At 43.0% G+C, this 57671-nt stretch carries 53 protein-coding genes; 19 read left to right on the top strand and 34 right to left on the bottom strand.

Translation table 11 applies throughout. The features are described 5' to 3' along the window. Positions 1-128: 128 nt before the first annotated feature. The 5 genes from ACRHOZ_RS15500 to rpsO form a co-directional block, all read right to left on the bottom strand. Complete coding sequence (locus ACRHOZ_RS15500) at positions 129-878, bottom strand: LytR/AlgR family response regulator transcription factor (protein ID WP_431127281.1); 750 nt, start codon at positions 876-878, stop codon at positions 129-131. Between the two features lie 14 nt (positions 879-892). Further along, entirely contained in the window at positions 893-1957 is a 1065-nt protein-coding gene (locus ACRHOZ_RS15495; RefSeq protein WP_431127278.1) for a sensor histidine kinase, read from the bottom strand. Between the two features lie 291 nt (positions 1958-2248). Beyond that, positions 2249-3112 carry a sigma-70 family RNA polymerase sigma factor gene (locus ACRHOZ_RS15490; RefSeq protein WP_073180565.1) on the bottom strand — a complete coding sequence of 288 codons (864 nt, stop codon included), beginning with the start codon at positions 3110-3112 and terminating at the stop codon, positions 2249-2251. Between the two features lie 160 nt (positions 3113-3272). Next, positions 3273-5495, bottom strand: coding sequence for a polyribonucleotide nucleotidyltransferase (locus tag ACRHOZ_RS15485; protein WP_431127275.1), 2223 nt, complete (start codon positions 5493-5495; stop codon positions 3273-3275). Positions 5496-5698: 203 nt separating this feature from the next. Beyond that, entirely contained in the window at positions 5699-5968 is a 270-nt protein-coding gene (gene rpsO / locus ACRHOZ_RS15480) for a 30S ribosomal protein S15 (RefSeq protein WP_422350410.1), read from the bottom strand. 153 nt (positions 5969-6121) lie between these two features. Here rpsO and ACRHOZ_RS15475 point away from each other — a divergent pair, with 153 nt between their 5' ends. Next, positions 6122-7009, top strand: a complete 888-nt coding sequence (locus ACRHOZ_RS15475; protein ID WP_431127272.1) for a hypothetical protein — start codon at positions 6122-6124, stop codon at positions 7007-7009. A gap of 45 nt (positions 7010-7054) precedes the next feature. On the opposite strand, the gene accD is transcribed toward ACRHOZ_RS15475, so the two are convergent. Genes accD through ACRHOZ_RS15460 form a run of 3 tightly spaced genes read right to left on the bottom strand, consistent with a single transcriptional unit; the run spans position 7055 to position 11660 of the window. Then, entirely contained in the window at positions 7055-7915 is an 861-nt protein-coding gene (gene accD, locus ACRHOZ_RS15470) for an acetyl-CoA carboxylase, carboxyltransferase subunit beta (protein ID WP_431127269.1), read from the bottom strand. Positions 7916-7952: 37 nt separating this feature from the next. After that, on the bottom strand, positions 7953-9020 hold the full coding sequence (gene fbaA, locus ACRHOZ_RS15465; protein WP_431127266.1) for a class II fructose-bisphosphate aldolase: 1068 nt from the start codon (positions 9018-9020) through the stop codon (positions 7953-7955). A 54-nt stretch (positions 9021-9074) separates the two neighbouring features. Then, positions 9075-11660: a BamA/TamA family outer membrane protein gene (locus ACRHOZ_RS15460; RefSeq protein WP_431127856.1), complete on the bottom strand. Its 2586-nt coding sequence runs from the start codon at positions 11658-11660 to the stop codon at positions 9075-9077. Between the two features lie 24 nt (positions 11661-11684). Between ACRHOZ_RS15460 and ACRHOZ_RS15455 the strand changes: the two genes are divergently transcribed. Continuing rightward, the gene (locus tag ACRHOZ_RS15455) at positions 11685-12407 is read left to right on the top strand and encodes a TrmH family RNA methyltransferase (RefSeq protein ID WP_431127262.1); all 723 of its coding nucleotides are present in this window, start codon (positions 11685-11687) and stop codon (positions 12405-12407) included. 148 nt (positions 12408-12555) lie between these two features. Here ACRHOZ_RS15455 and ACRHOZ_RS15450 read toward each other — a convergent pair whose 3' ends face one another. Together ACRHOZ_RS15450 and ubiE are read right to left on the bottom strand one after the other, a co-directional pair. Next, a complete protein-coding gene (locus ACRHOZ_RS15450) occupies positions 12556-13251 on the bottom strand; it encodes a porin family protein (RefSeq protein WP_431127258.1) in 696 nt (231 codons plus the stop codon). Between the two features lie 4 nt (positions 13252-13255). Continuing rightward, a complete protein-coding gene (ubiE, locus tag ACRHOZ_RS15445) occupies positions 13256-13984 on the bottom strand; it encodes a bifunctional demethylmenaquinone methyltransferase/2-methoxy-6-polyprenyl-1,4-benzoquinol methylase UbiE (RefSeq protein WP_431127255.1) in 729 nt (242 codons plus the stop codon). A 194-nt stretch (positions 13985-14178) separates the two neighbouring features. On the opposite strand from ubiE, the gene trkA reads away from it, so the two are divergent. Genes trkA through ACRHOZ_RS15420 form a run of 5 tightly spaced genes read left to right on the top strand, consistent with a single transcriptional unit; the run spans position 14179 to position 19525 of the window. Next, positions 14179-15528 carry a Trk system potassium transporter TrkA gene (trkA, locus tag ACRHOZ_RS15440; protein ID WP_431127252.1) on the top strand — a complete coding sequence of 450 codons (1350 nt, stop codon included), beginning with the start codon at positions 14179-14181 and terminating at the stop codon, positions 15526-15528. Beyond that, positions 15528-17018, top strand: coding sequence for a TrkH family potassium uptake protein (locus ACRHOZ_RS15435; RefSeq protein ID WP_431127248.1), 1491 nt, complete (start codon positions 15528-15530; stop codon positions 17016-17018). Before trkA ends, ACRHOZ_RS15435 begins: the two co-directional genes overlap by 1 nt. Positions 17019-17050: 32 nt before the next feature. After that, positions 17051-17482 carry a YybH family protein gene (locus ACRHOZ_RS15430; RefSeq protein WP_431127245.1) on the top strand — a complete coding sequence of 144 codons (432 nt, stop codon included), beginning with the start codon at positions 17051-17053 and terminating at the stop codon, positions 17480-17482. A 28-nt stretch (positions 17483-17510) separates the two neighbouring features. Continuing rightward, complete coding sequence (locus ACRHOZ_RS15425; RefSeq protein WP_431127242.1) at positions 17511-18458, top strand: ornithine cyclodeaminase family protein; 948 nt, start codon at positions 17511-17513, stop codon at positions 18456-18458. 2 nt (positions 18459-18460) lie between these two features. Then, positions 18461-19525: a proline racemase family protein gene (locus ACRHOZ_RS15420; protein WP_431127239.1), complete on the top strand. Its 1065-nt coding sequence runs from the start codon at positions 18461-18463 to the stop codon at positions 19523-19525. Between the two features lie 29 nt (positions 19526-19554). Here the strand turns inward: ACRHOZ_RS15420 and ACRHOZ_RS15415 are convergent, their stop codons facing one another. Beyond that, entirely contained in the window at positions 19555-20742 is a 1188-nt protein-coding gene (locus tag ACRHOZ_RS15415) for a pyridoxal phosphate-dependent aminotransferase (protein WP_431127237.1), read from the bottom strand. Between the two features lie 13 nt (positions 20743-20755). Beyond that, positions 20756-21856: a fatty acid desaturase family protein gene (locus ACRHOZ_RS15410; RefSeq protein ID WP_431127234.1), complete on the bottom strand. Its 1101-nt coding sequence runs from the start codon at positions 21854-21856 to the stop codon at positions 20756-20758. A 112-nt stretch (positions 21857-21968) separates the two neighbouring features. On the opposite strand from ACRHOZ_RS15410, the gene rsmG reads away from it, so the two are divergent. After that, positions 21969-22610 carry a 16S rRNA (guanine(527)-N(7))-methyltransferase RsmG gene (gene rsmG / locus ACRHOZ_RS15405; protein WP_431127231.1) on the top strand — a complete coding sequence of 214 codons (642 nt, stop codon included), beginning with the start codon at positions 21969-21971 and terminating at the stop codon, positions 22608-22610. Here the strand turns inward: rsmG and ACRHOZ_RS15400 are convergent. The 10 genes from ACRHOZ_RS15400 to ACRHOZ_RS15355 all read right to left on the bottom strand — a co-directional run bounded on the left by ACRHOZ_RS15400 (position 22607) and on the right by ACRHOZ_RS15355 (position 31868). Next, positions 22607-22729, bottom strand: coding sequence for a hypothetical protein (locus ACRHOZ_RS15400; protein ID WP_431127228.1), 123 nt, complete (start codon positions 22727-22729; stop codon positions 22607-22609). The genes rsmG and ACRHOZ_RS15400 overlap by 4 nt on opposite strands. A gap of 105 nt (positions 22730-22834) precedes the next feature. Continuing rightward, positions 22835-23737, bottom strand: coding sequence for a T9SS type A sorting domain-containing protein (locus ACRHOZ_RS15395; RefSeq protein ID WP_431127225.1), 903 nt, complete (start codon positions 23735-23737; stop codon positions 22835-22837). Positions 23738-24005: 268 nt separating this feature from the next. Continuing rightward, complete coding sequence (locus ACRHOZ_RS15390) at positions 24006-25043, bottom strand: DJ-1/PfpI family protein (RefSeq protein ID WP_431127222.1); 1038 nt, start codon at positions 25041-25043, stop codon at positions 24006-24008. 80 nt (positions 25044-25123) lie between these two features. Further along, entirely contained in the window at positions 25124-26092 is a 969-nt protein-coding gene (locus ACRHOZ_RS15385) for a GlxA family transcriptional regulator (RefSeq protein WP_431127219.1), read from the bottom strand. Continuing rightward, positions 26082-26849 carry an arylamine N-acetyltransferase family protein gene (locus ACRHOZ_RS15380; RefSeq protein ID WP_431127216.1) on the bottom strand — a complete coding sequence of 256 codons (768 nt, stop codon included), beginning with the start codon at positions 26847-26849 and terminating at the stop codon, positions 26082-26084. The genes ACRHOZ_RS15385 and ACRHOZ_RS15380 overlap by 11 nt, the downstream gene beginning before the upstream one ends. 13 nt (positions 26850-26862) lie before the next feature. Next, positions 26863-28491, bottom strand: coding sequence for an L-glutamate gamma-semialdehyde dehydrogenase (pruA, locus tag ACRHOZ_RS15375; protein WP_431127213.1), 1629 nt, complete (start codon positions 28489-28491; stop codon positions 26863-26865). Between the two features lie 69 nt (positions 28492-28560). After that, positions 28561-28938, bottom strand: a complete 378-nt coding sequence (locus ACRHOZ_RS15370) for a four helix bundle protein (protein WP_420398879.1) — start codon at positions 28936-28938, stop codon at positions 28561-28563. Positions 28939-28999: 61 nt separating this feature from the next. Next, the gene (gene apaG, locus ACRHOZ_RS15365) at positions 29000-29386 is read right to left on the bottom strand and encodes a Co2+/Mg2+ efflux protein ApaG (RefSeq protein ID WP_138838430.1); all 387 of its coding nucleotides are present in this window, start codon (positions 29384-29386) and stop codon (positions 29000-29002) included. Positions 29387-29390: 4 nt separating this feature from the next. Continuing rightward, positions 29391-30593 carry a DUF3667 domain-containing protein gene (locus ACRHOZ_RS15360; RefSeq protein ID WP_431127209.1) on the bottom strand — a complete coding sequence of 401 codons (1203 nt, stop codon included), beginning with the start codon at positions 30591-30593 and terminating at the stop codon, positions 29391-29393. 30 nt (positions 30594-30623) lie between these two features. Beyond that, positions 30624-31868 (bottom strand): DUF5103 domain-containing protein, encoded by a 1245-nt coding sequence (locus tag ACRHOZ_RS15355; RefSeq protein WP_431127206.1) that lies wholly within the window; start codon positions 31866-31868, stop codon positions 30624-30626. 153 nt (positions 31869-32021) lie between these two features. Between ACRHOZ_RS15355 and ACRHOZ_RS15350 the strand changes: the two genes are divergently transcribed. From ACRHOZ_RS15350 to ACRHOZ_RS15305, 10 genes are all read left to right on the top strand, one after another. After that, positions 32022-33374, top strand: coding sequence for a Na(+)-translocating NADH-quinone reductase subunit A (locus ACRHOZ_RS15350; protein WP_431127204.1), 1353 nt, complete (start codon positions 32022-32024; stop codon positions 33372-33374). A gap of 2 nt (positions 33375-33376) precedes the next feature. Next, the gene (locus tag ACRHOZ_RS15345; protein WP_431127201.1) at positions 33377-34645 is read left to right on the top strand and encodes an NADH:ubiquinone reductase (Na(+)-transporting) subunit B; all 1269 of its coding nucleotides are present in this window, start codon (positions 33377-33379) and stop codon (positions 34643-34645) included. 2 nt (positions 34646-34647) lie between these two features. Continuing rightward, positions 34648-35397 (top strand): Na(+)-translocating NADH-quinone reductase subunit C, encoded by a 750-nt coding sequence (locus tag ACRHOZ_RS15340; protein WP_431127198.1) that lies wholly within the window; start codon positions 34648-34650, stop codon positions 35395-35397. Position 35398: 1 nt separating this feature from the next. After that, positions 35399-36046: an NADH:ubiquinone reductase (Na(+)-transporting) subunit D gene (locus tag ACRHOZ_RS15335; RefSeq protein WP_431127195.1), complete on the top strand. Its 648-nt coding sequence runs from the start codon at positions 35399-35401 to the stop codon at positions 36044-36046. A 10-nt stretch (positions 36047-36056) separates the two neighbouring features. After that, entirely contained in the window at positions 36057-36797 is a 741-nt protein-coding gene (gene nqrE, locus ACRHOZ_RS15330; RefSeq protein ID WP_431127192.1) for an NADH:ubiquinone reductase (Na(+)-transporting) subunit E, read from the top strand. Between the two features lie 2 nt (positions 36798-36799). Further along, positions 36800-38110, top strand: a complete 1311-nt coding sequence (nqrF, locus tag ACRHOZ_RS15325; protein WP_431127189.1) for an NADH:ubiquinone reductase (Na(+)-transporting) subunit F — start codon at positions 36800-36802, stop codon at positions 38108-38110. Positions 38111-38224: 114 nt separating this feature from the next. Then, on the top strand, positions 38225-38590 hold the full coding sequence (locus tag ACRHOZ_RS15320) for a Na(+)-translocating NADH-quinone reductase subunit F (protein WP_431127187.1): 366 nt from the start codon (positions 38225-38227) through the stop codon (positions 38588-38590). 3 nt (positions 38591-38593) lie between these two features. Beyond that, positions 38594-39598 (top strand): FAD:protein FMN transferase, encoded by a 1005-nt coding sequence (locus ACRHOZ_RS15315; RefSeq protein WP_431127184.1) that lies wholly within the window; start codon positions 38594-38596, stop codon positions 39596-39598. Positions 39599-40055: 457 nt separating this feature from the next. Then, positions 40056-40760, top strand: coding sequence for a helix-turn-helix domain-containing protein (locus ACRHOZ_RS15310; protein WP_431127181.1), 705 nt, complete (start codon positions 40056-40058; stop codon positions 40758-40760). Positions 40761-40857: 97 nt separating this feature from the next. Beyond that, a complete protein-coding gene (locus tag ACRHOZ_RS15305; RefSeq protein ID WP_431127178.1) occupies positions 40858-41940 on the top strand; it encodes a TlpA family protein disulfide reductase in 1083 nt (360 codons plus the stop codon). A 24-nt stretch (positions 41941-41964) separates the two neighbouring features. Here the strand turns inward: ACRHOZ_RS15305 and ACRHOZ_RS15300 are convergent, their stop codons facing one another. The 4 genes from ACRHOZ_RS15300 to gpmI form a co-directional block, all read right to left on the bottom strand. After that, positions 41965-42729 carry a class I SAM-dependent methyltransferase gene (locus ACRHOZ_RS15300; RefSeq protein ID WP_431127175.1) on the bottom strand — a complete coding sequence of 255 codons (765 nt, stop codon included), beginning with the start codon at positions 42727-42729 and terminating at the stop codon, positions 41965-41967. Between the two features lie 112 nt (positions 42730-42841). Further along, on the bottom strand, positions 42842-43216 hold the full coding sequence (locus ACRHOZ_RS15295; protein WP_420398890.1) for a GxxExxY protein: 375 nt from the start codon (positions 43214-43216) through the stop codon (positions 42842-42844). Between the two features lie 73 nt (positions 43217-43289). Beyond that, the gene (map, locus tag ACRHOZ_RS15290; protein WP_431127171.1) at positions 43290-44108 is read right to left on the bottom strand and encodes a type I methionyl aminopeptidase; all 819 of its coding nucleotides are present in this window, start codon (positions 44106-44108) and stop codon (positions 43290-43292) included. Between the two features lie 68 nt (positions 44109-44176). After that, positions 44177-45694 carry a 2,3-bisphosphoglycerate-independent phosphoglycerate mutase gene (gene gpmI, locus ACRHOZ_RS15285; RefSeq protein WP_431127168.1) on the bottom strand — a complete coding sequence of 506 codons (1518 nt, stop codon included), beginning with the start codon at positions 45692-45694 and terminating at the stop codon, positions 44177-44179. A gap of 207 nt (positions 45695-45901) precedes the next feature. Between gpmI and ACRHOZ_RS15280 the strand changes: the two genes are divergently transcribed. Further along, complete coding sequence (locus ACRHOZ_RS15280; RefSeq protein ID WP_431127165.1) at positions 45902-46294, top strand: ankyrin repeat domain-containing protein; 393 nt, start codon at positions 45902-45904, stop codon at positions 46292-46294. Positions 46295-46388: 94 nt separating this feature from the next. Here ACRHOZ_RS15280 and ACRHOZ_RS15275 read toward each other — a convergent pair whose 3' ends face one another. From ACRHOZ_RS15275 to ACRHOZ_RS15240, 8 genes are all read right to left on the bottom strand, one after another. Then, positions 46389-46556 carry a DUF6747 family protein gene (locus ACRHOZ_RS15275; protein ID WP_313790998.1) on the bottom strand — a complete coding sequence of 56 codons (168 nt, stop codon included), beginning with the start codon at positions 46554-46556 and terminating at the stop codon, positions 46389-46391. A gap of 114 nt (positions 46557-46670) precedes the next feature. Next, positions 46671-47435, bottom strand: coding sequence for a M48 family metalloprotease (locus ACRHOZ_RS15270; RefSeq protein ID WP_431127161.1), 765 nt, complete (start codon positions 47433-47435; stop codon positions 46671-46673). Between the two features lie 40 nt (positions 47436-47475). Beyond that, complete coding sequence (locus ACRHOZ_RS15265) at positions 47476-48210, bottom strand: M15 family metallopeptidase (RefSeq protein WP_431127158.1); 735 nt, start codon at positions 48208-48210, stop codon at positions 47476-47478. Positions 48211-48280: 70 nt separating this feature from the next. Continuing rightward, positions 48281-49408: a gliding motility-associated C-terminal domain-containing protein gene (locus ACRHOZ_RS15260; RefSeq protein ID WP_431127156.1), complete on the bottom strand. Its 1128-nt coding sequence runs from the start codon at positions 49406-49408 to the stop codon at positions 48281-48283. A gap of 51 nt (positions 49409-49459) precedes the next feature. After that, positions 49460-50110 (bottom strand): hypothetical protein, encoded by a 651-nt coding sequence (locus ACRHOZ_RS15255; RefSeq protein WP_431127153.1) that lies wholly within the window; start codon positions 50108-50110, stop codon positions 49460-49462. A 10-nt stretch (positions 50111-50120) separates the two neighbouring features. After that, the gene (locus ACRHOZ_RS15250) at positions 50121-55604 is read right to left on the bottom strand and encodes a beta strand repeat-containing protein (protein ID WP_431127150.1); all 5484 of its coding nucleotides are present in this window, start codon (positions 55602-55604) and stop codon (positions 50121-50123) included. 160 nt (positions 55605-55764) lie between these two features. Beyond that, the gene (locus tag ACRHOZ_RS15245; protein WP_431127147.1) at positions 55765-56931 is read right to left on the bottom strand and encodes a gliding motility-associated C-terminal domain-containing protein; all 1167 of its coding nucleotides are present in this window, start codon (positions 56929-56931) and stop codon (positions 55765-55767) included. Beyond that, on the bottom strand, positions 56931-57671 hold a 741-nt coding region (locus ACRHOZ_RS15240; protein ID WP_431127144.1), incomplete at its 5' end, for a hypothetical protein. The genes ACRHOZ_RS15245 and ACRHOZ_RS15240, both read right to left, overlap by 1 nt.

The raw sequence follows: 57671 nt of genomic DNA, 5'->3' as shown, positions 1-57671 counted from the left end.
CGAATGACACTCAAGGGCTGTTTGGTGCCGAAAACGATCGAAATGAGGCTGAAAATGTAAAAGAAGAGCTGTTTGGGGCGGAATTAAGGAATGCTTAACAGTAAAATGCCTTAAAAGTTAAAGGTATGTTAGCTGGATTTTTTCTGCAAAACGTCAAGCACGTGGGATCGGTAATTTCTACCAATGGGAAGTTCTTTTCCATTCACCTCTACCATGATACTGTTGAAAGCCGTGACTTTATCCAAGGCAACAATAAAGGATCTGTGGGTTCTTATGAAATGGTTTTTCGGCAATTTTTCTGCCAGATAACCAATGCGTTGGGTGGTCTGAATCTGGGATTTTGAGGTATGAATAATGACTTTGTCATTCAAACTTTCCAAATAGCTGATGTCCGCTAAGTCCAGCTTTATAATTTTACGCTGGGCTTTGATGTACAGCAATTCGGGTTCTTCTGGAGTAGGGTTGGAGGCGGAGGTTTCTTGAATAGGTTCGTTGGATCCCTGCCCATTTCCGCCATTGAGGTATTTATTGGCCTTGGCAACCGTTTTCATAAACCTGCTAAGGGATATGGGTTTTAGCAGGTAATCTATGGCATCCAGTTCAAATGCCTTAATGGCAAACTCCCTATATGCAGTAGTAAATACTACCAGTGGAACTGGATTCAGCGATTCCAACAGCTCCAATCCGTTGATTTTGGGCATTTTTATGTCCAAAAAAACCAAATCAATTTGCTCTTTTTGAAGGTAACCGAAAGCTTCAACGGCATTGGCGCACACCGCCACCACCTCCAACTGGTCAATTTGGTCGGCATACCCTTCCAATACATCCCTCGCCAAAGGCTCGTCATCAACAATAATACATTTGATCTTTACAGTCATAGCTTGTTACGAAGTTAGGAACTAATATCGCTTAGGTCAATTTCCAGTTTGACCAAAAAACTATCGGGTTCCTCCAAGATTTTAAGCTCGTGTTTTTCAGGAAAGAAAAGATCCAAGCGTCTCCTCACATTTTTAAGGCCAATGTTCTTATCGCTATCCAAGTTTTCTTCCAAATCTGTAGTGGCCTTACTATTTTCTACCATAAACTGCATTTGTTGGTTTTCCAGCTTAAGATCAATCTTGATCCAAGAATCGGTGAGGAGGCTATCGGCCCCATGTTTAAAGGCATTTTCCACAAAGGGCAACAGTAGTAGGGGAGGAATCAAGCTTTCTTTGTTGTCATCCTTAATGGTGGCTGAAATGGAAAGCTGGTCGCCGTAGCGCAATCGCTCCAGTTCCACCAGATTCATTAGTTGCTCCCACTCTTTGTCCACAGTAATAAACTTATCATTGCAATCGTATAGCATATAATCCAGAAACTTGGACAATCCTAGTACAGCATCTGGGGTTTTGGTAGATTTTGCAAGGGATAGGGAATAAATGCTGTTGAGTGTATTAAAAAGAAAATGGGGATGGATTTGTGCTTTGAGAAACTTGAGTTCCGTTTCCACTTTTTCCTTTTCAAGGGCTTTGTTAATTTGATCCTTTTGATAAAAAAAACGTTGCAGTTTAATGGACATGGCCACAAAAACGGGCGTATATACCCTAATCAGGGAATTTAGGATCTTGGGGAAATACCAAACCGGATCTTTCCAATGGCCCTCATCGTAATAGAACCATTGGTATATGTATCGCCAGGTCATGTATCTATCTATCATGGCCATACTGATAGCTAGGATTACGGTAAGCAAGATGTACATGCCCATTTTCTTGTGATACAGATATTTGGGCATTAAATAGTACAGCGTAATATAAGTGGGAATGATTTTCCATGGGAGCAGGAACAATACCTGAAGAAACTGATCAAAGTAATTGTCTTCATAACTGCCCCAAAAAACGGTAAAAAACAGAATGTACCCCAACCAAAACAACAGGTGGTAGTAAATTCGGTTTTTTGTGTACAGTACCTTGTCTATCATGTGTTTGGACAATACTTTTTAAATATCATAAACGGTGCGAAAATTACAAATAAGCGCCCATTTTTTGGGAATTTGAGCCGTAGATAACCCGTTTGTAGCGCTATATGTTCAATTCTTAACGGGAACGGAATGGGATAAAATGAAAAAACTCCGGTAATCAGCCGGAGTTTATTCATCAATCAAAAAACGAACAGTCATGATAAACTGTTGTAGGATTACAAATTACAACTTTCTTGCCAAAAAAACAATTTGGGCTTTATTTAACTGTAATTTGTGCGGATAATCTTATAGTTATCCCAAATAAGTCTTTAAAATTTTACTTCTAGAGGTATGTTTTAACCTTCTAATAGCTTTTTCCTTAATCTGGCGAACCCTTTCCCTGGTAAGGTCAAATGTTTCACCAATTTCTTCCAATGTCATGGAATGTTGCCCGGCCAAACCAAAGTAAAGGCGGATAACATCAGCCTCTCTTGGCGTCAAAGTCTCCAATGCACGCTCAATCTCGGTGCGCAGGGACTCGTGCAACAATTCTTTATCTGGATTTGGGGATTCCCCACTTCGCAACACATCATAAAGATTGGAATCTTCCCCGTCAATCAAAGGGGCATCCATGGATACGTGTCGTCCTGAATTTTTCAAGGATTGCTTTACGTCTTCCACGGTCATGTCCAACTCCTTGGCAATTTCCTCAGCGGAAGGAACACGCTCATGCGCTTGCTCCAAAAAGGCAAAAGTCTTATTGATTTTGTTGATGGAGCCAATCTTGTTCAAAGGCAAACGAACAATACGGGACTGCTCTGCCAATGCCTGTAGAATGGACTGACGAATCCACCAAACGGCGTACGAAATAAACTTAAATCCACGGGTTTCATCAAAACGTTGTGCAGCCTTGATGAGTCCGAGGTTTCCTTCATTGATCAAATCAGGAAGGGTCAATCCTTGGTTTTGGTACTGTTTTGCTACCGAAACCACGAACCTGAGGTTGGCTTTAGTTAATTTTTCCAAGGCTATCTGGTCTCCCGCTTTGATTCGTTGTGCCAATTCCACTTCTTCATCGGCGGTGATCAAATCTACCTTACCGATTTCCTGCAAATACTTGTCCAACGACGCGGTTTCCCTATTGGTAACCTGTTTTGTAATCTTTAACTGTCTCATCTAATTTTCCCTTCTTTTATAATTTTAGAACCGAAGCTCATTAAGTTATACGTAGGAAATTGCAAAAAGTTACAATTTGGTAAAGTTTATTTGGATTTTTGTTGTAAAAAAGGCCCCAAGCGGTACTTGGAGCCTTTAAATTCTGCTATTTGACTAAAGATTAGTCTCTTCTAGGCTTTCTATCACGATTGCCTCCCCTGCGGTCATTGTTTCTGCGATCTCCACCACGATCATTTCTTGGCGGACGCTCTTTGTAACCTTCAGGTTTTGGCAAAAGGGCTTTTCTGGAAACCTTTTCTTTTCTGGTTCTAGGATCCAGACCAAAATATTTCACATCAAATACATCTCCCATGTTAACCACGTCGGAAACATTTTCGGTACGTTCCCAAGCCAATTCGGAAACGTGAAGCAATACTTCGTTGCCCGGGGCTTCCATGTATTCAACCACGGCTCCAAAGTCTAGCATCTTGATCACTTTTACTTCGTAAACGCTACCAACCTCAGGTTTGAACATTACCGCATCAATTTTGGCGATTACCGCATCGATACCAGCTTGATCGGTACCCAAGATCTCCACAATACCTTCCTCGGTTTCTGGATCTTCGTTGATAACAATGGTGGTGTTGGTTTCTTTCTGCAATTCTTGGATTACTTTTCCTCCTGAACCAATAACTGCACCAATATATTCTCCAGGAATGATTTTGGTAACGATTTTTGGCGCGTAGGACTTGACCTCTGGTTTGGGCTCTGCAATAGTATCCGTTAGTTTTTCAAGAATGTGCAGTCTACCATCTTTGGCTTGCATCAAAGCTTTTACCAAAATCTCGTAAGACAATCCTTTTACTTTGATATCCATTTGGCAGGCAGTAATACCATCAGAAGTACCTGTGACTTTAAAGTCCATATCCCCTAAATGATCCTCATCTCCCAAAATATCAGAAAGAACAGCATATTTTCCAGTTTCGGTATCGGTGATCAATCCCATGGCAATTCCGGATACAGGCTTTTTAAGTTGAACCCCAGCATCCATCAACGCCATTGTACCTGAACAAACGGTGGCCATGGAAGAGGAACCATTGGATTCCAATACCTCGGATACCACACGTACAGTGTACGGACAATCCTCAGGAACCATTCCTTTTAGCGCACGTTGAGCCAAGTTTCCGTGTCCTACCTCTCTTCGGGAAGTACCACGAATTGGTCTTGCCTCTCCAGTTGAGAAAGGAGGGAAGTTGTAGTGCAAATAGAAAGTTTCTTCGCCTTCATAAGATGGCATGTCTATTTGATTGGCCTCTCTTGAAGTTCCAAGCGTTACAGTTGCCAAGGCTTGTGTTTCCCCTCTGGTAAAGATGGAAGAACCATGAACAGACGGCAAATAGTCTATTTCGCACCAAATTGGACGAATTTCATCGGTTTTACGGCCATCCAAACGCAATCCTTCGTCCAAAGTAAGGTTACGAACGGCTTCTTTTTCTGCCTTATAGAAATATTTGGACACCAAGCCACCAATTTCTTCCAATTCTTCTTCGGAAAAAGTAGCTTCCACCTCTTCTTTAATGGCCTGAAAAGCTTCGCTTCGCTCGTGCTTGGCGGAACCTGCTTTTGCAATGGCGTATACCTTGTCATAAGTAAGGTCGTGAACCTTCTTTTGAAGGTCTTCATCTTCCACTTCAGGCTCATACTCTCTGGTTTCTTTCTTTCCGAAAGCTTCAGCCAATCTTAATTGTGCCTCACATTGTACCTTGATGGCCTCATGGGCAAATTTGATGGCTTCCACCATTTCTTCTTCGGAAATCTCATCCATTTCCCCTTCCACCATCATTACGGAATCAGCGGAAGCACCGATAACCATATCAATGTCGGATTCTTTAAGTTGTGCACGGGTTGGGTTAATAATCAATTCACCATTTACACGACCTACACGAACCTCGGAAATGGCACATTCGAACGGAAAATCCGAAAGTTGGATAGCCGCTGAAGCCGCAAGTCCTGCCATGGCATCTGGCATTACATTCTCGTCATGAGACATCAATTGGATCATCACCTGGGTTTCAGCATGATAATCTTTCGGGAACAAAGGTCGTAGAACCCTGTCCACCAAACGCATGGTCAATACTTCCCCATCGCTGGGTCTGGCCTCACGCTTGAAGAAACCTCCGGGGTAACGTCCCGCAGCCGCAAATTTTTCGCGATAATCCACGGTAAGTGGAAGAAAATCCACATCACTTTGCTTGTAGTTGGAGACAACGGTACATAGCAACATACATTTGCCTGATTGGACAACAACAGAACCATGGGCCTGTTTTGCCAGTTTTCCGGTTTCAATAGAAATCTCTCTACCGTCACCAAGGTCTATGACCTCTTTAAAAGTTTTTGGAATCATAAATAATATCTTACCCGCCAAAATAATACGGGTCGTTAAACATTTGGTCTACCGTCTGCCGGACGGTCGGGTTGTGTTGTTGTTGTGTGTGCCTAGGGCACTGACCAATGAAAAACTATAGGTAGCTTTTTGTGTTGCCCAAAAATACAAATGGGACTTTGACTGTAAAACAAAAGGGGAAGCCGTGACCTCCCCTTCAATTTTTATTTTCTAATACCCAATTCCTTAATTAGGACACGGTATTTTTCAATATCCTTTTTCTTTAGGTAATCCAAAAGACTACGTCTTTTACCTACCAATTTTACCAAAGAACGCTCAGTGTTGTAATCCTTGTGGTTCTTTTTTAGGTGTTGTGTCAAGTGGTTGATACGGTGTGTGAACAATGCAATTTGCCCTTCCGTAGAACCAGTGTTGCTCTCAGAGCCGCCGTGTTTCTTAAAAATGTCGGCCTTTACTTCTTTAGTTAAATACATTCCAATATTTAGTTAAATGATTTTTATGTATGCGATTGTCTTTCAATCAGCGTGCAAAGATAACCCCTTTTTTTGGAACGAAAAATTTTAACAGAAGATTAAACCTTTTGCTTTGTGGGAGGTCAAAGAGGCAAACCATTAAATACAATCATTATGAAAAAGAGTCTCAAACAAATGAACTTGAAAAGAATTGCCCCACTATTTTTTGGAACCGTGTTATTGTTTATTGCCTCATGTTCTGAGGAAACGGAGTCCATGGAAGATGGAACGGACACGGATACAGAGGTAATCTCTGCTACCGAATTACAATATAGTGATGAAACAGAAATGATTTCTGAGGAGGTTACTACCATTGCGGAAGATGTTTATGCCACGGATGAAATCTCCCTTACTTCAAAATTTGATTATGTTTCGGATCATTTGCCCGATTGTGTTATTGTTACTACAGTGGTGACGGACACTACCAGGGAAAAAACCATTGATTTTGGTGATGGCTGCGAATTGCCCAATGGAAATGTACTTTCCGGGATTATTCATTTGAGCTATGAAAAGGACATGGAAGCCGCTTCCAAATCCATAGCCCTGTCTTTGGAAAATTTCACCTTTAATGGCGTGGCTGTTGAAGGTTCGGCAGATATCCTTAGGGTACGTGCCAACGAAAATGGGAACCCACAGGGTACGGCAAACGCCTCTTTCAATGCTACATGGCCCGAAGGGGATACCGCATCATTTGAAGGTACCCGCACGCGGGAATGGATCGAGGGATATGGCTCTGGCTTTTGGGGCGACAATGTTTTCTTGATTACGGGCAAGCGTACCTATATTGGTCGCGAAGGCAATGAGTTTGTAAAGGAAGTGATTACACCGCTACGTAGGGAAATGGCCTGTAGATTTATTGTGAGTGGTGTTCTGGAGATTTCCAGAAATGACAGTACCGCTAACTTGGATTTTGGAGACGGTACCTGTGATGCCAAAGGAATTTTGACCCAACCTGATGGTACGGAGGTAGAGATATTCCTAAGACGTTTTTGGAAGAAGTAAAAAGAATAGGCTAAATAAAAAAGCCCCGATTCATCGGGGCTTTTTTTATGCTCGTATCGGCTGATTCATTATCAGGTCGATGTATAGATTAATTTTCCTTTTCAGTTCTTTTCGGTGTGCTATAAAGTCCAAGAAACCATGCTCCTTCACAAATTCAGCAGTCTGAAAACCTTCCGGTAAATCCTTTCCAACAGTATCCTTAACCACTCTTGGGCCTGCAAAACCAATCAAAGCTCCAGGTTCCGCAATGTTAATATCACCCAGCATGGCGTACGAAGCGGTTGTTCCGCCCGTGGTTGGATCCGTACACAAGGAGATATAGGGAATCTTTGCCTCTGCCAATTGGGCCAATTTGGCGGATGTTTTGGCCAACTGCATCAAAGAAAGTGCAGCTTCCATCATTCGTGCACCTCCCGATTTCGAAATCATCACAAATGGGATTTTTTTCTTTTTGGCCACATCTATGGCCCTGGAAATTTTCTCGCCAACCACACTTCCCATAGATCCGCCAATAAAGCTGAAATCCATACAAGCTATGACCAATTCCTTCCCATTGGATTTTCCAACCGCTGTTCGAACAGCATCCTTCAATCCTGTTTTTTGTTGGGCAGCCTTTAGTCTGTCCGAATATTTTTTGGTATCCACGAACTTCAACGGATCCTTGGCAGACAGCTTCTCATCCAATTCCTTGAAATTGTTGTCATCAAAAAGGATTTCAAAATACTCTTTGCTACCAATTCTTACGTGATAATCGTCCTCTGGACTTACGTAAAAGTTTTTGGCCAAATCCTCTGACTCCACAATTTTACCTGTGGGTGATTTGTACCACAGGCCTTTGGGGGTGTCTTTTTTCTCTTCAGTAGCGGTTTGAATTCCTTTTTCCTTTCTCTTAAACCAGGACGACATGCAATCAGTATTAAATTAAACGGCTATTTATGGTCAATTACAACGTGTTTACGTTATTTAGGTCTTCAAAAGCTTTTTTCAAGCGCTCAACAAATGCTTTTTCTCCTTCTCTAAGCCAAACCCTTGGGTCGTAAAATTTCTTATTGGGTTGATCATCCCCATCGGGATTTCCAATTTGGGCTTGAAGATAGCCCGATTTATCCTGAACATAATCACGTACACCAGATAGGAATGCATACTGTAAATCCGTATCGATGTTCATTTTTACCACACCATAACCTATGGATTCTCTTATTTCCTCAATGGAGGAACCAGAACCTCCATGAAAAACAAAATCGATGTGATTGTGCTCTACACCAAATTTTTCAGCAACAAACTCTTGTGAATTTTTCAATATTTTCGGAGTCAAGGTAACATTACCTGGCTTGTAAACTCCATGCACATTTCCAAAAGCTGCTGCTATGGTGAATTTTGGACTTACCTTGGACAATTCCTCATAAGCATAGGCCACTTCCTCTGGTTGGGTATATAATTTGGAGCTGTCTACATCGGTATTGTCCACACCATCTTCCTCACCACCGGTAACACCAAGCTCAATTTCCAATGTCATGTCCATTTTGCTCATGCGCTCCAAGTACTTTTTACAGATTTCGATGTTCTCTTCAATGGGCTCTTCGGATAAATCGATCATATGCGAGCTGAACAACGATTTGCCAGTGGCAGCATAGTGCTCCTCGCTGGCTTCCAACATCCCATCAATCCAAGGCAATAATTTTTTTGCGCAGTGGTCGGTATGAAGAATAACGGTTGCTCCATAAGCCTCAGCCAATTGGTGAACGTGCTTGGCACCTGCCACGGCTCCAAGAACAGCCGCTCTCTGGTTGTCATTGGACAGTCCTTTTCCAGCATTGAACTGGGCACCTCCGTTAGAGAATTGGACAATTACGGGTGAGTTTAACGCAGCCGCAGTTTCCAAAACTGAGTTGATGGTATTTGAACCAATTACATTTACGGCAGGCAGGGCATAACCGTGTTCCTTTGCATGATTGAAAATAGCTTGAACTTCATCTCCAGTGGCTACTCCCGGCTTGATATTGTGGGACATAATTTTAGTTAGTTATTTGTTGATTTAGGGAACAAAAGTAATAAAATAATTAGTCTAGAAAGGATAATTGATTCCGATATTGAATACGGCATCGCTGAGGTTGTAATTCCTGAACCAACGTTTGGACCATTCCTCGGCTGGATTGTATGTTTTAAAGCCCACATCCAGTCGAAATACGAAGTAGGTGAAATCGTATCGTAACCCCAATCCTGTTCCCAAGGCAATGTCTGCCAAGGAGTTGAAATCATTGAATACCGCATCGGGATTATCCTCATTGTCAAAGACATTCCAAATGTTACCCGCGTCCGCAAACAACGCACCCTTTACATCACCCGCAATCGGAAACCGATATTCCAAGTTCATGGCAATTTTTAGGTTGGCCTCATTAAAATCGTTGATGTTGTCCGTGCTTCCCGGGCCCAATTCATAGGGATTCCAAGCACGGTTGTCATTGGAACCACCTGCAAAATAACTTCGGACAAATGGCACACTTTTAGAGTTCCCATAGGGCACCGCAAGCCCAAAGAAGCTCCGGAAGGCCAACACATCTGTATCTGAAAGCTCCCAATGTCGAATGTAGTCAAGCTCGGTTTTGATATATTGGGAGAAAGGAACCCCAAAAACCAAGAGCTGTCCATCATCATTTTTGTTATAGGGAACCACATCTTCCAAAGCAGATAGCAGGTTTCCCGCACTTTCTAGCTTGACCCGAAGCTGGTAAAAGTCATTGTCGTTGATATCCGTTCTACTATTTTTGGTGAAGGTGTAGTTACTGGCAAAAATTAGATTGTTTTCGGTGAGCCGCTGTCGGCGCTCCTCTATGCTGTTCACCTCATCAAAATCATCTTGGGATACTGGAATTTCATTGTTCAAAACTGCTTGTACAAATCCGTTTGCCCCATTTGGAATACTTAGGCGGAATGGGTCGGTAGCATCATCAACACTTTCAAAAAAGTCCGCATATTGTGGGTCTGTGTCAAACTGATCTGCGATACCGTCAAGATTGTTGAAGGTATTTCGATATTCGTTATAAAAATTATCTGGATTTACATTACGGACAAACTCCACATTCATAAGTTCAATATTGTTCTTCAAACTCAGTGAAGGTGTCCAATTATAGGACAATACCGTGTTGAACGTTTGCCTGTCCAAACCAAGGTTACGTTGAAAATTGGTACCCACCAAAAACCGACTCTGGGGTAACATATAATACGGTATAATGCGCTCTGTGTTCAACGGAAACCAAATGCGTGGAAAAGTGATATTGATATCTCCCCCCAGCTCAGATGTAAATGTTTCATCAGAGAGGGAAGGGTTCTTTAACAAGCCAATGGAACCTCTAGCCGATATATTCAAGGTTTCCGCTCCCCCAAAAACGTTTCTGGTGATCACCGTGGCACCGAACACCGTTCCCACTTGTTGAATGTTGGAGTGGGTTACATCAAAATCAAGGTTCAAGGAAAACTTGGGTCTTGGTGCCAGATAAATATTGGTAATGAGCTGGGCCTGTGTAGAGTCAGGTATAAACTCAATATTCGGATACTTAAAGGTATTTAGGTTGGTGATTTGCCTATAGGTCCTGATTCGGTCCAAATCGCGGTAGATACTATCTTTTTGAAAGAAAATGGCATCCGTAAGCGCTTTAGGTCTATATCTGAGCTTGTTGTTGTAATAAATGGTGTAGTTGCCGTATTCCAAAGTGTTGAGGGAATCTTGACTTCCGGTTATCTGATAATCTGCAAATACATTGATTTTTTTGAACCGATGGATGCGATAAGGACTTTGGGCAGTACTATCGTTGGTGCTTCGCGGTTTTTGAATATTCAATTGTACATCCATCAATTGATCATCAGCGGCCAGGGTTGTATCCCTTAAAATATCGTAGTTGATGGAACTTTCCTGAAAGTTGTACACTCCGGAATTCCTGAAGAGGATGGTCAACCGTTCACGTTCATTGTTGAAGTTGAGTAAATCAAATTGATCTCCCTCCTTAACAAAGGATTGCTCGGCCGTTTTATTGTAAATGGAATCCAATTCAGGAGAAGTAATGTTGGTGACCACGGTGTCTACCATAAATGGCTTTTCCAGATTGATTTTGTATTCAATTCCCGCCCGTTTTTTTCTTTTGCTCTCTACAATATCAAAGCTCCCTGTATTGTTAAAATAGCCCTTACTGTTGTAGTAAGCCTGCAAACGATCCACCGTTTTTTGGGTTAAGCTGGTATCGATTACCGATGGAGGTTCGCCAATTCTCTTTAGAAATTCACTGGCACCCTTAACCACAAAGGACTCCCTAAGACGGTTTACCTGTTTTTGGGAAAGCAGGTTGTTAAGGCGTTTTTCTCTTTTTTCTTTTCGATGAAGCCAATCGGTAAATGAAGAATCTGGATTGTCCTTGGCCAAATTGTAAAGATTTAGCCGAAGCGGATACCCCAAAACACTGCTATTGGGTTTTTGGGCGATTAGGCTTCGGATGTCTTCATCCGTTATTTTCTCATCATCGGCATAAATGGAGTTCTTGGTGAGCAGTAATTCGTTGTCCTCCACCTTTTTTAGGGTATTGCAACCAAGCATGGTCAGCATAAGCAACAATAGCCCTATTTTTGCCCAGTAATGCATTAGACCAAAAGAACCCCTCATAGACGCCAAAAATACACGATTTAGATGGTTACCAAAAACCAAATTAAGCTAGTTACAAGCTTACAGCAAAAAAAGTACCGAAGTCAACATAGGCTGTTTGTTGTGGAAGGTAAAAAGTCGGTAGGTGAGTTGTTGGCAGAGGGATTGGTTCCCTTTAAAATATTTGTTGATCCAGGCATGAAAGGGATGGATTTTGGAGATGTAGTAAGCGCGACAACCCGAGATTTGAAGCAAATGAGCGGGCAAACCACGCCCAGTGGCGTTTTGGGTGTTTTTCATATGCCAGAACCCAAGGAGTCCAAAGAAGCAGATTGGATTGTGGCTTTGGATGCTGTCAGGGACCCAGGAAATTTGGGCACTATCATCCGATTGTGCGATTGGTTTGGAATCAAGCATTTGGTTTGTTCCCCTGATACTGTGGATTGCTATAATCCAAAAGTATTACAAGCCACTATGGGATCCATAGCGCGTGTACAAATAGACTATATGGAATTGCTGAATTTCCTGAAAACCACAAATCTTCCGGTTTATGGAGCCTTTATGGATGGGGAAACGGTCTATAAGGAGGATATTCCCAAAAAAGGGATACTGGTCATGGGTAATGAGGCGAACGGAATTTCCAAAGAAGTGGAACAGGCTATTGCAAAACGAGTGTCCATACCCCAATTTGGCGTAAAATCAGCAGAAAGCTTGAATGTGGCCACCGCAACTGCTATACTTCTTAATGAGATTAGGAGGAATTCTTGAATTCTGAATTCTGAATTCTGAATTTTGAATTTTGAGTTTTGAGTTTTGAGTTTTGGAATTTGCGAATTGGATTTTATAGTTTCACTATCCAACTATCCAACTATCCAACTATCCAACTATCCAACTATCCAACTATCCAACTATCCAATTACTCAAAAGTAAAATTGATAAAGAACCCTCTGGTGCGCATGGCATTGATGTTGCCCGTCCAAGGGCTGTTGGGGTCGTTGTCAGGTACCAATTCGTCCGTTAGGGCAAATACCCCTCTTATGGAAGGTGAAAATTTAAAATACTCTGTGTAAATATCTATTCCAAAACCCAATTCGTACCCATAGACATTCTTTTTCATACGGAATTCACCCGTATTGTTGTCATCCAAGCTGTCCTCCTTGCTTCCTAGATTCATGGCCGTGTAAACGCCTCCAGTGACAAAAGGCTTCCAGTTGCCAAAACGTTTGGCACTGGCCTTGATCAGCAAGGGAAAACGGATATAGGTGGAACGTACCTCCCTAAGGGCATCGTTTTCGGAAGTGAACCCTGGAAATCCAAGGACTCTTTGGGTGTACAAAAGTCCAGGTTCAAAACGGGCATCCAAAAATTCGTTGATCCGCAGCTCGCCAATCAGACCGACATTAAAGCCCATGCTCTTATCCACCAAAATGTCTTGGCCTACATTATTTTTATAATCAAACTGGAAATCGTATTGATTAAACCCGAGATAATAACCCCAGTTCAACAACTTCTGATCCTCTGTCTGAAGATTTAGAATGGGATCTTTTTTGAATTGGGACAAGGCACTTTGGCATACCAAGAGCAGGCCAAGGAACGATAAGAGGTTTTTCATCAAATTATTTTGTCGCGACATATATAGATGCCACCCCAAATGTCTGGGGTTTGTTCTCTATACCTATAAACCCAATTTTGGCCAAAATATTGTTGAAAGCTTTACCGTGTGGAAACTTGGAAGCGGATTCGCTCAAATAAGCGTAAGCAGACCGGTCTTTGGAGAAAATTTTACCTATAACGGGCAAGATGTAGCCGCAGTACAACCCGTAACCCTGTTTAAAGGGGAATTTAGTGGGTACCGAGGTTTCAAGGATGACCAAACTGCCCCCTGGCTTCAAAACCCTATGTATTTCCTGAAGCCCTTTTTCAAGATTTTCAAAATTTCGAACCCCAAAAGCTACCGTAACGGCATCAAAGGACTGGTCTTCAAAAGATAGGTTTTCGCTGTCACCTACTACCATTTCAATGGTGTCTTCAAGCTTTTTGTTGGTGATTTTGGTTTTTCCAACCTCCAACATTCCGGGGGAAATGTCCAATCCCACTATATGTTCGGCGCCCGTTGCTGTCATTGCAATGGCCAAATCCCCAGTGCCTGTGGCAATATCCAAGATGGAACCTGGTTTTTTCCCTTTAAGAATTTCCACAACCCGTTTACGCCATTTAACATCAATACCAAAGGAAATAACCCGATTTAGCCCGTCGTAATCCTTGGAAATTGTATCGAACATCTGGGTGACCTGTTCCTTTTTTCCGAGCTCGGAATCCTTGTATGGGGTGACTTTTTTTGACATTCACTGAATTTGGGGGCAAATATACAACTTCGGTATATGGAAGGCGTACAAAAATAATTGTGTAATTTTGCCGTACAACAAAGGAAAGCTTTTCCGTATCATGTTACGTATGTGTCTTTTTGGACCAAATCTCTATTCTTTTTTTACCATTTGTAGCACGAATTGAATTTATTAAGAACATCTTATTTTAATCGATGAAGATTATTATAGCCGGAGCTGGTGAAGTAGGTTTTCATTTGGCAAAACTCTTGTCTTATGAAGCACAGGATATCACATTGATCGATACGGACAAGGAAAGCCTTACCTATGCGGACAATCATTTGGATATTCGCGTCCTTCGCGGTGACGCCACCTCCATAGAAGTTTTACGGGATGCCAAGGTGCAGAGCTCCGAATTGGTGATAGGGGTTACGGCTTCGGAAACCACCAATTTGACCCTTTGTATGTTGGCCAAACAATTGGGGTGCAAACGTACCATCGCCAGAATCTCCAATACCGAGTTCATGGATAATAGGGAACTCATCAAGTTTGATGAGTTGGGAATCGATGAATTGATATCCCCGGAGGAATTGGCCGCTACTGAGATTCAGTTATTATTGAATCAGTCCGCTTTTAACGACACCTATGAATTTGAGGGCGGGCTGTTGACCATGATCGGTGTTTTTCTTCCTAAAGCAGCCCCGTTTGTAGGCAAGATGGTAAAAGAAGCCGCCAAAATTTTTCCCGAACTGCACTTTATGCCCATTGCATTGCAACGCATGGGCACCCAATTCACCTTGATTCCAAGAGGTGATACCGTTTTTAAGGAAGGCGATCAGGTATACTTTATAACCACCAGTGAAGGGGTAGAGGAACTCTACAAACTAACTGGAATGCAAAAAAAGGAGATTAAAAATGTGATGATCTTGGGTGGGAGCAAGGTGGGCTTCAAGACAGCCAGGGACCTTTGTACCAAAAAGTTCAATGTAAAGTTGATAGAAAAGGACAAGGAAAAGGCCTTTGATATAGCGGATGATCTTCCGCATGCCCTGGTCATCAATGGGGATGGAAGGAATGTTGAGCTATTGGACGAGGAGAGTTTGGATTCCATGGATGCGTTCATTGCGGTAACAGGAAATTCGGAAACCAACATCATGTCCTGCTTGGTTGCAAAATCAAAAAAGATAAAGAAGACCATCGCCATGGTGGAAAATATGGACTATTTCCAGCTTTCCCAGTCCATCGGGGTGGATACACTTATCAACAAAAAACTGCTTGCGGCCAACAATATCTTTAGATATATCCGAAGAGGGGAAGTCTTGGCCCTTACCCGCTTGAATAACCTTAACGCAGAGATTCTCGAGTTTGAGGTTAAACCGACTTCCTTGGTCAACGGGGAGATTATCAAGGAATTGAATTTCCCTCGCGAAGCAAGCATTGGGGGTGTAATCCGTGATGGAAAGGGAATTATTGCTCTTGGGGATTTCAAGATTTTGGAAGGGGACCGTGTTGTGGTCTGTTGCTTGCCCAAGGCCATCCCAAGGATTGAAAAGCTCTTCTTATAATGGGCCTTAATACGCGAATAATTGTTCATATAATGGGATTATTGCTACTCTGCAATGGTTCCTTTATGTTGGTGGCGGCATTTGTCAGCGGACTGTACAAGGATGGTGTTACCCTAGATATCAGTTTGGCGGCCATTGTAACCATGCTGTTTGGGGTCATGGCCATGTTCTATACCCGCGGTCATAGGAAGGAAGTTAAACGTAAGGAAGGATATATTGTAGTGACCTTCGGCTGGATCATCATGTCCATTTCCGGGACGCTGCCCTACCTTTTTTCCGGAGCCATCCCAAGTATTACTGACGCTTTTTTTGAAACCATCTCAGGGTATACTACCACTGGGGCATCCATTTTGAATGATATAGAGGCATTGCCCAAAGGCATTTTGTTTTGGCGCAGCCTCACGCATTGGATAGGAGGGATGGGTATCATTGTACTTGCCATAGCCATTTTACCACTTTTAGGAATAGGGGGAATGCAGCTTTTTGCAGCGGAGGCTCCAGGCCCCGCCGGAGACAAGTTGCACCCACGTATAACGGATACAGCAAAGCGATTGTGGCTCATTTACTTCGGTTATACCGTGGCAGAAACGGTACTGTTGAATTTGGCAGGGATGTCTCTTTTTGATGCCATGAACCACGCTTTGGCAACGCTTTCCACAGGTGGATTTTCTACCAAAAATGCCAGTTTGGCCTACTGGAACCATCAACCTATCATTCAATACATTACCATTTTGTTCATGTTCTTGGCAGGGAGCAATTTTGTGTTGAGCTATTTCGCGTTTACTGGAAAAGTCCAACGAATTCTTAAAGATGAGGAGTTTAAATACTACTCCATTTTTATAGTGCTGTTTGCCTTGGCTGCTTTTTTGGTGGTGAATTATAAGGTGGAGGTTCCGGTTTCCGATTTCCATCCCATGGTGTGGGGAGCTACGGAAAGTGCCTTTAGGCATGCCTTGTTTCAAGTGGTGGCCATAGTGACCACTACAGGTTTTGTAACGGCGGATTTTACGAGTTGGACCTCTTTTTTGACCGTTTTCTTTTTTGGTTTGATGTTCTTGGGAGGATCCGCCGGATCTACAGCCGGGGGAATCAAGGTGATGCGACACTTGTTGATCATTAAAAATGGAATTTTGGAGTTTAAGCGCACCTTGCACACCAATGCCGTAATTCCTGTTCGATATAACGAAAAGACAGTTACCGAGCATATTGTTTACAATATTATCGCCTTTTTTGTGCTTTACATGTTGCTATTTATCATAGGATCCCTGGTGTTGGGCTTTATGGGGCTGGATTTTGTTTCTGCCATAGGTGGTGCAGCCTCATCATTGGGTAATGTAGGGCCTGCTTTGGGTGACCTAAATCCTGTAAGCAACTATGCCAGTCTTCCAGCAGCGGGCAAATGGTGGTGTGGCTTTCTTATGCTTTTGGGTAGATTGGAGCTTTTTACGGTTCTTATCCTGATGACCCCATATTTCTGGAAAAAAACGTAGTTTTCCATTCCGAAGTAAATTAACTGGACATCATGAATAAAATATTTACTTTCCTTATTGGGACGTTGCTCCTATGCACGGCTTGCAATACTTCCGAAGAAACCGATAAAGATGAAATAATTAGCTTGCTAAGAAATCAAGAAAAAGCGTGGTCCAATCACGATCTTGAGGGGTTTATGCAAACCTATTGGAAGAGCGATTCCCTGAAGTTTTATGGAGCCAATGGCTTGACCTTGGGCTGGCAAAAAACATTGGAAGGTTACCAAAAAAGATATCCGACCAAGGATGAAACGGGAACCTTGAATTTCATTATTGATGACATGACCCAAATAGAGTCCAATTCTTATCATGTTATGGGGCAGTACCATTTAAAAAGAAAAGCTGGAGATGCCAATGGGGTGTTTTTGATTATTCTTCGAAAAATTGACGGCGAGTGGAAAATTGTAGCGGATATGTCCTGTTGAAGTTCATTTTAGTTCTAATTTTTTAGACATGCAACCACTACAGATCAGCTCGGAATTTATTGAAAAGCACACCAATTTTTTGGAATTGACCCAGGCGCTGCAAGAAGGATTTGCAAACAACCAGATACTGGTTCCCAAGCGTCATCATCACGATTTTCCAAATCCAGAGACCCAAAAAGATACCACATTGCTATTAATGCCTGCGTGGAATCCAGGCAATGAAGCAGGAGTTAAAGTGGTAACGGTGAACCCGGGAAATGACAAATTCGACCTACCGTCCATTCAGGGGAGTTATTTGTACTTGGATGCCAGTACAGGGGTGTTAAAGGCCATCATGGAGGCAAAGAATTTAACTGCCAAGCGCACTGCCGCGACATCTGCTTTGGCTTCGTCTTTTCTATCCAGGAAAAATACGGAGACCATGCTTATGATTGGTACCGGAGCCTTATCCGTCAATCTGATCAGGGCGCATGCATCGGTTCGTCCCATAAAAAAGGTATATGTATGGGGTAGAAACCAGGCAAAAGCGGAGGCGATATGTCAGGAACTTTCCCAAGAACCTTTTGAAGTTTGCAGTGTGCCCAGTGTAGCAGCTTGTATTAGGGATGTGGATTTGGTGTCTTGTGCGACCCTTTCAGAAACACCTTTGGTGCTTGGAAGCGACCTTGTTCCTGGACAGCATATTGATTTGGTGGGAGCCTACAAGCCCAATATGAGGGAATCGGATGATGAGACCATTCGGAGGGCGTCGGTTTTTTTGGATACTCGCGAAGGTGGGCTAAAGGAAAGCGGCGATATCGCCATCCCGTTAAAAAATGGACTTTTGAAGGAGTCGGATATCAAAGCGGATTTGTTTGACTTGTGTGCGGAGGCTGTTCCTGGTAGGACTTCTGAAAATGAAATAACCCTTTTTAAATCCGTGGGACATGCCTTGGAAGATTTAATTGCCGCAAGCTATTATTATTCCAAATTTTAAGAATGGGACAAACGTACGATAGGATTTTAGAGAACAGCACATTTGATCCACCCAAGGATTGGTTGCAAATCAAGACCATAGATATGCATACGGGAGGTGAACCCCTTCGCGTGATAGTGGGCGGTTTTCCAGAATTGAAAGGGAACAACGTGCTGGAATACCGAAGGTATTGCAAGGAGCACTATGATGAACTGCGAACAGCTTTGATGTTTGAGCCCAGAGGGCATGCGGATATGTATGGCTGTATACTGCTACCTCCTAATGACGAGGAAGGCGATTTTGGGATTATTTTCCTGCACAACGAGGGATATAGTACCATGTGTGGGCATGCCATCATAGCCATTTCCACCCTGGCTGTTCAGATGGGGTGGGTTGATGAAAAAGAAGGAGTGACTGAGTTGAAAATTGACGCTCCTTGCGGACGAATTTACTCCTATGTTGAAATAGAGGGGAAAGAAGTAAAAGGAGTTCGATTTCATTGTGTGCCCAGCTTTGTAGTGGGATTGGATAGAAAAGTAACGGTGAAAGGATTGGGAGAGGTGACCTACGATTTGGCATACGGCGGCGCTTTTTATACCTATGTGGATCTTAGGAAAAACAAGTTGCAAATGGCTCTGGATTCAAATTCATATCAGGATTTGATAAGAAAGGGAATGGATATCAAACATGCCGTGATGGAGCAAGACCAAGAGATCTTGCATCCTTTTGAAGGGGATTTGAGTTTTCTTTACGGCACTATCTTTATTGATGGTTCCGAAACTCAAGGGGTGGATAGTAGAAATGTCTGCATTTTCGCCGAGGGAGAAGTGGATCGTTGTCCCACAGGTTCCGGTGTTTCTGGTAGAATGGCCATTCATTATGCAAGGAATGAGATAAAATCTGGCCAAGCAATGGTCATAGAAAGCATCACTGATTCCACATTTGTTGGAAGTGTGGTGAAGGAAGTGGACTATGGTCCATTTACCGCGGTTATTCCCCAGGTTGAGGGCACGGCTCACATAACAGGGATGCATACCTTTGTTTTGGATCCCAAAGACCCCATGAAAAAAGGGTTTATCTTAAGATAAACCCCTTATATTCTTTTTACGGATGTGAGTTAGACAACGGCCTTAATTCGCGCAATGGCTTCTTTGATTTCTTCCACACTGGCCGCGTAGGAAATACGGATGGAATTTCCATTTCCAAAGGCATCACCTGTAACAGTGGCCACATTGGCTTCTTCCAACAAATACATCGCAAAATCCGAAGCATTGTTAATTTTCTTGCCGTTCAATGTCTTTCCAAAATAGGCTGATACATCTGGATAAACATAAAAAGCACCTTGTGGCTCATTGCATTTAAAACCTGGAATATTATTCAGGAGTCCCAAAATGAGCTTTCGCCTGTTTTTAAACTCGTCAACCATGTATTGAACCCTGCTTGGTGGTTCCAAAAGAGCGGTGATTACCGCACGCTGCGCAATACAGTTGGCACCACTGGTCACCTGACCTTGCAATTTGTTGCAAGCCCTGGCAATATAGGTGGGGGCTCCAATATACCCGATTCTCCAGCCAGTCATAGCAAAAGCCTTGGCTACCCCATTTACCGTAACGGTGCGATCATACATGTCTTCAAAACCGGCCATAGATGCATGCTGGGTTACCCCATAGTTGATGTGTTCGTATATTTCATCGCTGACCACAACAATTTGGGGATGTTTTTGAAGCACATCGGCCAACCCCCTTAGTTCTTCCTTGCTATAAATGGAACCACTTGGGTTGCAAGGAGAGGAATACCAAAGCATTTTGGTCTTTGGCGTAATCGCCGCCTCCAATTGCTCAGGGGTCATTTTAAAATCGTTTTCTATGGAAGTGGTAACCTCTACGGGAACTCCATCGGCCAATTTTACAATATCGCTATAGCTTACCCAATATGGACAAGGTAGGATAACTTCATCGCCTTTGTCCAAACAGGCTTGCGCCACATTGTAAAGAGCTTGTTTGGCCCCTGTGGAAACCACAATTTGTGAGCGGTCATAACCAATGCCGTTATCCCGCTGAAATTTGGTGATGATGGCATCCTTAAGTTCTACATAACCGTCAACCGGAGTGTAGGAGTTGTATCCATCATTAATGGCCTGAATGGCCGCTTCCTTAATGTAATCTGGTGTATTGAAATCCGGTTCTCCCAGACTTAAACCAATAATATCTTTTCCTGAAGCTCTCAGCTCACGGGCTTTTGCCGCCATTTCAAGGGTTGCCGAAGGAACTAAACTATTAATTCTTTCAGAAAGTTGGTTGCTCATGGACCTTGCTATTTTACTGAAATTGAAGGGCTGGGTTTTTCCCCAACTCCTTTAGATGTTTGAAGTGCGAAATTATGGCTTTTCGTGTAGTTTTATATTCGTTGTAGGGCAAATTAAATTCCCTTGCCGTCTGTTTCACAATTTTGGAAATTTTTGTGTAGTGAATATGGCTGATGTTAGGAAATATATGGTGCTCCACTTGGTGGTTCAATCCACCGGTAAACCAATTGACAATCCTGTTTTTGGTTCCAAAATTTACAGTTGTAGCAAGCTGATGGATGGCCCAAGTATTTTTCATTGTACCATCTTTCTCTGGAAGCGGAGTTTCTGCGTCATGGACAATATGAGCCAGCTGGAAAACCACACTTAGAATCACTCCCGCCACATAGTGCATAATAAAGAAGCCCAATAGTACTTGCCACCAAGGAATTTCAACAAAAATCAATGGAAGCACTATCCAAATAGTGATATATATGGCCTTAGTAATGACCAAGGTGCTCCAATTGATAACCGGATTGGGTAATTTTCCATAGGACAGCTTTCGTTTCATGTACCGATACATTTGCTGAAAATCTGTGGTGATGGCCCAGTTGAAAGTCAAAAGTCCATACAAGAAAATGGAATAGTAATGCTGAAATTTATGGTGTTTCTGCCAAGCTGCGTGTTTGGAAAAACGAAGGATTCGCCCTGCTTCCATGTCTTCATCGTGCTCATGGATATTGGTATAGGTGTGGTGCAACACATTATGCTGTACCTGCCAATTGTATACATTACCTGCCAAAATGTAGATACTGCCCCCCATTAACTTGTTCACCCATTTTTTGGTGGAATAAGAGCCGTGGTTACCATCGTGCATAACGTTCATCCCAACTCCGGCCATACCCACACCCATGGTTATGGACAACAAAATATAGCCCCAAAAAGGTAAGTTTAAGGTCAGCATTAAAAAATAGGGAGTCAAAAAGACGGCGAACATCACTATAGTTTTCAAGTGAAGTTTCCAATTACCGGTTTTCTTGATTTGGTTTTCACTAAAGTACTGGTTAACCCGTTTGTTCAGTGTTCTAAAAAATTGTGCGGAATCTTTTCTTGAAAACCGTATGGTATTTTCCATAAAATATCTTTTTATAAAAATAGCTATTAATGTCTTGCAATAGCCACTTCCATTTCTAAACGAAAATTAGGTGCCCAAAAGTATTAATTTTGCCGAAATTAACAGTTAACAAATGGGCTCAGATTTGATCTTTAACTATTTTACGACACTCACCGAAAAACAGAAGGAGCATTTTCGGGCTTTGGAGGCATTATATCAGGATTGGAACAAGAAAATAAATGTAGTGTCCAGAAAAGATATTGACGAGTTGTATTTGCGCCATGTACTGCATTCACTGGGGATAGCCAAAATTCAAACTTTCAATTCAGGGTCTGCGGTCCTTGATGTGGGCACCGGAGGAGGTTTTCCAGGAATACCGTTGGCCATCCTTTTTCCCGAAGTCCAATTCACTTTGGTGGACGCCATTGGCAAAAAAATACGTGTGGTACAGGAAGTGGTGGATGGACTTCAGTTAGACAATGTGAAAGCTTTGCACGCAAGGGTTGAGGACTTGGAGGAACAATTTGATTTTATTGTCAGCAGGGCAGTTGCCGCCATGCCCACTTTTGTTCGTTGGACGAAGGGGAAAATCAAAAAAGACTCGATGCATAGTAGAAAAAATGGGATTCTCTACTTGAAAGGTGGCGACCTGTCAGAGGAATTACAGCCCTATCAAAACGCCCAAGTTTTTGATTTGAAGGATTATTTTTCCGAAGATTTTTTTGAAACCAAAAAGGTGGTGTATTTACCTCAAAAATACAAGGTACCCCATTAAATGCTCAAGGTGTCATAATACAACAGCCTGCATTTTTTGGCATAGGCCTTTAAGTATTGCCATATGCTTTCGTACCTATCAGCCACCATTTTTCCCCAAATACGCATCCGTGAAGTCATAATTTGATGGTTTAGTTCCTAAAGATAAATGGATTACGTTTACTTTACAATTACTTAACGTTAAATTTACATATAAATTGTCTTGATGACGATTTTTAGCTGTCTCTAATTATTTATTACCAGTTTTTTGGACTCGGTAGAACCATCACCAAAATGTACGGTCACAAAATAGATTCCATTCCCCTTTTCCAATAGATGTATGGGATTTTCCATGTCTGGATTACCGATGGACTGGACTAGGACACCGTAGCTATTGTGGATATTAACCTGAGCTATTTTGGAATTCTGATTATTGGATTGAATAGTAAGTTGTGTTTTGGCTGGATTGGGATACATGATTGATTTTGCATTGTTTCCTCCATTTCCACCACAATCCAACAGAAAACTATTGCATTTTTTAATGCAATCTGTTCCATTTTCAAGAGTTACTTCGGCACAAACAGCCATATAGTAGTTGGTCCAGTTTCCTGGTGGATAGTAGAAAGATGCCGTATTGCCTGTGGTCACAACTGTTCCGGTGTGTCCTGCCAAGGCCCACGTCCATTTTATGGATTTGATGTTCTCCAAATTTTCTATGGTAGCCATTCCCGTGGCGCACAATCCATTTCCGGCCTCATTGGAGAATATGATATCATCCACGGAAGGACAATCTCCAGATGAACCCATGCCCCCTCCACCTTCACTGCCACCACCTTCTCCGATCATGCCATTTTCACACTCGTGGGATACACAGGTTTCAACACAGCTCCCATTTGTAAAACGAACCAGTTTGAGTTGAAAAACTCCATTTCCACAGCTTACTGCCACTTTTTGGTCAGTGTTTGAACCCATAATGCTGGCGTCACCGCTACAAATTTCCCAGTAATAGGCCTGGGCATCGGTTGCACTAAAGGTTCCGTCTCCGTTATAAGAAATTGAATTGGAAGGATCCCCACAATTCTGACATTGCCCATAAGCGGTTGGACTAAATAAAATACACAGGAGTACAATAGGTAGTATTCTCATCATAACAACCCTAATATAATGGGGTCTTGCACGGCATCGTTCAATGATGAATAATTGAAATTTTATGCCTGTACCCCGTTTAAAAGGGAAATGTAGGTATTGGGTTCTGCTAAACTGCTGCTGATCTGACGGTTGCCCTTTTTGGATCTATGGATGGGGTATTTTTAGCATACCATCTGAAGTTTCACCTATTAAATAGCCAAAGGCCATGGGTAATAACCATGGCCTTTCCAAGGATTGTTTGGTATGTTAATTTGATTGGATTCTGTAATTACAACTTCTTGTACACAGCCCCTTTTTGGGTGAGGGAGTAACCAATAATTTGGTTGGCATCGTTTCTTTTAAAGTATATGGGCTCACTATTTACATTGGAGAACATATCTTCACTTTCGTGATACACTGGATAAGGAATTCCATTGATCAGCGCTTGCAGACTTTCCTTTTCGCCGTTGTAGGCAACTATAATCTGACTTCCATCCTCATATTCGTATTTCCCCTCAAATTCACGGTAAAAGCTTGCATTTGCCAACTGGTTATAAGGACTGTCGTTGGACAAAATCAATCCGTCACCTGGTTTCCAATTGTCGTATTCCATATAGTAGGCCGTACGTTTGGCTGCATTTAGTCCTTGAAGTTTGGCTACTAAGTGCAAGGCGCCATCTATTCCAGCAGATACCCCTGCGGTAGTGATAACTTTGCCATTATCCACAAAACGAGCGTCCTTTTTTACGTCAATCTTTGGATAGTCCTTTTCCAGACTATTCAACGCACTATGAAAAGTGGTTGCGCTTTTGCCGTCCAAAAGGCCTGCCTCTGCAAGGACAAATGCCCCTGTGCATACTGAAAAGTGGTATTGTACATCCTCCTGTTTTTGAACCCACTGGATAACATCCTTGTTCTGGGATGCGGCTCCCGAATTGCCTCCAAAAAAGGCTAAAATATCCGCCTTAGGGGCATTCTCAATACTGTAATCTGGGATGACCTTTAACGTGCCTTGGGAAATGATAGGCTCCTGGGTGGCCGAAACGGTGAATACTTTGTATCCTGAATATACAAAAACCTCCATAGGGCCCGCAAAATCAAGGACTTCCACACCGTCCTGGAGGTAAAAGGCTATGGTCTTGGACAAATCCTTTCGAATCAGGACCATGTTGCAATCCGTACAGATACCAGGGCCGTCGTGTTCCACTTGGTCACAGGACATGTTGCAAGGTGGACAAATGTATTTGGTGGATGGAATATGCGAATCTTGGGCAAGGCCGTTGGAAATCATAAAAAGTAGTGTGATAATAAAAAAAGACTGTTTCATTGTTTCTTGTTTGATGATGAAACAAAATTATACCGATATAAGAACTAAAGAAAGGACAACTAGGCGCAGTATACGGACAATTATCCTTGCCATTCTGAAGGAAGGGAATGCGTATGTTTTTTTAGTAATGTCCTAAGCTGATTGCTGCTCCGAAGGCCGCAGGCCAAGGAGGCGGCACTCACTTTAGAGCCATCCGATAATAGCTGGACAGCGCGCTCCACCCGAAGCTTTTCCAAATAGCTTCCAACGGTGATTCCAGTGACTTTTTTAAACAAGCGACTTAGATTTCGCGGACTCATGTGGACATGTGACGCCAGGGTTTCCAAATTGGTCTTTTTGGCCAAATTCTGAGCCAAATAATCCTGTACTTGGTGGATTCGGTTGTCCAAATGGTTTCTATACTGAAGAAATACACTCAATTGGGGGTCACTATCCGTTCTGCGGAGGTAAATGACCACCGCTTTGGCAATTTTGGTGGCAAAGACCGGCCCAAATAGTTCTTCCAAGATAAAAAGGGCCAAATCTATTCCGGATGACACGCCAGCGCTGGAATATAAATTCCCATCTTTTACGATTAATCGATCAACAAGTAGTTTGGATTGTGGAAATCGTTTTTGAAAATCTTCCAAATACTTCCAATGGGTGGTGCAATTCTTGCCATTGAAAAGTCCAGCATAAGCCACAATATACGCTCCCGTACAAACCGAGCATATTTGAGCCCCAGTACCATATTGATTTTTTAACCAAAGGATGAATTCTTGGTTTTTGGCCGCATAGCCCGGCTCTGCAAAAATCCACCCTTCCAACCCAGGAATAAAAAGAAGGTCATTTGGTCCCAATTCAAATGCATCATAGGGTTGTAGTTTACCTAAGGATACCCCAGCACAAGTCACCTCTTCCCGCGTGGATGACATGCTTAAAAAATGGTTTTGAATGTTGGCTCCATACAAAGTGGCCTCATAAAATAGGTGGGCGGGGCCTGCAAAATCCAGAAGTTGTACCTCTGGAGGGATAAGAAAAAAGGCTCTATATGTGGTATCAGCTTGCACTATTCAAATCTATGGCAAAATACTTTTTCAGGTATTCCTCGAACTGATTTTCATTAAATTGGACTTCTTTGGTCTTTGATCCTTCTGTGATTTTTAAACTATTGTTATTGAGGGTGATACGACCTTTTTTGTTGCTTAAGGAAATTACCTTTTTTCTTGTAAAATGGGAATCGGGGCTGGTCTGATGATAGTTGCACATGCCCTCAAATTCATCCAAACTCCTGGGTTTGGGATTGAAAATATACTGAGGTACCCGATTTCCATTGGATAGTTCACTAACCTTTATGTAAGCGAGATCCGTTTCGTATGGATCTAGAACAAAAGTGCCGTAGGGGTCATTTTGGAGGACATTTAGGTATATGGTCAGCGGTTCCAGGATAAATTTTCCGAAACCTACATCTACCAGGTACTTCATGCCATCTAGGGTTACCAAAAGAGCCATGTGATCATATTCTGGACTATAGACACCATTTTTATCATGGACCCTGGCTGAAACCCTATGTACATCAAACCCAATTGCGTGGAGAAGTTCATAAAAAAGACCATTGAGCTCATAACAAAAACCACCGCGATTTTGAAGCACTATCTTATTAAAGAAAGATGCTGTCTCTAAAGTAATCGGGACTTTGTAATGAATGTCTAGATTTTCAAAAGGCACACTGAGTAAGTGTGCCTTTTGAAGTCCAAAGAGGGTTTGTTTGTCGGTTCCAACACTAGCTGTATAGTTGATTCTATTCAAATAGGCTGAAACGTCCATAAGTTTACTTGTACTACCCTAAAAAAGGATATCTGTAATCCTCGGGGGTTACAAAGGTTTCCTTGATCAATCTTGGAGAAACCCAACGTAATAAGTTCTGTGCAGAACCAGCTTTGTCATTGGTTCCCGAAGCTCTTGCTCCACCAAAAGGTTGTTGTCCTACAACTGCCCCTGTAGGCTTGTCATTGATGTAGAAGTTTCCAGCGCAATTTTGCAATGCTTTGGTGGCTTCTTCAATGGCATAACGATCAGTTGACAAAACAGCTCCGGTCAATGCATATTCCGAAGTACTGTCTACCAACTTCAAAGTTTCACTCCAATCCGCATCCTCATAAATGTATATGGTCACAACAGGGCCAAACAGTTCAGTGCACATGGTCGTATATTTTGGGTCCTGGGTCAAGATGACGGTAGGTTCCACAAAATATCCCTTGGATTTGTCATATCCACCACCTGCAATGATCTCGGCATCCTTATCCGCTTTGGCTTGATCAATGTATTTGGCCAACTTGTCAAATGAACCTTCATGGATCACAGCGGTGATAAAATTGCTCATATCTGCGGGTGAACCTGGTTTGTTAAAGGATGCTATATCTGTTTTTACCAATTCCAGTATCTCATTGGCAGTAGATTTTGGGAGATATACCCTGGACGCAGCACTACATTTTTGACCCTGGAATTCAAAAGCACCTCTGATGATAGCGGTAGCAACCTGTTCCGGTTTGGCCGTTGGGTGTGCCAATATGAAATCCTTTCCACCCGTTTCCCCAACTATTCTTGGGTAGGTTTTATAGGTATGGATGTTATTCCCAATTTGTTTCCACAATTCCTTGAAAACAAAAGTGGAACCTGTAAAATGGAGTCCAGAAAAATCTGGGTTGGAAAGTACGGTTTCGGTCACCATAATGGGGTCTCCCATGACCATATTTATAACCCCATCCGGAAGCCCGGCCTCCTTGAATACATCCATGATTACTTTGGCGGAGAACACTTGACTGTCACTTGGTTTCCAAAGCACAACATTTCCCATCATGGCAGCACTGGCAGGCAGGTTCCCTGCAATGGCTGTAAAATTGAAGGGGGTAATGGCGTATACAAATCCTTCCAAAGGTCTATATTCAACACGGTTCCAGATACCATCTGCGGACTCTGGTTGCTCCGCATAAATTTGAGACATGTATTCCACATTGAAGCGCAGGAAATCGATGAACTCACAGGCAGCATCAATCTCCGCCTGATGGATGGTTTTGGATTGTGCCATCATGGTGGCCGCATTGATTTTTGCACGGTAAGGTCCAGCAACCAAATCGGCCGCTTTCAAGAAAATGGCGGCACGTTGCTCCCATGTTAAGTTGGCCCATTTTTCTCTGGCTTCCAAAACGTTGGAGATGGCTTGCTCCACATGTTTTTTATCAGCAATGTGGTATTGACCCACAAGATGTGCGTGCTCATGTGGCGGAGACATGGTTTGGGTGTTTCCGGTCCTGATTTCTTCGGCACCTATATATAAGGGAACATCAACGTTTCCGCTATAATAGGCATCATACTGTTGTAGCACTTCCTCTCTTTCCGGAGTGCCCGGAGCATAACTTTTTATAGGTTCGTTATATGCTGTTGGAACTTGAAAAAAACCTTTTCCCATAGTGGTATTTTTACGATTTAAAAATTCCACCAAAGGTAGTAAAAGAATAGATGATTATTGGATTATAAATTATTGATTGTTGGATTGCAAGTTGAGGTATTTGATATATCCATTTAGAGAGTAAATGGCCTGTGATATAAGAATCATTCCCTGTTGGATTTCCTGTTTCGTCACTTTATTTTCATCCATACAAATAATTAAATCTTCCTTGATTTCGAACAAAGAACCTCTACTTATTCTGCAAAATTGAATATTCTCTTTATAATGGAATCTTCCGAAACCTTCTGCAATGTTTCTAGTGGTGGAACGTGCTGCTCTTCTAAGATTTTGGACTAAATCGTAATCCTTTTTGTCAATTTTGGCTTTAAGGAACGAATCAACCCATATTCTGACCTTTCTGCACTTTTGCCAACACTCCAATTGTTCAAAGGAAGTATAGCTTGGCATTATCAATAAGATTTGGGAACATGGAAAAGAAATAATTAATAATCGATAATGTGCAATTTAATTAATTGATTGCAAAAGGAGCAGAAAATTTGAAGGTAGGTATCTCCACTTCAAATTCTTCCGTAGAAGTGAAATTTACCATATGATAATACCCACGCATGGCGCCAATGGGTGAGGCCAAAAGACAACCGGAACTATAGGTATGGGACTTGCCGGGCTTAATGACAGGTTTTTTGCCAACTACCCCTTCACCGTCCACGGTCTCCATTTCCTTTAAGGCATCAAAAATATCCCAATGCCTGGCTGTAAGCTGTACGGTATCCTGACTTTGATTTTCAATGGTAATGGTATATCCAAAGGCGTAATGCATTTTATAGTTCTTAAAAAATGTGCCTTCGAAGGTGGTTTGCACCGATACTTTAATTCCTTTGGTAATCTGAGTGAACATAATTCTAATATGTAAAGACGCTTCCTGTCAACAAACCTAACAACACAAACAGTGCCAAAAAGGCAAAAATAGTGTTCAGAAATACGTATTTAATAATTGTCTTTATCCTTCCTTGGCCATAGAACCGTCTCATGGCTTTGTACAGGTAAAATCCGAAAATCAACAAAAAGATTCCTGCACTGGCCGTATTGAAAATAGTATCAATTATTAGGCTAAGGATGAGCAAGATAAATAATAATGATTGGTTGTGAAAACTAAAGATCAGATGATCGGTGTAGGTATATTTTTTTCTGATGTACACCATCGAAATGAAAAGAGTGAACACCGGAAGAAAGAAGAAAATGACAAAAGGGAGCTTGGAGATGGTGGTATTTACAAAACTTCCCGGTTCACGAATAACCCGTAATAGGCTAGCGGTTGAATTAAATGCCAATCTCGATGAGAAATTTTCCTGTATCCCATACCTATCCCTTGCTTCTCCAAAATTGCTCAAGGTGTCGTGCCGAATCACTTTAGAGAAAAACTCCATCTTCTCGGCAAATCCAATAAATCCAGAATTGCCTTTGATGCTATCAAAATATGCTCTTGGGTTGGCCAGCATCATGGAGTCTTTGTTAGCTTGGTTCTGCGCTAATTTTTCACTAAAGACCCCTATGCTATCCAGATACTTCAATTGTGCTGTAGCAGGAACATCACTCATGCCAAGGGAATCCATCCGTTGGAGCGCTTTTTCAGTTTGTTTACGCATTTCTGTGCTGTCCGCAGTGAGCTGTCCCGTACCCACATCAAAAGAAACGGCGCTGGGATTCATAATTTTGCCATTAAAATTTTCCGCAGCCTTGTCCCAACTGGAAAACCTATTGTTGTAAGTGAACATCAGGAAGTACAGAAAGGCCAAGCTTAAAAGAAATCTAAAGGGATTGGTGTAGGTAATTCGTTTCCCGTTGACATAATCTTTGGTGATGGTGCCTGGTTTTAGCAACATCGCATAAAGAGTTTTGATTAGTTTGGAATCGTAATTTATCAAACTGGAGAAAAATTCATCCCAAAAGTCCCTTAGAACCAGTTTTTTAGTGCTATTGGCCTGTGAGCAGTTGGGGCAATATTTATCACTGATATCCAATGGATGACCGCAATTTTTACATTCCGTACCCCTAAACTTCAGTTCGTACCGGCCTTTGGAAATTAAGCTTGGTTTGTTTCCCATTTCCTGATGGAGGTTATGGGCTAAAGATAATTAATTGCTGATTGTTCTGGAATTTACGGAGCCTATTCCAATGATGCTGTCGTGCATGTCACCAAAATCGCGGTAATAGACTAAAATGAGGTAATTGTTTTCTGTGAAATGAAAGTTGCCTCCCACGTAGTTAAGGTCCACAACCCCGTCCTCCCGTTCCACCACATATTTATAATTGTAAAATCCTTGCTTTATGGGTAGGGTTAGTTCCATTTTTCCATTTTCGGAGTTGAAGGTCATCAAATTTTCCCCTTCCAAGGCATAGTTGTTGAACTTCCCAAACACGTATACCTTGTCCAAACCTATGTCGTTGGTGTAGGGAAGGCTAAAATGGACTTTGGAGTATTCCGCCTCTCTGGAAACATCATCGCCCTGAAGCGTACGGATCACAAAATCCCCATTGATATCGGGAAAATAGGTGTACGGCTGATCATGTCTGAACTCGTTGGTGAAAAGATAATGGTGGTACAGGTCTTTAAATTCTACCTTGGAAATGGCAAAAGTGGGAGATCTTAAATCTTTGGTGTCAAAATTCAAAAATTCGTTGCCCCCGTAAAAACTCGTTTCTTGGTCGTATTTATAAACCAATTCCGTTCCTAAGGTAAATTGGGGTTGAATATTGTAAATCGCCGTGGGCCAAAAATGATTTTGGATTATGGCAACCTTGACCTCTTTTTTGGGATTGACAACTGGGAATCCTGCGGTGTTGATGCGAAACTGAACTACTTGCTTCGTATTCAAAAACTGGAAATCCCGGGAACGTTTTACAGTACCTCCAACCCTCACTAGATCCTTGTAAACCACAAATCTGCGGGAAAATTGGAGCTCTCCATACATATTGTAAATCTCTAGTAGGTAGTTGCCACTGACTTTGAGCCCAACATTTTGGTTGGGTATGGTCAGTCTATAATTGGAATACGGTTGTAGGGTGTTGTAACTGTTCTCGTAATCAATAATGCGCTGGTTGTCTGTTCCGTTGAGGAATTGCGATTTTAACAATTGGGAAGGTGTCCAGTCGTAATCACAGTGAACGATCTTATAGTAGTAATCTTGTTCACTGGCTGTAAGGTCGTCAAATTCCAATGTCATTTTTTCACCAAGCTGAATAACGGGGAATTGATCCTCCGTTGGGCCTGTAAAGACAACCGATTTTATGTGGGAAGGTGGATTTACTTCTTCTTGCACCTGTGCAAAAACTCCAGTAACAAAAAAACAACAGCACAATTGTTTGATCAATAAGCGCATATTAGGCCCAAATTTTGGGTAAAGGTAAACAAAAAGTGTGCCTAGCAAATTTAGCTCGATGTAATCCCATTTTTATGGTCAATTATTATGAAAACTATCCTTTTAATGCTAAATTTGCCTGCGATTTTTCATAACACTAAGGTCTACAACAATATGTCTAAAGACATCCGGATTAAGAAAGGGTTGGACATCAACCTTGTCGGGGCAGCAGAACAGACTACTTCCAAAGCCGTTTTAAGCAACGTTTACGCCCTAAACCTAGATGATTTTCACGGAATAACCCCTAAGATGCATATCAAGCAAGGTGCTGAGATCAAGGCAGGGGAACCTCTTTTCTATAATAAGAACAAGGAGGAAATGCAATTTGTCTCTCCTGTTAGTGGGGAATTGGTAGAAATTGTCCGTGGAGCAAGGAGAAGGATTTTGAGCCTAAAGATTTTGGCTGACAAAACCCAGGAATTCGTACAGCATAAGCCGTTGGATTTGGCGGGTGCCGATGCAGAAACCATCAAGGCATTTTTGTTGCAATCGGGTGCTTGGCCTTTTGTGAAGCAGCGTCCATATGATATCATTGCCGATCCAGATGCTACACCCAAAGCCATTTTTATATCAGGATATACCACAGCGCCATTGGCGGCAGAGGCGGACTATGTTTTGGCAGGCAAGGAAGAGCAGCTTAAAGCGGCCATTACCGCTTTAGGGAAATTGACTCCTGGAAAGATTCATGTTTCCGTAGGAAAATTGGGGAATTCCCCGTTGGCGCAATTGGATGGGGTAAGCGTTCATAAAATTTCTGGCCCACACCCAGCTGGTCTTGTTGGGACGCAAATCAATAAGATAGATCCAATTAATAAAGGAGAAGTGGTTTGGACGGTATCCCCTCAGGATTTGATCATCATTGGGGAATTGTTGTTGACCGGAAAATTTAATGCAGAGCGAACCGTAGCTTTGGCCGGTTCCATCATAAAGGCGCCTAAATACTACACCACTAAAATAGGAGCGGAGATTTCGACCTTCTTATACGCAAGTGGGGTGATTCAAGATAAATACAGGTTGATCAACGGAGATGTGTTGACAGGATCTAAAACCCATCCGGAAGGCCATCTTGGTTTTTACAATAACACTGTTACGGCAATTCCTGAAGGCGATGATTATGAATTCTTTGGATGGAACAAACCCGTATTCAATAAAGTATCTACAACAAGGGCATTGACCTTCTCTTGGATGCAGCCCAAAAAGAAATACGACCTCAATACCAATACCAATGGAGAGCACAGGGCCTTTGTGGTAACTGGGCAGTATGAAGAAGTTTTTCCAATGGATATCTATCCCCTACAGCTTTTAAAAGCTTGTATGGTAAAGGATTTGGATGAAATGGAGCAATTGGGATTGTATGAGGTAGCCCCTGAAGATTTTGCCTTGACGGAGTTCATCTGTATCTCCAAGCAACCACACCAGCAAATAATTAGGGAAGGATTGGATTTATTACATCAAGAAATCGGATAAAAATGGGATTGAAAGAAAAATTACATACGTTCAGAGTAAAAAATCAGGATAAAAAGTGGTTTCCTGTTTTTAGCGGATTTCACACGTTCTTGTTTACACCAAATGAAATTACACATCATGGAACCCATGTAAAAGGTGCGGACGATTTAAAACGTACCATGAATACGGTGGTGATGTCCCTAATCCCTTGTTTGATTTTTGGGATGTTCAATACAGGATACCAACATTACTTGGCCCTTGGGGAGATTGATGCCGTTACAGGTGGCTTTTTTGGTTCAGGTTTTTGGACTTGGGACAACTTCATTTTGGGATTCTGGAAAATATTGCCCTTGGTTGTGGTCTCCTATGTAGTGGGACTTACCGTTGAATTCATTTTCTGCGTCATCAAGGGACACGAAATTGAGGAAGGTTATTTGGTTACCGGTATGTTGGTACCATTGATCGTTCCTGTGGACTTACCGCTTTGGATGTTGGCTGTTGCCGTTGTTTTTGGTGTGGTCATTGGGAAAGAAGTTTTTGGAGGTACCGGAATGAATATTTTGAATCCGGCCTTGACCATCAGAGCCTTTTTGTTCTTCGCCTATCCAACCTGGATGAGTGGGGATAAGGTTTGGGTGCATGGTGCCGTGGATAGTGCTGGTACAGCGGACGCCATTTCTGGGGAAACCGTACTTGGATTCCTTGCTCAGGGCAATACAACAGATTTATCCCAGAAATACGATTTAGCGGATATGTTCTTCGGATTTATTCCTGGTTCGGTTGGTGAAACATCCACCTTGCTTATTCTTTTGGGCGGATTGTTCTTGGTATTCTCAAAAATAGCCTCTTGGAGAATTATGTTGAGTGCTGTGATCGGTTCCTTGGCAATGGGATTGATCTTCAATGGAATTGTTGCTGCGGAGTGGATTCCGGAATACAGCAAGTTCTATAGTTTAATGAGCTTTGAATTCTGGCAACATCTGTTGGTAGGAGGTCTGGCCTTTGGAATTGTCTTTATGGCAACAGATCCGGTTACTGGTTCACAGACCAACAGGGGAAAATGGATCTATGGATTCCTTATTGGATTTATGTCCGTTATGATTCGGGTTTTCAACCCTGGATATCCGGAAGGCGTTTTCTTGGCCATCCTATTAATGAACGTATTTGCTCCTACCATTGATCACTATGTGGTAAGAGGAAACGTCAAGAGAAGATTGAAAAGATTGAAGAACGCAACCATTTATCCCAAAGTATCAGGAGAGGTTGAAGCATTAAAAACGGAAACAGTTTAATTATGGCAATCAATACAGAAAAAAACACCTATACTGTAATTTTTGCCGCCGTAATGGTGGTCATCGTGGGATCCCTGTTGGCATTTTTGGCCTCTGGTCTACGCCCTAGGATAGATGAGAACGAACGCTTTGAAAAGCAGCAGAACATCCTGTATGCCATGGGTGTCAACCAAAATGAAGGCGAAGGAAGCGTGAATTTCATTCCAACCAATATTGTGGAGGATGAGTTTTCCAAATACATCAAACAACAATTGGTGGTTGTGGGTTCTGAAGCTAAAGAGAAGGAGGAATCCTATCTTATAGATATGAAGAAGCAGCTCAACATCATTAAAAATGGTGATGAAGCTGAATTACCGCTGTTCATTGGTGAAAAAGACGGAAAACAATATTACATCATCCCCATGTACGGTAAAGGACTGTGGGATGCCATCTGGGGCTTTATTTCCTTGGACGAAAATATGGTGGTGCAAGGTGTTGTTTTCGATCATAAAGGTGAAACGCCTGGATTGGGAGCCAATATTAAGCTTCGCTATTTCATGGATGACTTTGTGGGTGAGTCCGTTTTGGACGGAAACCGATACGCGGGTATTTCCGTGGTCAAAGGAAACAACGATCCCCTGAACAATGATAAAGAGGATAATGAAGTGGATGCACTGGCCGGAGCAACCATTACGGGTAACGGCGTGACTGCAATGATCAAGGAGACCTTGAAATTGTACAAACCTTATTTAGAAACAATTAGAACCAAGTAATATGGCGCTACTTTCAAAAAAAGATGCAAATCTAATTTTAGACCCTTTGGCGGATAACAACCCCATCACCATTCAGGTATTGGGTATATGTTCCGCATTGGCAATTACGGCAGAGTTGAAGGCGTCTGTGGTGATGGCCATCTCAGTACTGTTTGTACTGGGGGTAGGAAACGTGGTCATCTCTTTGCTCAGAAACATAATCCCGTCCAAAATTAGGATTATAGTACAGTTGATTGTTGTGGCCACCTTGGTAATCGTAGTGGATCAAGTGCTGAAGGCTTTCGCTTATGAACTGAGCAAGACTTTGGCTGTATTTGTGGGATTGATTATTACCAACTGTATCATCATGGGTCGTTTTGAGGCCTTTGCCCTGGGTAACGGACCTTGGAAGTCTTTTCTAGATGGAATAGGAAATGCTTTGGGATACGGTGTAATTCTGATTATCGTTGGGTTTTTCCGTGAATTATTGGGTTCAGGAACACTTTTTGGGATTCCAGTTTTGGGAGATCCCATTGCAAAAACAGGATTGTACGCCACTGGTTATGAAAACAACGGATTCATGATCATACCACCTGCCGCATTGATTGTGGTTGGAATCATTATCTGGGCACAACGTTCCAGAAACAAAGCATTAATTGAAGAAGCATAAATAGGATAACATGTTAGAGCATTTAGAACTTTTTTTTAAGTCAATCTTCATAGATAATATGGTGTTTGCGGTCTTTTTGGGAATGTGTTCCTATTTGGCCGTATCCAAAAAAGTATCCACCGCGGTAGGATTGGGTGCAGCTGTCATCTTTGTATTGGCCGTAACCGTTCCCTTGAACTGGCTGTTGGATCAGTATTTACTTCGGGATGGGGCATTGGTTTGGTTGGGCCCGGAGTATGCGGACTACAACTTGAGCTTTTTGTCATTCATCCTCTTTATTGCTACCATCGCAACCATGGTGCAATTGGTGGAGATCGTAGTGGAAAAGTTTTCACCGGCCCTATATAATTCCTTGGGTATTTTCTTGCCTTTGATTGCGGTAAACTGTGCCATCTTGGGAGGTTCCCTTTTCATGCAGGCCAGAGAGATTCCAAGCTTGGGATTGGCCTTCAATTATGGGGTTAGTTCAGGAATAGGTTGGTTCTTGGCTATTTTGGCCATTGCCGCTATCCGTGAGAAAATCAGATATTCCAATGTACCTGCACCGCTTCGTGGTCTGGGTATAACCTTTATCATTACGGGATTGATGGGTATTGGATTCCAAAGCTTTGGTGGCATGTTGACCGGGGATAACGAAGCTCCGGAACCAACGGAAAATACCACCGTTGAAAGTATTGAAGAAAAAGAAATTGAAAAAGAGATTGAAAACGAAGAAAAAGCAGTCTCCTATAATGACCTTGTAAACAAATAAAGATGATTTTAGCCACAAGCACAGGAGGTACCATTCTAATCACGGTTGTAGCATTTCTAATTTTATTGTTGCTCTTGGTGGCCCTTTTGCTGTTCACCAAAGAGAAATTGTCTCCCTCTGGGCCAGTAACGATTACCATCAATGGAGAGAAGCAAATAGAAGTAGCTTCGGGAAGTTCATTGTTGACCACCTTGGGAAATCAAAAGGTGTTTTTACCATCCGCATGCGGAGGTGGAGGTACATGTATCCAATGTGAGTGCCATGTACTTTCTGGTGGAGGTGAAGCACTACCTACGGAAACACCTCATTTCTCTAAGAAAGAGCTGAACCATGGGGCTCGTTTGGCCTGTCAGGTGAAGGTGAAGCAGGATATGGAAATCACCATTCCGGAAGAAGTTTTTGGTATCAAGAAATGGCCCGCTAAAGTGGTACGTAACTACAACGTGGCATCCTTTATCAAAGAGTTTGTGGTGGAAATTCCAGAGGATATGAATTACAAAGCTGGTGGATACATCCAAATTGAAATTCCACCATGTGAAGTAAAATATGCCGATATTGATATTACGGCTCACCCAGAGGAGCACGAAACTCCGGATAAGTTCCAAAACGAATGGGATAAGTTTAATTTGTGGCCCTTGGTCATGAAAAACCCGGAGACCGTGGAGCGTGCCTATTCTATGGCCTCTTACCCTGCTGAGGGACGTGAAATCATGTTGAATGTGCGTATTGCAACACCGCCATGGGATCGTTCCAAAAACGGTTGGATGGATGTTAACCCTGGTGTGGCGTCGTCTTATATTTTCAACCTAAAACCAGGTGATCCCGTGACTATTTCAGGTCCATTCGGTGAGTTCTTCATCAATGAGTCAGAAGCTGAGATGCTTTACGTTGGAGGTGGAGCTGGTATGGCACCCATGCGTTCACATTTGTACCATTTGTTCAGAACATTGAAAACGAATAGAAAAGTTACTTACTGGTACGGTGGTCGTTCCAAAAGAGAGCTTTTCTATATAGAGCATTTTAAGGATTTGGAGCGAAACTTCCCGAACTTTAAGTTCTATATGGCGCTTTCGGAACCTTTGGAAGAGGACAACTGGAAAGTCAAAAAAGATATCAATGATGAGGAAGGTGATGGTTTTGTTGGATTTATCCACAACTGTGTAATCGATAATTACTTGGATCACCACGATGCTCCAGAAGATATTGAACTATACTTCTGTGGTCCCCCATTGATGAACAAAGCCGTTCAGAAAATGGGAGAGGATTTCGGAATTCCTGATGAGAACATCAGATTCGATGACTTCGGTGGATAATCACGTATAAAACAATGTCACCTCGAGCGCCCGCCTTACGAAGTTTCGCACGGAGGACAGGCAGTCGAGAAGTAATTTTAACCTAACCGATGCGATAAGCATCGGTTTTTTTATATGGGAGAAAGGAGAAGACTTACAGAACAGGAACTGCACAATTTGGCCATGAATATTGTAGGCAGGGAATTGGAGGCAGATGGGTTTGAATTTATGGCTATAAACAGCAAACCCAAGAAAAATCCTCAGTACGTATGTTTGAAGAACAAGATTCTGCATTTTATTGTGGTTCGCAATACGGAATATCCGAAGAACCCTAGGGAGTATGATCAGGAGTTGATGCGCAAAGTAAAAGATCAGGCCACTAAGTTTGAGGCTAGGTGCTATTTTGCAGGGGTTGGCCTTTCCAATGCTGCAAATCAAGAACTTCCGGTGTATTTGAATGAGGAATACGTAGTGGATTATCAAGGTTTAATAGAGATTTAAGAGATGAAACAATTCGTTGTTGGTATTGCTATATTGTTTTTGGTCGGATGCACTCCCAAATCCTGGGTGAAAAATCAGGCCGCGGGAGCCGCGTTGGGAACCTCTTATTCAATTCTATATATATCGGATGGGGAATTGGATTATCAAAAAGAAATTGATTCGGTTTTCCAAGTGTTGAATCAGTCCATGTCCACTTATATTCCATCTTCGGACATTTCCAGAATCAATGAGGGAGATTCCACAATTATCGTGGATGAGATGTTTCAAGAGGTTTTTAAAACATCCAGTGCCGTTCATAAAGCGTCTGATGGATATTTTGATCCCACGGTAGGGGTGTTGGCCAATGCCTGGGGTTTTGGTCCTGGGGAACAAATGGATTTGGACAGCCTAAAGGTGGACAGTCTTCTGGCTTATGTGGGTTGGGAAAAGGTGCAGCTGAATAAGGATGGAACCATTTCCAAAATGCATCCTTCCATCCGCTTTGATTTCAACGCGGTGGCCAAAGGATATGCCATAGACCGTTTAGGGGCGTTGCTAGATACCAAAGGAATAGAAAATTACTTGGTTGAAGTTGGGGGAGAAGTACTGACCAAGGGAATCAATGTGATTTCTGGTAAAAAATGGTCCGTAGGTATAGACGACCCCCAAGTAGAGGTGGGGCGGCAATTGAAGCTAATTGTTTCATTGGAAAATAGGGCTATGGCTTCCTCTGGAAATTACCGCAAATTCCGTGTGGATCCCATAACAGGGGAAAAGTACGTTCATACCATCAACCCAAAAACTGGATTTACCAAAAACTCCAGTGTATTGGCGGCTAGCGTGGTGACTAATAATTGTGCAGCAGCTGATGCCTATGCCACAGCGTTTATGGCCATGGATTTAGTGGATACAAAAAAACTATTGGAAACTGAGGATGATCTAGAGGCCTATGTTATATACTTGGATGACAATGGAGAAACCAAGGAATTTATGACGAAGGGGTTTGAGGAATTGGTTGTGAAGCCCTAGGTTTTGATTCAGAACAATACGGGAAGGGATTTATGAAGGCCCATTCGTATATTTAGCAACATCAATCAATTGACCAGGACTATTCCGGATGTTTTCCTTTACCAATGTAATCCATATCATCATTATTTTTCAGGGTGCTTTGCTTACGCTGTATATTCTTGTTTCGAATCCCAAAAAAAGAAAAAGTGATTTTTTTCTAGCCTTGATCATTGGCACTTTGGCGTTGCAGGTTCTGGGGTTGTTTTTGGCAAATCGGGATATAGGTCGAGACTTTTTCCAAAGTTTGAATTGTGCATATGGGTTTTTATATGGCCCTTTTCTGTTGTTTTACAACAAATTCATAACACAGCGAAACTTTGTTCTTAAAAAGATTCATTTACTTCATTTGCTCCCTTTTGTGTGCATGTGTGCTGGAATTTTAGCAACTCAGGGAAGCATTTGCCAATCGCAAATTTACATGGGATATGTAGCACATATTCTTATTTATGTTTTGCTGTGCTTTTTGGAGGTGAGAAAGTACAAAAAAGTGATCAAGGACAATTATTCCCGCTTGGAATGGCTCAATTTGGGTTGGTTACATTGGGTCTTTGTTGTTTTTTGTTTGATTGTGTTGGTGGATATTACCCAGTTTGTGGGATTCATGATTGGAATAAATACCTTTCTGTTGGAAAATGCCGTTTTTCTATTGATGCTGATTGCTATCAATCTGCTATACTTCTATGGATTTACCACGTCCAGAAAGCCCTTTGGGTACAGTAAGGACGATTTAGAGTTTTCGGCCTCCCTAACCTCCCGCAAGCGTATAAACACTACTTCAGAGGAGCATCAAACCCTCATTGGAAGACTGGAAAAACATTTGTTGCAGAACGAATCCTTTAAAAACTATAACCTTACTATTGCTTCCCTAGCGGAAGAAATAGGAATTCCGAAACGCAAACTTTCAGAATTGATCAACGACCACTATGATCAAAATTTTGTGGACTTCATTAACACCTATAGGATCAACAAAGCCAAGGAGCGGTTGATGAACCCTAAGGATTCCAATGAAACTATCTTGGAAGTTTTATATGATGTGGGATTTAATTCCAAATCCTCATTCAATACTGCATTTAAAAAGAAAACAGGAATTACACCTTCCGAATTCAAATCCAAGTATAAATAAAAGTGTAACGGTTATTAAAATCCGTTCGGATTCGCGTATTCAGACGACCTGTGTTTAATGTGAAGGTACTTTTGCCCAAATTTTAAATACATCAATCATGAAAACAATCAAGATTTTAGTAGTCCTAAGTCTACTGGTATGCGGATGCAAGTCAACAGACCAAGCCGAAGTAGCCTTTTACTTCAAGGTGAATTCCCAAGAAATATCTGTTATTGACATTTCCAAATATGATTACGATAAAGAAGAAATGGTACCGTTGAAGTCCATAGAGGATCCTGTGCCAGGTATCATTTGGGAAGTAACAGACGACTTTTTGGAACCTGTCATTTATGGCATAAAACTAAATACGGGAGAGGAAATGCGAGTTGCTGTGGAGCAAAACGGTCCTGTAATTGTTCACCTGAATGGTAAAATGGTTTTGGAATCTAAAGTTGCTTCCAAACTTAATTTTAATAAAAGTATAGAAAAACTCAACCAACAGTTTTTTGCGGATATGATTGGCGAGTTTGACCACGCTATGGCGGAAAATGATCAAGAGCGAATAGCAGAACTGGAAAGGGAGAAGGATGAGCTCTTGGTGGACTTTGTTGCAGCAATGGAACAATTGATTCGGAAGATGGGCCCAACTGCCAAGGCTTATGATGCATTGTCTTATTTGGATTTATACAAAAACAATTCATTTTTTAAGGAGATGCTTCAGAAATTTGAGAAGGAATTTCCTTCAACCGGGATGACCCGTTCTTTGGATTTAAGAATCTCCAAGGCAGATCGGCTAACTGTTGGCAGCAAACTGGAGAATTTTAAGGCCACTACTCGGAAAGGGGATCAACTTAATCTTGCAGATTACAAGGGTTCTTACGTTCTGGTCGATTTTTGGGCTTCATGGTGCAGACCTTGCAGGGTAGAAAACCCAAAACTTATGAAGCTCTATAAAACTATGAAAACCATGAATTTTGAAATCATCGGGATCAGTATAGATTCGGACGAAAAAACATGGGAGAAAGCTATTGAAAAGGATGGGATTGAATGGCCTCAAATTTTGGATACAGACCAGATTATCTACAAGCAATATTTGTTATCCTCCTTGCCTGCTAATTTTTTGTTGGACAAAGAAGGTGGGATTGTTGCAAAGAATATTACCGCAGAACAACTTGAACAGCAACTTGGGGAGTTGAATTAAACTGGAGCTAAATAAAAGGAAGAATCATTTCCTCACATAGGGAATGATTTCTCCCTTTGCCAACCTGTACTTATCAATTTCTTCTTCACTTAATTTATCTGCGAGGTCAACTTCTTCTACCTTAAAACCAATTTTTCGAAGTTTATCAAAATAATCCCTTCCATAGATGCGGACATGATCGTACTGACCAAAAATCCGGGCACGTTCTTTTTTATCTGTTATGGAATTGTCTTCAAAAGTATGTTCCCTGCCTAAATCCTGAGGAATTTGAAAAACACCCCAACCTCCTGGTTTCAAAATGCGATACAGTTCCTGCATGGCTTTGGTGTCGTCAGGAATATGTTCTAGCACATGATTGCAAAGAATGACGTCAAAAGTGTCGTTTTCAAACGGGAGCTTGCAGATATCGGCTTTTACATCTGCCAAAGGAGAATTTAAATCGGTGGTCGTGTAAGTGATGTTGGTAAGCTTTTTAAACCGTTTATAAAAAGCTTGTTCAGGAGCAAAATGCAACAAGCTCAAATCTTTGCTAAAAAAGTCCGTGCGGTTTTTCAAAAATAACCATAACAGACGATGCCTTTCCAAGGAAAGGGTAGAGGGGGAGAGCACATTTTCCCGCGGACTCTCGTAACCGTAAGGTAGAAACTTCCTAAAACTTTTGCCATCAATGGGGTCGGTATAGGTGCTTCCTCTTAAAAAAAGTGCAATAAGTGGTCGCACCCAATAGCTCAGTTTAATGAGCCATGGTCTTGGGATGAGGTTAAGAAAGAACTTAAATATTTTAGACAATGGTAGCTTTATTTATCGACCTTCAGGTAGGTAAAACCATCGGTGCAAATTTGTGGAATTCGTGTCAAACTTAACGTTATTGGACACGAATTCCGCAAATTTACACGAATAATTAAAGGATAACTCTTCGATAGATTAAACTATCTTCTCCAAAGTTGACCAACAAACCAAGTTTCATTTTTGAAACGGCTAAATAGTTCAAAGTTTGTTTTACGTGGCTTTGGGTCAACGAGTTTATTGCTTTTATCTCAAGAATTATCTTGTTGTCAACAACAAAGTCAGCAAAATATTGATGCCGTAGCATCTTACCCTTATAATTGATGTGGAACTTAGTCTCTCTGGTATAGGGAACACCGTTTTCATTCAATTCAAATTCCAATGCGTCCCCGTAAACTTTTTCGCTAAATCCTTTGCCCAGTTCATTATGAACGTCCATACATAGTCCGATAATGAAATAGGATTCATGTTTGTATAATACCTCTGTCATATCAATACAGTTTATTGATGTTAAAGAGGTTGATTTTTATGGAATGGGGAAGGCGGTTAAACCAACCCTTCTTTTATAGTACGAGGTTCTGATGTCTGAATTCTTCTTCTTCGTCACTTTCGATTCCCAATGCTTTGTAGATGTATTGAAAAGTGGATAAAAGCTCAGGTTTACCATCCACCAAAGCCACATCGTGCTCAAAGTGGGCACTAGGTTTTCCATCTGCGGTCAAGATGGTCCAGCCGTCCTTTAATTGTTTTATTCTTCGGGTACCCATATTGATCATGGGTTCAATGGCCACGACCATACCATTGACAAATTTCTTGCCTCTTCCACGTTTGCCATAGTTGGGCATTTGGGGATCTTCATGAAGTTCTGTACCCAGACCATGTCCTACCAACTCACGTACTACACCGTACCCATGACTTTCACAGTACTTTTGGATAGCAAAGCCAACATCACCTACCCGGTTTCCTTCCTTAAATTCCCGGATTCCAACATATAGAGACTCCTTGGTAACCTTCAGCAGTTTTTTGGTAGCCTCGGCAACCTCACCCACCTCAAAAGTGTAGGCATGGTCACCATAATACCCATTTTTAAGGGCACCACAATCCACAGATATAACATCACCTTCTTTTAGGGGTTCGTTGTTGGGAATACCATGAACCACTTGGGCATTTGGGCTCCAATTCAAGGTATTGGGGAAGTCGTACATCCCTAAAAATCCTGGTTCTGCCCCTTGTTCCCTAATATACTCCTCGGCCATTTTATCCAAAGCCAAAGGATTGGCTCCAGGTTTGATTTCCACGGCCAACATGCCCAAAGTCCTGGAAACGACCAATGCACTCTCGCGCATCAACTCAATTTCCTCTGCAGTCTTAATTTTTACCATGGGTGCAAAGATAATCGGAAATCAATAAACACAAGGGTTTTACGTCCTTAGAGCATAAAAAAGAGGGTTTATACCAGAGAATTCTGGGTCATTAAATCCGGTTTAGGGATACCCAACATGTGCAAGATGGTAGGTGCAATATCACCCAACACTCCATCTTTGATGGACGTAATATCCGAATCGACCAAAATTAATGGTACGGGATTGGTCGTATGGGCTGTATTTGGACTACCGTCAGGATTGATCATGGTGTCGCAGTTTCCGTGATCCGCAATAACAATGGAAGAATACCCGTTTTCCAGACCTGCGGTTACCACATCCCTTGCGCATTCATCCACCGTTTCACAGGCTTTTACCGCAGCCTCCATGATTCCAGTATGGCCAACCATATCTGGATTGGCAAAGTTCAGGCAAACAAAATCGGTTTCCCCTTTTTTCAGTTCAGGAATTATGGCATCCCTAATATCATAGGCACTCATCTCGGGCTGAAGGTCGTAAGTGGCCACTTTTGGCGAAGGACATAAAATCCTGTTTTCGCCATCAAAAGGTTCTTCGCGTCCACCGTTGAAAAAGAAAGTTACGTGGGGATACTTTTCGGTCTCGGCAATTCGAATCTGTTTTTTACCGTTGTTAGCCAGTACCTCTCCAAGGGTATCCTTGATATTTTCCTTGTCGTACACTACATGGATTCCCTGGAACGAATCATCATAATTGGTTAGGGTTACATAGTGCAGGTTCAATTTGTGCATGTTGTGTTCATGAAAATCCTGCTGGCTTAAAACTTGGGTAAGTTCACGTCCTCTATCCGTCCTAAAGTTGAAAAAAACAATAACGTCCCCTTCCGATATTTGGGTCACGGGCTTGTTATTGGAATCGGTCAAAACCAACGGTTTAATGAATTCATCGGTAACGCCTGCATCATAACTTTTTTGCATAGCCGCGGAAATGTCCTGGACTTTTTCTCCTTCATTGTTGACCATGACATCATAAGCCAGCTTAACACGTTCCCATCTTTTATCCCGATCCATGGCATAATATCTTCCAATGACGGTAGCCAATTCGGATTTTTTATCCGAACAAAACTGACGAAGATCCTCTAGAAATCCTTTACCACTTTTGGGGTCAACATCCCTTCCATCCATGAATGCATGTACATAGGAATTTCCAACGCCACTGTCGTCTGCAGCTTTGATCAAGGCCTTCAAATGATCGATATGGCTATGAACTCCTCCATCACTGACCAAACCAAGGAAGTGAACAGGCTTACTATTGGATTTGGCATAGGAAAAGGCAGCATTCAAAACCGCCTCGTTCTTTAAGGTGTCCTCAGCAACCGCCTTATTGATTTTGGCAAGATCTTGATACACGATCCGCCCCGCACCCAAATTCATGTGGCCCACCTCGCTGTTACCCATTTGACCTTCCGGAAGACCTACATTCATGCCATCCGTGAGAAGATTGGCATTGGGGTATTTACCGTAAAGGGAGTCTATAAATGGAGTTTGGGCTTGTTCAATTGCGGAGACCTTAGGGTCTGGGGATTTTCCCCATCCATCCAAAATCATTAGGATTACCTTCTTGTTCATGCTACTGTATTAAGCATCAAAAATAGTGTGAAAGTGCTGGATGCCCTAGCCTTTTCAGAGTTTTCTCCCCGAGGATTTGTTAATTATTTATGTTAAAAAAAGAGCTGTTGTTAAAGTTTAGTTATTTAAGTGTTAATCCTGTAACATTTGATTCTAGAGGCAGTCTATTTTTATATCAATTATTTCATTAATCAAAAATTATTCATCATGAAAAAAACAATCCTAAGCGTAGCTGCGGCCTGTATGGTCATGGTTGCGGGCGTTAGCGCCAATGAAAATTCAACAACCAATGAAGATCATTTGTACAACACGGTGATCACAGCTGAAATCAACTCCTTTTGCAAGGCCATTGTTCAGGGAGATGTGGATACGGTAAAGAAGCTTATTGAATTGGGTGAGGATGTGAACAAGAAATCACTTGGAATGGCACCTATCCATTTTGCGGCCCGTTACAATCAAACGGAAATTTTGGAAGTACTCATTGCTAATGGAGCCAATGTCAGAAAAAAATGTGACAAAGGATATACGGCAAAGAAATATGCCGAGCTTTCCAATGCTGTGGATGCCTTAAGAGTTCTGAAAGATGCTATGAAGAAATAAAAGAGAGGGGTTTATTCATCCAAAAAAAGGCCCGTCCATTTGGACGGGCCTTTTTGCTCATTTACTTATAGTGTTCTTGTAAAAGAGAAAGTTCTTAAAAATCAAAGCCGGTCAGTACCCTAAACATGAATGCGTATAGAGCCATTGACAACAAAATGGCGCAAAAAATCGCGTAGCCTTTTAAAAATAATACCAGATAACTAGGCTTACAGTCATCGAATGCTTCAAAATAAAGCTGCTTAAAATGCAATAGTGTTCCCATATGTCCTCTCGTTTAATAGCACAAATGGGTTAAAGAAAAGCATGTTTGATTTGGGTACTACAAAGGTATTCAAATCTTGGAAACACCCATTTTTAATCGACAAATGAGGTAAATCTATCGACCTGAATACTTTTTTATGGCTTCTTTAATCTTTTCAATCCGATTTTCAGGATCTGGATGGGTACTTTGAAATTCAGGAACACGGTTGGGACCGGCCGCCGCTTTCAGGATCTCCATGACCCTGATCATTTCATAGGGGTCATAGCCCGCCTGAATCATAAACAGGACACCCAACTCATCACTTTCCAACTCATCGCCCCTTCCATTTTTAAGCAAGGTATTCTGGCCAATACTTCCCACAACATTTCCCATATCTGCACCTACGGTGGCACCCATGGTCAAAGTTTGCCAAAAACTGCTTTCAGCAATACGCTCTGCTGAATGCCTTCCTATTACATGAGCAATTTCATGCCCCAAAACCCCGGCAAGTTGTGCCTCCGTTAATTGAGAAAATAGGGCATAGGTTATAAAGCATTGGCCGCCAGGTAGTGCAAATGCATTAATAGTGCGGTCATCTGCCAACAAATGAAATTCATATTGATATGGTGTTTCCCTGGCAATGCTATTTTGAACCAAGTTATTGCCCACGGCATCAACCAAAGCTTGCATCCGTTGATCAGGATACAGACCGCCGTGTTGTTGTGCCATTTCGGGTGCGCTCTGAAGACCAATCGCAATTTCCTGGTCTGGGGTCATGTTTATATTCTGTACCCTTCCGGTATAGGGATTTTCTTGTTTGTTGTTACAACGCTGTATAAAGGCAAAGGCAACAATGGCCAATCCTATAAAGATTCGGATTTTCCAACTTCCTCTTCTCATGGTGTTAGTGTTCTAGATAAATGAAAGTACAAAAAATAGCTTACAAAAGCTCTGGGTTGATTCCCAATATGTTATCCTGAATATAACTTCTCAAGAATCCAGTAGTAAAATAATCACAGCCTAAAAAATCCTGACTTAACAGCATTTTTACAATGTTGATTCTTCTATAGGCCTCCAACATGGGAATTGAAATGGGGGCATAGCTATAATGCCAAGGCTCGTACTTGAATCCAGGTCTTTTGGGTTCGTCCGTATAAACAAGATAAAAACCAAACTCCTCGGAATTTTCATCCAGCCAATGTTTAAGCCCTTCAAATGGGCCCCCTGCTTCAAATTTTTGGGGAACCAAAACATCACCAGAAGATTTTACACTGCCATCAATTATGTCGATATCGGTACCCCAATGGTGCCTACTGGTTCCAGGGATAGTGGAATACTCAATGATTTTCTCGATAGCATCCATAGGTTGCATTCCATCATCTTCTGTGTAGCGGAGAAATTTCCGTTCCCATATACTTTCCTGCCTAAAATAATCCCGATAGCTGGAAACCATCTGAATATCAAATCCTGCCTTAAGGGCGGCTTTTTTCATTGCTACGAACGCATGATAGGCCTCTTCCCTTAAATTGATGCCCTCGCCATATAGATCAATGTCCGCTTTGCCAATTAGTTCATCAAGGGAATAATCGGGATCGGAGTAAACGGGAACCATAGGAGGTAGGGCGCACGCCAAGCTTGTAATGGAAGCTTTTTTAATAAAAGTCCTTCGCTTCATGGATTTGATTTGTTGACCAAGTTAAGAAGTATTTTTAAGCCAAAATATCCCAATTCTGTTTTCGGTTTCATTATTGGGAAATATAGAGATAACCCTGGTATTTCTCTTTATTATCGGTTACCGTAAGGACATAAAAGTAAACTCCAGCGGAAAGCCCTGAGGCCTTGCTAATTACTCCGTTCCGATTGGATTTGCCATCAAATTCGTTGGCGTAGTTGAGTTTGGAATATACCAACACACCGTAACGGTTATAGATGTTAAGGACATTGTTGGGAACATTTTCGATACCATCAATCAATAGAAAATCGTTTACCCCATCATCATTTGGAGTCATAAAGTAATTGTCAAGTTCTAGAACCGTAAAGGGCTCCAAAAGGTCATCAGTTCCACCTAGCGTAATGATTTCATAATCGTTCGGTACAAAAGTCTCTGAAGAGATATTTCCTGTTTGCATATTTCCAGATACGGTAGTATTACCCAATCGTTCCCATTGGTTGGATGTTTTGTTCCATCCCACCACCAACAAACTTTCAACCGTTTCGGCCAAAAGCTCCACGGCACTATTGGGATCCCAGGTAAGGGTCACTACCGAAGGTTGATCACCTTCCAATCGCCAAAATTCCAAGTTGCTGACCTGAAGATCTTCAGTGGCTTTACTATCTGTTGGGAATTGCTGGGACAATGATGCAGAATCATTCGGGTCTTCAGGATAATAAGCGCATTTGGCCAAAGTGTTGACTGTGTCTGACGATAGGGTCAAATAGCGAAAAAATTCTCCGTCTCCAACGGGAAAAGTTATGGTTTCCTTATCGGTTGCCCCGGCATAACCATTGATGTGGGCCATATTACCAGATCCCATATAAAAGGAATTATCGATAAAATTCAGATAGCTTGCAGAGTTGGATTTGGAGGTTAAAACATCTCCTACCACAAAATTGACATTTCCTGTTACGCCTAGCCAGGTCTCCAATAGCAACCCGTTGTCAGCAACAATTTCTATATCTTGAAAAATTGGACTGCTTGAGCCCGAAACGGTCAGCAAGTTTCCGCTATAAAACCCAGTAAGTCCTGTATTGTTATCAAAAGCGCCATCGTTGATTACATCCAAATGAAAACCGACTGAGGAGGTACCGTGAAACTGAAGATTGCCGAAATTATGAAAGGCCGTCTGTCCCCAAAAAAGGGTTGGAACTACCATTAGGGAACTTGAAAGTAATCGTTTTATATGTTGACTTAAGATGATCATGGATTATCTAAATGCTTGAAATATGACAACGATTCCGTCAGCAAAACTGTCTGTGTTTAGGGTGAATCCGTCCGTGTTAAAACTTGTTACGGTGGCTGATGTAATTCCCAGATTATTTCCGTTTTGATCACTATAGCGCAGTGCTATTGAGTGGGAATTGGAAGCATATCTTGAGATGTCGTTTATGGAATTCCCACTTCCGCCAACATAAATGACTTGTTCGGCTATGGCCCCACCATCATTTCTGGCAAAACCGTTCATGGAACCATAGGCATTGGCAAGGGTCCGGTTATTGTTTCCAACTCCGTTGTCGGAATTTAGGTTAAAGCTTTCCACATTCGCATGGGCTGAAAAAGTTAGGCTACTGGGATGAAACGGAATTCCGGTTATGGTTTGGTTACCCGCTCCCGTAATTTGAAAAGCACCCACATAGCTATTGGCCACATTCGGAACTTCCACCCAGGCCGAATTGCTGTAAAAATGCATACTACTCGTTGTGGTATTATAGACCATGGAACCTTCCTCGGGATTGGAAATACTGTTCATCTCCAAAGTGGTAACATTATGGATGGCTACCAGGTCCCCAGCGGTTGGTGTTTGAGCACTTAGACCCAAGAGGGAGAACAACAATATGATGGTTAAAATGCCTTTCATTGTTCTTTTTTTACAGATCTAAAATGGTAAACATAAATTCTGAATTGAATCTATTTCTATCCGTACCCCCGTTGTCATTATCCCCTATAATTACTTCAAAGCTGGAACTGGTCTGTGCACGATAAGAAATTCCAGGGTCGTCATTTCCGGACCCATCCCGACTTGGCTGTGCCAATTGAATAATATAGTTGGCGTCGCTTACCAGTCCAGAAGGTAGGTTAACCCTGTAATATCCATTTCCTGTGAGTTTGGTAACCGTAATTCCCGATGTGGCCCGAGTGACGCTTCCATTTGCAGCTATTTTGCCGAAAGCTTTTATAGGACTCTCGTAATATGCGCCCCCATTGGCTCCCACAGTAATGCTATTGTCAGCCTCAGCGCCAACAACATTGGCTGTTTGGTTCGCTGTAGCTTCGTTGGTGTATGTTATAACACCCGTTGTTGTGTTTTGGGAAAGGGTGGTAACGGTGTCATCGTCTCCATCTGCTATATCTGCTGGAATGTTGGAAAGTGATGACCATTCCCCATCAAAGTCATCGGTCACGTCGGTATCGAGGTTGGGAAACTCGTTGTTGACGGCCGTTGCCACCTGCGCATCGGTCAATTGTGTATCGTTGTCGATGTCATCGGCAAAGCCTACGGGCACGTTGTTGAGAGAGGACCACTCCCCGTCAAAGTCGTCGGTGGAGTCGGTATCAAGGTTGGCCGGTACGTCGGTAAGGTCATTGAAACTTCCACTGAAATCGTCAGTTGAGTCCGTGTCCAAATTGGCCGGCACGTCCGTAAGGTCGTTGAAACTTCCAGAGAAATCATCGGTCACATCGGTATCGAGGTTGGGGAACTCGTTGTTGACGGCCGTTGCCACCTGTGCATCCGTCAATTGTGTATCGTTGTCGATGTCATCGGCAAAGCCGGCGGGCACGTTGTTGAGAGAGGACCACTCCCCGTCAAAGTCGTCGGTGGAATCAGTGTCCAGGTTGGCCGGCACATTGGTCAAATCATTGAAATCCCCCGAAAAGTCATCGGTCACATCGGTATCGAGGTTCGGGAACTCGTTGTTCACTGCCGTTGCCACCTGTGCGTCGGTCAGCTGCGTATCGTTGTCGATGTCATCGGCAAATCCCGTTGGAACATTGTTCAGGGATGCCCATTCCCCGTCAAAGTCGTCGGTGGAATCAGTGTCCAAGTTGGCCGGTACGTTGGTCAAATCATTGAAATCCCCCGAAAAGTCATCCGTCACGTCCGTGTCCAGGTTCGGGAACTCGTTGTTGACGGCCGTTGCCACCTGTGCGTCGGTCAGCTGCGTATCGTTGTCGATGTCATCGGCAAATCCCGTTGGAACATTGTTCAGGGATGCCCATTCCCCGTCAAAGTCGTCGGTGGAATCAGTGTCCAAGTTGGCCGGTACGTTGGTCAAATCATTGAAATCCCCCGAAAAGTCATCCGTCACGTCCGTGTCCAGGTTCGGGAACTCGTTGTTGACGGCGGTTGCCACCTGTGCATCGGTCAATTGTGTATCGTTGTCGATGTCATCGGCAAATCCCGCTGGCACATTGTTCAAGGAACTCCACTCCCCGTCAAAGTCGTCCGTTGAGTCCGTGTCGAGATTGGCGGGAACATCCGTAAGGTCATTGAAACTTCCACTGAAATCATCGGTTGAGTCCGTGTCCAGATTGGCAGGTACATTGGTCAAATCATTGAAATCCCCTGAAAAGTCATCGGTCGCATCGGTATCGAGGTTGGGGAACTCGTTGTTGACGGCCGTTGCCACCTGTGCATCGGTCAATTGTGTATCGTTGTCTATATCATCGGCAAAGCCTGCGGGCACATTGTTGAGCGAACTCCATTCCCCGTCAAAGTCGTCGGTGGAGTCCGTGTCCAGGTTGGCCGGTACGTCCGTGAGGTCATTGAAACTTCCACTGAAATCGTCCGTCACGTCGGTGTCCAAATTGGCCGGCACGTCGGTGAGGTCATTGAAGCTGCCGGAAAAGTCATCGGTCGAGTCGGTGTCCAGATTGGCCGGAACATTGGTCAAATCGTTGAAATCCCCTGAAAAGTCATCGGTCACATCGGTGTCCAGGTTGGGAAACTCGTTGTTCACTGCAGTCGCTACCTGTGCATCGGTCAGCTGCGTATCGTTGTCGATGTCATCCGCAAACCCAGCGGGCACGTTGTTGAGCGAGGCCCACTCCCCGTCAAAGTCGTCGGTTGAGTCCGTGTCAAGGTTGGCCGGCACGTCGGTAAGGTCGTTAAAGCTACCGGAAAAGTCGTCGGTGGAGTCCGTATCAAGATTGGCCGGCACATTGGTCAAATCGTTGAAGTCCCCGGAGAAATCATCCGTCACATCGGTGTCCAGATTGGGGAACTCGTTGTTGACGGCCGTTGCCACCTGTGCATCGGTCAGCTGGGTATCGTTGTCGATGTCATCGGCAAAGCCTGCGGGCACGTTGTTGAGGGAACCCCACTCCCCGTCAAAGTCGTCCGTGGAATCAGTGTCCAGGTTTGCGGGCACATCAGTAAGGTCATTGAAGCTTCCACTGAAGTCGTCCGTTGAGTCCGTGTCGAGATTGGCCGGTACGTCCGTGAGGTCGTTGAAACTTCCAGAGAAATCATCGGTCACATCGGTATCCAGATTGGGAAACTCGTTGTTGACGGCCGTTGCCACCTGTGCATCGGTCAGCTGTGTATCGTTGTCGATGTCGTCGGCAAATCCTGCGGGCACGTTGTTGAGGGAACTCCATTCCCCGTCAAAGTCATCCGTCACGTCCGTGTCCAGGTTGGGGAACTCGTTGTTCACTGCCGTTGCCACCTGGGCATCGGTCAGTTGTGTATCGTTGTCGATGTCATCGGCAAATCCCGCTGGAACATTGTTGAGCGAACTCCACTCCCCGTCAAAGTCGTCCGTGGAATCAGTGTCCAAGTTGGCCGGTACGTCCGTAAGGTCGTTGAAGCTACCACTGAAATCATCAGTGGAATCTGTATCGAGGTTGGCAGGTACGTTGGTCAAATCATTGAAATCCCCTGAAAAGTCATCTGTCACATCGGTGTCCAGGTTCGGGAACTCGTTGTTCACTGCCGTGGCGACCTGTGCATCGGTCAGCTGGGTATCGTTGTCGATGTCGTCGGCAAAGCCGGCGGGCACGTTGTTGAGCGAGGCCCACTCCCCATCAAAGTCGTCCGTTGAATCCGTATCAAGGTTGGCGGGCACATCGGTAAGGTCGTTGAAGCTTCCACTGAAATCGTCCGTCACATCGGTGTCCAGGTTGGGGAACTCGTTGTTGACCGCCGTTGCCACCTGTGCATCTGTCAGCTGTGTATCGTTGTCTATGTCGTCGGCAAAGCCTGCGGGCACGTTGTTGAGCGAGGCCCACTCCCCGTCAAAGTCGTCGGTTGAATCCGTATCCAGGTTCGCGGGAACATCCGTAAGGTCGTTGAAGCTGCCTGAAAAGTCATCTGTCACATCGGTGTCCAGGTTCGGGAACTCGTTGTTCACTGCCGTTGCCACCTGGGCATCCGTGAGCTGTGTATCGTTGTCTATGTCGTCGGCAAAGCCTGCGGGCACGTTGTTGAGCGAGGCCCACTCCCCATCAAAGTCGTCCGTTGAATCCGTGTCCAGGTTGGCGGGCACATCGGTAAGGTCGTTGAAGCTTCCACTGAAATCGTCCGTCACATCGGTGTCCAGGTTGGGGAACTCATTGTTGACGGCGGTTGCCACCTGTGCATCGGTCAGCTGTGTATCATTGTCAATATCGTCGGCAAATCCTGCTGGCACATTGTTGAGCGAGGACCACTCCCCATCAAAGTCATCCGTGGAGTCCGTGTCCAGATTGGCAGGTACGTCCGTCAGGTCATTAAAGCTGCCGGAAAAGTCATCGGTCACATCTGTATCGAGGTTGGGGAACTCGTTGTTGACCGCGGTTGCCACCTGCGCGTCGGTCAGCTGTGTATCGTTGTCGATGTCGTCGGCAAATCCTGCCGGCACATTGTTCAAAGAGGACCATTCCCCATCAAAGTCGTCCGTTGAGTCCGTGTCCAGATTGGCGGGAACATCGGTAAGGTCGTTGAAACTGCCACTGAAGTCGTCCGTTGAGTCGGTATCAAGGTTGGCCGGCACATTGGTCAAATCGTTGAAATCTCCTGAAAAGTCATCCGTCACATCGGTGTCCAGGTTGGGGAACTCGTTGTTGACCGCCGTGGCCACCTGTGCATCTGTCAGTTGTGTGTCGTTGTCGATGTCATCGGCAAATCCTGCGGGCACATTGTTGAGGGAGGACCACTCCCCGTCGAAGTCGTCCGTGGAGTCCGTGTCCAGATTGGCGGGCACATCGGTAAGGTCGTTGAAGCTTCCACTGAAATCGTCCGTTGAGTCCGTATCGAGGTTAGCGGGGACATTGGTCAAATCATTGAAATCCCCCGAAAAGTCATCGGTCACATCTGTATCGAGGTTGGGGAACTCGTTGTTGACCGCCGTTGCCACCTGTGCATCGGTCAATTGTGTGTCGTTGTCGATATCGTCGGCAAATCCCGCTGGAACATTGTTCAAAGAGGACCATTCCCCATCAAAGTCGTCGGTGGAGTCCGTATCGAGGTTGGTCGGTACGTCCGTGAGGTCATTGAAACTTCCACTGAAATCGTCCGTTGAGTCCGTATCAAGGTTGGCCGGAACGTTGGTCAAATCGTTGAAATCCCCATCAAAGTCGTCGGTGGAATCCGTATCGAGGTTGGTCGGTACGTCCGTTAGGTCGTTAAAACTTCCACTGAAGTCGTCCGTTGAGTCCGTGTCGAGATTGGCGGGAACATTGGTCAAATCGTTGAAGCTGCCAGAAAAGTCATCAGACGAATCAGTATCGTAACCACTAAGATCAATAGTGGTGGAATCAGGATCATTGGTTAATGAAATTACTCCAGCATTAAATTGCAAATCTTGGATTTCATTTTGATTGTCCGCATCAGCATCATCAACATTAATAGCAATGGTATTTCCGTTATCAATACTTATATTGCCTGGATTTCCATCGGTATTTAAGTTTTGGCTATCTGTATTTGTTGTACTGATGACGGTTTGTGCCCCAGATTCGTTGGTAAATGTATACGTCCCATCCAAGTTGTTAACTAAGGTAGTAATGGTTTCAGGCGCTCCGTTGAACGTTAGATCATTTCCAAGACCATCAGACAGCGTAATGGTTCCATCTCCGTTGTCAACAAAAGAAAAACCTGTGGTATTGGATGAATTGCAAAGGTTTATCCACTGCTCACCATTGAAATAATGCACGCAGGAGGTATCAATGTTATAAATTACAGCACCGTTAAGCGGAGTAATGCTTTGCATTTGGGCCGAAGTCAACCTGGTAAGTACCAGAGCCTTGTCGCTGCTCTCCAGTTCCATGATGGATGCTGGGTTTATGGCATTGGGATTATCTCCCACCTTGACTTGGCCGAATGCGACGATAGAAAAAAATAGGGCAAAAAAGGGTAAACTTCTTCTCAATTCCATTACAACTTGTTTGATAGCGCGCTAAAAATAAGGTCGGCGGTAGAGAAGAACCACAAAATGTTGTGTAGGTGGATAAGATTGTTGTAAATGGGAATTGAATGGACAATCCCTTAAAAGATAGCTTGTTAGGCTAGGTGATGCGAAGTATAATTCTTACAGGCTAGCGGTCCAAAAACAAAAAGCCCTGGTATTCCAAACCTAAATCATCCAAGGTGACCAAATAAAAGTAAACACCTTCGGGAAGGCCAATGTCCTGGCTTAGATAAAAATTTCCGGTATTGGACTCTCCCACGAATTCGTCCACGTAGTTGATTTTTTCATACACTTTCTGTCCAAACCGATTGAAAATTCTAAGGCTATTGTTTGGTGATTCAGACATATTGTCAATCACTAGAAATTCGTTTATACCATCCCCATTTGGACTCAGGAAATAATTGCCCAAGGTGGGATTGTTCACGGCGAATGTATCTGTAGGTAATGGAATGGTCCCAAAGGTAATGGCCCCAAAATCGTTAGGATTAAAGACTTCGGAGGTGATGAAACCGTTTGTAATATCACCGCCTTTAGCTGAATTTCCGATGACAACCCATCGATTTGAAGCTATACTCCAACCCACCACAATAATGGACTCAAAACTGGCATTTGGAATAGATGCTAAATCACTTCGCGGATTCCAGCTAATGGTAACTGCTGCAGGGACACCACTATTGAAAATCCAGAACTCCTGGTCCGTCACAGTGCCAATTTCCGGAACTTTGCTGTTTACATCAAAAGTGGATGAAAGAGATGTTGGACTGGAAGGGTTTTCAAATAAATAGGCACAGCGTGCCAAGGGTGTACTTCCCTGTGAAATCATGGTTAGTGGTCGTAATTGATTTTCATCACCGATTGGAAATGAGAAAAAATCCCTGTTATTTATAGCAGCAAAGCCCTTTATTTTTGCACCATCCCTTTCCCCGGTAAAAAAACCGTTTTGTATAAAATTGAGATACACCGTTTGGTCATCCAAGGGTGAGTCCACATTACCGTCCACAAAGTTGGTATTGTTTTGTACATGCACCGGGATTCTTATCATGACATTATTGGGAACAAAAAACTCCGCATCCCAAAAACTTGGGGCTACATTGCCTGAAACCTCAATAGAGCCGTTACCATAGAAACCAGCCAGTCCAATATTTTGATCAAAGGAGGCATCGTTGATAAAGTTGGTATGAAATCCTATGCTGCCATTGGGGTGTATCTTGATATCACCGCCGTTATATAGGGCATTTTGGGCATAGGTAAGGCTGGTAAATAGCCCAATGGATATGGCAATGAATTGTTTCATTAGTTGATTTGTTGCCAAGACGTTCCGTCACTTTGAATAGTAATGGTCGTGTTGTTAGCGATGCTATTTAAAGTGGCGTTGAAAAGATCTTGATAGTTGTCTGTGCTTACAGGACCTCCTGAAATATTTTTTATAATATAAATTCTGCCCAAATTAGCACCCGCAGCAGGAAATGCTAAATTGCTTATCCCCGCGTTTAGAATAACCGTGTAATGCGTATTATCTAAAGTATCATCTACTGATAAAGGGGTAATTGGTTTTATTGCCAAGTCAATTGTAGTGGCACCGCCACTAATACTTAAAGTATTTTGGGTAATGCTTAAATCTTGTGCGTCAGTGTTGGTGTAGCCGGAAAGGTCAATGTTGGTGGGTGCGGCGTTGTTTGTTATTGTCAGGATGTCCCCGGTCAGGTCCAAATCCTGTATCTCATTGGTAGCATTGGCATCGGCATCGTCCACGTTCAAGTTAAGGGTGCTCCCGTTTTGGATGGTAATGTTCCCTGGATTGTTGTCCGTGCTTATGTCCTGTGCGTCAGTGTTGGTGTAGCCGGAAAGGTCAATGTTGGTGGGTGCGGCGTTGTTTGTTATTGTCAGGATGTCCCCGGTCAGGTCCAAATCCTGTATCTCATTGGTAGCATTGGCATCGGCATCGTCCACGTTCAAGTTAAGGGTGCTCCCGTTTTGGATGGTAATGTTCCCTGGATTGTTGTCCGTGCTTATGTCCTGTGCGTCAGTGTTGGT

The organism is Flagellimonas flava (assembly GCF_050617915.1).
Lineage (GTDB): Bacteria > Bacteroidota > Bacteroidia > Flavobacteriales > Flavobacteriaceae > Flagellimonas > Flagellimonas flava_A.
The sequence above is the reverse complement of the archived record's forward strand: the minus strand, read 5'-3'. Positions and strand labels throughout refer to the sequence as shown.

Coding starts and splice junctions, on each gene's coding strand:
- nqrE (WP_431127192.1), top strand. CDS start 36,057: ATGTTAGAGCATTTAGAACTTTTTTTTAAGTCAATCTTCATAGATAAT.
- ACRHOZ_RS15275 (WP_313790998.1), bottom strand. CDS start 46,556: ATGGGAACACTATTGCATTTTAAGCAGCTTTATTTTGAAGCATTCGAT.
- ACRHOZ_RS15455 (WP_431127262.1), top strand. CDS start 11,685: ATGGTTACCAAAAACCAAATTAAGCTAGTTACAAGCTTACAGCAAAAA.
- map (WP_431127171.1), bottom strand. CDS start 44,108: ATGGTAAAAATTAAGACTGCAGAGGAAATTGAGTTGATGCGCGAGAGT.
- ACRHOZ_RS15395 (WP_431127225.1), bottom strand. CDS start 23,737: ATGATGAGAATACTACCTATTGTACTCCTGTGTATTTTATTTAGTCCA.
- ACRHOZ_RS15355 (WP_431127206.1), bottom strand. CDS start 31,868: ATGCGCTTATTGATCAAACAATTGTGCTGTTGTTTTTTTGTTACTGGA.
- ACRHOZ_RS15310 (WP_431127181.1), top strand. CDS start 40,056: ATGGGATATGTAGCACATATTCTTATTTATGTTTTGCTGTGCTTTTTG.
- rpsO (WP_422350410.1), bottom strand. CDS start 5,968: ATGTATTTAACTAAAGAAGTAAAGGCCGACATTTTTAAGAAACACGGC.
- ACRHOZ_RS15295 (WP_420398890.1), bottom strand. CDS start 43,216: ATGACAGAGGTATTATACAAACATGAATCCTATTTCATTATCGGACTA.
- ACRHOZ_RS15500 (WP_431127281.1), bottom strand. CDS start 878: ATGACTGTAAAGATCAAATGTATTATTGTTGATGACGAGCCTTTGGCG.
- ACRHOZ_RS15490 (WP_073180565.1), bottom strand. CDS start 3,112: ATGAGACAGTTAAAGATTACAAAACAGGTTACCAATAGGGAAACCGCG.
- pruA (WP_431127213.1), bottom strand. CDS start 28,491: ATGGGAAAAGGTTTTTTTCAAGTTCCAACAGCATATAACGAACCTATA.
- ACRHOZ_RS15460 (WP_431127856.1), bottom strand. CDS start 11,660: ATGAGGGGTTCTTTTGGTCTAATGCATTACTGGGCAAAAATAGGGCTA.
- ACRHOZ_RS15400 (WP_431127228.1), bottom strand. CDS start 22,729: ATGACTTCACGGATGCGTATTTGGGGAAAAATGGTGGCTGATAGGTAC.
- ACRHOZ_RS15420 (WP_431127239.1), top strand. CDS start 18,461: ATGGGACAAACGTACGATAGGATTTTAGAGAACAGCACATTTGATCCA.
- ACRHOZ_RS15280 (WP_431127165.1), top strand. CDS start 45,902: ATGAAAAAAACAATCCTAAGCGTAGCTGCGGCCTGTATGGTCATGGTT.
- ACRHOZ_RS15265 (WP_431127158.1), bottom strand. CDS start 48,210: ATGAAGCGAAGGACTTTTATTAAAAAAGCTTCCATTACAAGCTTGGCG.
- ACRHOZ_RS15305 (WP_431127178.1), top strand. CDS start 40,858: ATGAAAACAATCAAGATTTTAGTAGTCCTAAGTCTACTGGTATGCGGA.
- ACRHOZ_RS15350 (WP_431127204.1), top strand. CDS start 32,022: ATGTCTAAAGACATCCGGATTAAGAAAGGGTTGGACATCAACCTTGTC.
- ACRHOZ_RS15245 (WP_431127147.1), bottom strand. CDS start 56,931: ATGAAACAATTCATTGCCATATCCATTGGGCTATTTACCAGCCTTACC.
- gpmI (WP_431127168.1), bottom strand. CDS start 45,694: ATGAACAAGAAGGTAATCCTAATGATTTTGGATGGATGGGGAAAATCC.
- ACRHOZ_RS15450 (WP_431127258.1), bottom strand. CDS start 13,251: ATGAAAAACCTCTTATCGTTCCTTGGCCTGCTCTTGGTATGCCAAAGT.
- ACRHOZ_RS15430 (WP_431127245.1), top strand. CDS start 17,051: ATGAATAAAATATTTACTTTCCTTATTGGGACGTTGCTCCTATGCACG.
- ACRHOZ_RS15485 (WP_431127275.1), bottom strand. CDS start 5,495: ATGATTCCAAAAACTTTTAAAGAGGTCATAGACCTTGGTGACGGTAGA.
- fbaA (WP_431127266.1), bottom strand. CDS start 9,020: ATGTCCCACAATATCAAGCCGGGAGTAGCCACTGGAGATGAAGTTCAA.
- ACRHOZ_RS15380 (WP_431127216.1), bottom strand. CDS start 26,849: ATGGACGTTTCAGCCTATTTGAATAGAATCAACTATACAGCTAGTGTT.
- ACRHOZ_RS15320 (WP_431127187.1), top strand. CDS start 38,225: ATGGGAGAAAGGAGAAGACTTACAGAACAGGAACTGCACAATTTGGCC.
- rsmG (WP_431127231.1), top strand. CDS start 21,969: ATGGGCTCAGATTTGATCTTTAACTATTTTACGACACTCACCGAAAAA.
- ACRHOZ_RS15260 (WP_431127156.1), bottom strand. CDS start 49,408: ATGGTAGTTCCAACCCTTTTTTGGGGACAGACGGCCTTTCATAATTTC.
- ACRHOZ_RS15345 (WP_431127201.1), top strand. CDS start 33,377: ATGGGATTGAAAGAAAAATTACATACGTTCAGAGTAAAAAATCAGGAT.
- trkA (WP_431127252.1), top strand. CDS start 14,179: ATGAAGATTATTATAGCCGGAGCTGGTGAAGTAGGTTTTCATTTGGCA.
- ubiE (WP_431127255.1), bottom strand. CDS start 13,984: ATGTCAAAAAAAGTCACCCCATACAAGGATTCCGAGCTCGGAAAAAAG.
- ACRHOZ_RS15315 (WP_431127184.1), top strand. CDS start 38,594: ATGAAACAATTCGTTGTTGGTATTGCTATATTGTTTTTGGTCGGATGC.
- nqrF (WP_431127189.1), top strand. CDS start 36,800: ATGATTTTAGCCACAAGCACAGGAGGTACCATTCTAATCACGGTTGTA.
- ACRHOZ_RS15335 (WP_431127195.1), top strand. CDS start 35,399: ATGGCGCTACTTTCAAAAAAAGATGCAAATCTAATTTTAGACCCTTTG.
- ACRHOZ_RS15475 (WP_431127272.1), top strand. CDS start 6,122: ATGAAAAAGAGTCTCAAACAAATGAACTTGAAAAGAATTGCCCCACTA.
- ACRHOZ_RS15360 (WP_431127209.1), bottom strand. CDS start 30,593: ATGGGAAACAAACCAAGCTTAATTTCCAAAGGCCGGTACGAACTGAAG.
- ACRHOZ_RS15340 (WP_431127198.1), top strand. CDS start 34,648: ATGGCAATCAATACAGAAAAAAACACCTATACTGTAATTTTTGCCGCC.
- ACRHOZ_RS15495 (WP_431127278.1), bottom strand. CDS start 1,957: ATGATAGACAAGGTACTGTACACAAAAAACCGAATTTACTACCACCTG.
- ACRHOZ_RS15415 (WP_431127237.1), bottom strand. CDS start 20,742: ATGAGCAACCAACTTTCTGAAAGAATTAATAGTTTAGTTCCTTCGGCA.
- ACRHOZ_RS15250 (WP_431127150.1), bottom strand. CDS start 55,604: ATGGAATTGAGAAGAAGTTTACCCTTTTTTGCCCTATTTTTTTCTATC.
- ACRHOZ_RS15390 (WP_431127222.1), bottom strand. CDS start 25,043: ATGAAACAGTCTTTTTTTATTATCACACTACTTTTTATGATTTCCAAC.
- ACRHOZ_RS15425 (WP_431127242.1), top strand. CDS start 17,511: ATGCAACCACTACAGATCAGCTCGGAATTTATTGAAAAGCACACCAAT.
- apaG (WP_138838430.1), bottom strand. CDS start 29,386: ATGTTCACTCAGATTACCAAAGGAATTAAAGTATCGGTGCAAACCACC.
- ACRHOZ_RS15370 (WP_420398879.1), bottom strand. CDS start 28,938: ATGCCAAGCTATACTTCCTTTGAACAATTGGAGTGTTGGCAAAAGTGC.
- accD (WP_431127269.1), bottom strand. CDS start 7,915: ATGTCGTCCTGGTTTAAGAGAAAGGAAAAAGGAATTCAAACCGCTACT.
- ACRHOZ_RS15270 (WP_431127161.1), bottom strand. CDS start 47,435: ATGAGAAGAGGAAGTTGGAAAATCCGAATCTTTATAGGATTGGCCATT.
- ACRHOZ_RS15410 (WP_431127234.1), bottom strand. CDS start 21,856: ATGGAAAATACCATACGGTTTTCAAGAAAAGATTCCGCACAATTTTTT.
- ACRHOZ_RS15255 (WP_431127153.1), bottom strand. CDS start 50,110: ATGAAAGGCATTTTAACCATCATATTGTTGTTCTCCCTCTTGGGTCTA.
- ACRHOZ_RS15435 (WP_431127248.1), top strand. CDS start 15,528: ATGGGCCTTAATACGCGAATAATTGTTCATATAATGGGATTATTGCTA.